The sequence below is a fragment of the Empedobacter sp. UBA7620 genome, from assembly GCF_002484185.1.
GTDB lineage: Bacteria > Bacteroidota > Bacteroidia > Flavobacteriales > Weeksellaceae > Empedobacter > Empedobacter falsenii_C.
This window is the reverse complement of the sequence record NZ_DLJI01000041.1, coordinates 1-48,212: the sequence shown is the minus strand read 5'-3', so window position 1 is coordinate 48,212 and position 48,212 is coordinate 1. Positions and strand designations below refer to the sequence as shown.

At 30.0% G+C, this 48,212-nt stretch carries 54 protein-coding genes; 22 read left to right on the top strand and 32 right to left on the bottom strand.

All coding sequences use genetic code 11. The features are described 5' to 3' along the window. The coding region (locus tag B2217_RS10535; RefSeq protein WP_414647362.1) for a DNA ligase LigA-related protein at nt 1–648 on the bottom strand (648 nt) is incomplete at its 3' end. Between the two features lie 122 nt (nt 649–770). Here B2217_RS10535 and B2217_RS10530 point away from each other — a divergent pair. From B2217_RS10530 to B2217_RS10500, 7 genes are all read left to right on the top strand, one after another. Then, entirely contained in the window at nt 771–1,025 is a 255-nt protein-coding gene (locus B2217_RS10530; RefSeq protein ID WP_180904414.1) for a hypothetical protein, read from the top strand. Further along, nucleotides 1,003–1,452 carry a hypothetical protein gene (locus tag B2217_RS10525; RefSeq protein ID WP_180904413.1) on the top strand — a complete coding sequence of 150 codons (450 nt, stop codon included), beginning with the start codon at nt 1,003–1,005 and terminating at the stop codon, nt 1,450–1,452. Before B2217_RS10530 ends, B2217_RS10525 begins: the two co-directional genes overlap by 23 nt. Before the next feature lie 370 nt (nt 1,453–1,822). Next, nucleotides 1,823–2,527: a phosphoadenylyl-sulfate reductase gene (locus B2217_RS10520; protein ID WP_180904412.1), complete on the top strand. Its 705-nt coding sequence runs from the start codon at nt 1,823–1,825 to the stop codon at nt 2,525–2,527. A gap of 83 nt (nt 2,528–2,610) precedes the next feature. Continuing rightward, on the top strand, nt 2,611–3,171 hold the full coding sequence (locus B2217_RS10515) for a Crp/Fnr family transcriptional regulator (protein WP_038334366.1): 561 nt from the start codon (nt 2,611–2,613) through the stop codon (nt 3,169–3,171). 74 nt (nt 3,172–3,245) lie between these two features. After that, nucleotides 3,246–3,572 (top strand): DMT family transporter, encoded by a 327-nt coding sequence (locus B2217_RS10510; RefSeq protein ID WP_115000591.1) that lies wholly within the window; start codon nt 3,246–3,248, stop codon nt 3,570–3,572. Nucleotides 3,573–3,599: 27 nt separating this feature from the next. Further along, a complete protein-coding gene (locus B2217_RS10505) occupies nt 3,600–3,743 on the top strand; it encodes a hypothetical protein (protein WP_180904411.1) in 144 nt (47 codons plus the stop codon). Nucleotides 3,744–3,838: 95 nt separating this feature from the next. After that, nucleotides 3,839–4,165 (top strand): DUF493 family protein, encoded by a 327-nt coding sequence (locus B2217_RS10500; RefSeq protein ID WP_038334352.1) that lies wholly within the window; start codon nt 3,839–3,841, stop codon nt 4,163–4,165. 500 nt (nt 4,166–4,665) lie between these two features. Here the strand turns inward: B2217_RS10500 and B2217_RS10495 are convergent, their stop codons facing one another. The 6 genes from B2217_RS10495 to B2217_RS10470 all read right to left on the bottom strand — a co-directional run bounded on the left by B2217_RS10495 (nt 4,666) and on the right by B2217_RS10470 (nt 8,166). Then, a complete protein-coding gene (locus tag B2217_RS10495) occupies nt 4,666–5,157 on the bottom strand; it encodes a 3'-5' exonuclease (protein WP_038334348.1) in 492 nt (163 codons plus the stop codon). 3 nt (nt 5,158–5,160) lie between these two features. Continuing rightward, nucleotides 5,161–6,075, bottom strand: coding sequence for a tRNA (adenosine(37)-N6)-dimethylallyltransferase MiaA (miaA, locus tag B2217_RS10490; RefSeq protein WP_125349391.1), 915 nt, complete (start codon nt 6,073–6,075; stop codon nt 5,161–5,163). Between the two features lie 95 nt (nt 6,076–6,170). Further along, a complete protein-coding gene (locus B2217_RS10485) occupies nt 6,171–6,632 on the bottom strand; it encodes a MaoC family dehydratase (protein WP_038334338.1) in 462 nt (153 codons plus the stop codon). A gap of 167 nt (nt 6,633–6,799) precedes the next feature. After that, nucleotides 6,800–7,006, bottom strand: a complete 207-nt coding sequence (locus tag B2217_RS16990; RefSeq protein WP_422653377.1) for a YkvA family protein — start codon at nt 7,004–7,006, stop codon at nt 6,800–6,802. Between the two features lie 239 nt (nt 7,007–7,245). Beyond that, nucleotides 7,246–7,890, bottom strand: a complete 645-nt coding sequence (locus B2217_RS10475; RefSeq protein ID WP_180904409.1) for a peptidylprolyl isomerase — start codon at nt 7,888–7,890, stop codon at nt 7,246–7,248. 60 nt (nt 7,891–7,950) lie between these two features. Next, complete coding sequence (locus tag B2217_RS10470) at nt 7,951–8,166, bottom strand: hypothetical protein (protein ID WP_038334324.1); 216 nt, start codon at nt 8,164–8,166, stop codon at nt 7,951–7,953. Nucleotides 8,167–8,277: 111 nt separating this feature from the next. Here B2217_RS10470 and B2217_RS10465 point away from each other — a divergent pair, with 111 nt between their 5' ends. The 3 genes from B2217_RS10465 (at nt 8,278) to B2217_RS10455 (ending at nt 10,307) form a co-directional block, all read left to right on the top strand. Beyond that, entirely contained in the window at nt 8,278–8,979 is a 702-nt protein-coding gene (locus B2217_RS10465; protein WP_180904408.1) for a DUF1826 domain-containing protein, read from the top strand. A gap of 60 nt (nt 8,980–9,039) precedes the next feature. Next, on the top strand, nt 9,040–9,369 hold the full coding sequence (locus tag B2217_RS10460) for a translation initiation factor (protein ID WP_038334267.1): 330 nt from the start codon (nt 9,040–9,042) through the stop codon (nt 9,367–9,369). A gap of 65 nt (nt 9,370–9,434) precedes the next feature. Continuing rightward, nucleotides 9,435–10,307, top strand: a complete 873-nt coding sequence (locus tag B2217_RS10455; protein ID WP_038334264.1) for a nucleoside phosphorylase — start codon at nt 9,435–9,437, stop codon at nt 10,305–10,307. A 70-nt stretch (nt 10,308–10,377) separates the two neighbouring features. On the opposite strand, the gene recN is transcribed toward B2217_RS10455, so the two are convergent. The 7 genes from recN to dapA form a co-directional block, all read right to left on the bottom strand. Then, entirely contained in the window at nt 10,378–12,036 is a 1,659-nt protein-coding gene (gene recN, locus B2217_RS10450; protein ID WP_291122527.1) for a DNA repair protein RecN, read from the bottom strand. Beyond that, complete coding sequence (locus B2217_RS10445; RefSeq protein ID WP_038334260.1) at nt 12,037–12,945, bottom strand: DUF4835 family protein; 909 nt, start codon at nt 12,943–12,945, stop codon at nt 12,037–12,039. It lies immediately after the preceding gene. An 8-nt stretch (nt 12,946–12,953) separates the two neighbouring features. Next, complete coding sequence (coaBC, locus tag B2217_RS10440; RefSeq protein WP_038334259.1) at nt 12,954–14,153, bottom strand: bifunctional phosphopantothenoylcysteine decarboxylase/phosphopantothenate--cysteine ligase CoaBC; 1,200 nt, start codon at nt 14,151–14,153, stop codon at nt 12,954–12,956. After that, a complete protein-coding gene (locus tag B2217_RS10435) occupies nt 14,153–14,476 on the bottom strand; it encodes a DNA-directed RNA polymerase subunit omega (RefSeq protein WP_019973784.1) in 324 nt (107 codons plus the stop codon). The genes coaBC and B2217_RS10435 overlap by 1 nt, the downstream gene beginning before the upstream one ends. Nucleotides 14,477–14,503: 27 nt before the next feature. Continuing rightward, complete coding sequence (locus B2217_RS10430; RefSeq protein ID WP_291074479.1) at nt 14,504–15,385, bottom strand: outer membrane protein assembly factor BamD; 882 nt, start codon at nt 15,383–15,385, stop codon at nt 14,504–14,506. An 81-nt stretch (nt 15,386–15,466) separates the two neighbouring features. Then, nucleotides 15,467–15,973 carry a ferritin gene (locus B2217_RS10425; protein ID WP_291122524.1) on the bottom strand — a complete coding sequence of 169 codons (507 nt, stop codon included), beginning with the start codon at nt 15,971–15,973 and terminating at the stop codon, nt 15,467–15,469. 12 nt (nt 15,974–15,985) lie between these two features. After that, a complete protein-coding gene (dapA, locus tag B2217_RS10420; protein ID WP_291122522.1) occupies nt 15,986–16,864 on the bottom strand; it encodes a 4-hydroxy-tetrahydrodipicolinate synthase in 879 nt (292 codons plus the stop codon). Between the two features lie 234 nt (nt 16,865–17,098). Between dapA and B2217_RS10415 the strand changes: the two genes are divergently transcribed. Further along, the gene (locus B2217_RS10415) at nt 17,099–17,245 is read left to right on the top strand and encodes a hypothetical protein (protein WP_291122520.1); all 147 of its coding nucleotides are present in this window, start codon (nt 17,099–17,101) and stop codon (nt 17,243–17,245) included. 64 nt (nt 17,246–17,309) lie between these two features. Here B2217_RS10415 and B2217_RS10410 read toward each other — a convergent pair whose 3' ends face one another. Further along, complete coding sequence (locus B2217_RS10410; protein WP_280035664.1) at nt 17,310–17,555, bottom strand: hypothetical protein; 246 nt, start codon at nt 17,553–17,555, stop codon at nt 17,310–17,312. A 218-nt stretch (nt 17,556–17,773) separates the two neighbouring features. Here B2217_RS10410 and B2217_RS10405 point away from each other — a divergent pair, with 218 nt between their 5' ends. Beyond that, complete coding sequence (locus B2217_RS10405) at nt 17,774–18,430, top strand: HAD family hydrolase (protein WP_280035666.1); 657 nt, start codon at nt 17,774–17,776, stop codon at nt 18,428–18,430. A gap of 10 nt (nt 18,431–18,440) precedes the next feature. On the opposite strand, the gene B2217_RS10400 is transcribed toward B2217_RS10405, so the two are convergent. The 5 genes from B2217_RS10400 to B2217_RS10380 form a co-directional block, all read right to left on the bottom strand. Then, the gene (locus B2217_RS10400; protein WP_038334227.1) at nt 18,441–20,210 is read right to left on the bottom strand and encodes a MutS-related protein; all 1,770 of its coding nucleotides are present in this window, start codon (nt 20,208–20,210) and stop codon (nt 18,441–18,443) included. A gap of 66 nt (nt 20,211–20,276) precedes the next feature. Continuing rightward, nucleotides 20,277–20,636: a hypothetical protein gene (locus B2217_RS10395; protein ID WP_125349382.1), complete on the bottom strand. Its 360-nt coding sequence runs from the start codon at nt 20,634–20,636 to the stop codon at nt 20,277–20,279. 107 nt (nt 20,637–20,743) lie between these two features. Next, nucleotides 20,744–21,352, bottom strand: coding sequence for a fumarylacetoacetate hydrolase family protein (locus tag B2217_RS10390; protein WP_291122517.1), 609 nt, complete (start codon nt 21,350–21,352; stop codon nt 20,744–20,746). Between the two features lie 3 nt (nt 21,353–21,355). Next, entirely contained in the window at nt 21,356–22,114 is a 759-nt protein-coding gene (locus tag B2217_RS10385; protein ID WP_038334216.1) for a 3'-5' exonuclease, read from the bottom strand. After that, complete coding sequence (locus B2217_RS10380; protein ID WP_286473582.1) at nt 22,111–22,851, bottom strand: CDP-alcohol phosphatidyltransferase family protein; 741 nt, start codon at nt 22,849–22,851, stop codon at nt 22,111–22,113. Before B2217_RS10380 ends, B2217_RS10385 begins: the two co-directional genes overlap by 4 nt. 105 nt (nt 22,852–22,956) lie before the next feature. Here B2217_RS10380 and B2217_RS10375 point away from each other — a divergent pair, with 105 nt between their 5' ends. After that, nucleotides 22,957–24,057 carry a PorV/PorQ family protein gene (locus tag B2217_RS10375; RefSeq protein WP_260392450.1) on the top strand — a complete coding sequence of 367 codons (1,101 nt, stop codon included), beginning with the start codon at nt 22,957–22,959 and terminating at the stop codon, nt 24,055–24,057. A gap of 72 nt (nt 24,058–24,129) precedes the next feature. Here B2217_RS10375 and B2217_RS10370 read toward each other — a convergent pair whose 3' ends face one another. Continuing rightward, the gene (locus tag B2217_RS10370; protein ID WP_244957938.1) at nt 24,130–26,556 is read right to left on the bottom strand and encodes an outer membrane beta-barrel family protein; all 2,427 of its coding nucleotides are present in this window, start codon (nt 26,554–26,556) and stop codon (nt 24,130–24,132) included. Nucleotides 26,557–26,792: 236 nt separating this feature from the next. On the opposite strand from B2217_RS10370, the gene B2217_RS10365 reads away from it, so the two are divergent. After that, nucleotides 26,793–28,553, top strand: a complete 1,761-nt coding sequence (locus B2217_RS10365; protein ID WP_180904395.1) for a VanW family protein — start codon at nt 26,793–26,795, stop codon at nt 28,551–28,553. Here B2217_RS10365 and B2217_RS10360 read toward each other — a convergent pair. The 7 genes from B2217_RS10360 to pafA all read right to left on the bottom strand — a co-directional run bounded on the left by B2217_RS10360 (nt 28,496) and on the right by pafA (nt 35,408). After that, nucleotides 28,496–29,329, bottom strand: coding sequence for a sulfurtransferase (locus B2217_RS10360; RefSeq protein ID WP_244957937.1), 834 nt, complete (start codon nt 29,327–29,329; stop codon nt 28,496–28,498). The two genes, B2217_RS10365 and B2217_RS10360, sit on opposite strands and share 58 nt — an antisense overlap. Nucleotides 29,330–29,397: 68 nt before the next feature. Next, nucleotides 29,398–29,835 (bottom strand): copper resistance protein NlpE, encoded by a 438-nt coding sequence (locus B2217_RS10355; protein ID WP_180904393.1) that lies wholly within the window; start codon nt 29,833–29,835, stop codon nt 29,398–29,400. Nucleotides 29,836–29,856: 21 nt separating this feature from the next. Continuing rightward, the gene (locus B2217_RS10350; protein ID WP_180904392.1) at nt 29,857–30,633 is read right to left on the bottom strand and encodes a hypothetical protein; all 777 of its coding nucleotides are present in this window, start codon (nt 30,631–30,633) and stop codon (nt 29,857–29,859) included. A gap of 69 nt (nt 30,634–30,702) precedes the next feature. Next, on the bottom strand, nt 30,703–31,872 hold the full coding sequence (locus tag B2217_RS10345) for a porin (protein ID WP_221627905.1): 1,170 nt from the start codon (nt 31,870–31,872) through the stop codon (nt 30,703–30,705). A 55-nt stretch (nt 31,873–31,927) separates the two neighbouring features. Beyond that, entirely contained in the window at nt 31,928–32,989 is a 1,062-nt protein-coding gene (locus tag B2217_RS10340) for a linear amide C-N hydrolase (protein WP_180904391.1), read from the bottom strand. Nucleotides 32,990–33,072: 83 nt separating this feature from the next. Continuing rightward, complete coding sequence (locus tag B2217_RS10335) at nt 33,073–33,495, bottom strand: transposase (protein WP_180904390.1); 423 nt, start codon at nt 33,493–33,495, stop codon at nt 33,073–33,075. A 266-nt stretch (nt 33,496–33,761) separates the two neighbouring features. Continuing rightward, on the bottom strand, nt 33,762–35,408 hold the full coding sequence (gene pafA / locus B2217_RS10330) for an alkaline phosphatase PafA (protein WP_180904389.1): 1,647 nt from the start codon (nt 35,406–35,408) through the stop codon (nt 33,762–33,764). Nucleotides 35,409–35,511: 103 nt separating this feature from the next. On the opposite strand from pafA, the gene B2217_RS10325 reads away from it, so the two are divergent. After that, nucleotides 35,512–35,964, top strand: a complete 453-nt coding sequence (locus B2217_RS10325) for an SRPBCC family protein (RefSeq protein WP_280045602.1) — start codon at nt 35,512–35,514, stop codon at nt 35,962–35,964. Between the two features lie 49 nt (nt 35,965–36,013). Here B2217_RS10325 and B2217_RS10320 read toward each other — a convergent pair whose 3' ends face one another. Then, nucleotides 36,014–36,220 carry a hypothetical protein gene (locus B2217_RS10320; protein ID WP_038334195.1) on the bottom strand — a complete coding sequence of 69 codons (207 nt, stop codon included), beginning with the start codon at nt 36,218–36,220 and terminating at the stop codon, nt 36,014–36,016. A gap of 136 nt (nt 36,221–36,356) precedes the next feature. Between B2217_RS10320 and fumC the strand changes: the two genes are divergently transcribed. The 3 genes from fumC (at nt 36,357) to B2217_RS10305 (ending at nt 38,748) form a co-directional block, all read left to right on the top strand. After that, complete coding sequence (fumC, locus tag B2217_RS10315; protein WP_180904387.1) at nt 36,357–37,754, top strand: class II fumarate hydratase; 1,398 nt, start codon at nt 36,357–36,359, stop codon at nt 37,752–37,754. 128 nt (nt 37,755–37,882) lie between these two features. Beyond that, complete coding sequence (locus tag B2217_RS10310) at nt 37,883–38,317, top strand: antitoxin Xre/MbcA/ParS toxin-binding domain-containing protein (protein WP_038334185.1); 435 nt, start codon at nt 37,883–37,885, stop codon at nt 38,315–38,317. 2 nt (nt 38,318–38,319) lie between these two features. Beyond that, nucleotides 38,320–38,748, top strand: coding sequence for an RES family NAD+ phosphorylase (locus B2217_RS10305; RefSeq protein ID WP_286494819.1), 429 nt, complete (start codon nt 38,320–38,322; stop codon nt 38,746–38,748). 60 nt (nt 38,749–38,808) lie between these two features. Here B2217_RS10305 and B2217_RS10300 read toward each other — a convergent pair whose 3' ends face one another. From B2217_RS10300 to B2217_RS10290, 3 genes are all read right to left on the bottom strand, one after another. Continuing rightward, nucleotides 38,809–41,211, bottom strand: a complete 2,403-nt coding sequence (locus B2217_RS10300) for a heavy metal translocating P-type ATPase (RefSeq protein ID WP_280045605.1) — start codon at nt 41,209–41,211, stop codon at nt 38,809–38,811. 102 nt (nt 41,212–41,313) lie between these two features. Beyond that, nucleotides 41,314–42,636 carry a sensor histidine kinase gene (locus B2217_RS10295; protein WP_180904384.1) on the bottom strand — a complete coding sequence of 441 codons (1,323 nt, stop codon included), beginning with the start codon at nt 42,634–42,636 and terminating at the stop codon, nt 41,314–41,316. Continuing rightward, a complete protein-coding gene (locus B2217_RS10290) occupies nt 42,636–43,982 on the bottom strand; it encodes a sigma-54-dependent transcriptional regulator (protein WP_180906826.1) in 1,347 nt (448 codons plus the stop codon). Before B2217_RS10290 ends, B2217_RS10295 begins: the two co-directional genes overlap by 1 nt. 191 nt (nt 43,983–44,173) lie before the next feature. Between B2217_RS10290 and B2217_RS10285 the strand changes: the two genes are divergently transcribed. The 4 genes from B2217_RS10285 to B2217_RS10270 form a co-directional block, all read left to right on the top strand. Next, complete coding sequence (locus B2217_RS10285; protein ID WP_180904383.1) at nt 44,174–45,415, top strand: efflux RND transporter periplasmic adaptor subunit; 1,242 nt, start codon at nt 44,174–44,176, stop codon at nt 45,413–45,415. A gap of 4 nt (nt 45,416–45,419) precedes the next feature. Beyond that, nucleotides 45,420–46,130: an ABC transporter ATP-binding protein gene (locus B2217_RS10280; RefSeq protein ID WP_180904382.1), complete on the top strand. Its 711-nt coding sequence runs from the start codon at nt 45,420–45,422 to the stop codon at nt 46,128–46,130. Nucleotides 46,131–46,141: 11 nt separating this feature from the next. After that, on the top strand, nt 46,142–46,960 hold the full coding sequence (locus B2217_RS10275) for a GIN domain-containing protein (RefSeq protein WP_180904381.1): 819 nt from the start codon (nt 46,142–46,144) through the stop codon (nt 46,958–46,960). Between the two features lie 22 nt (nt 46,961–46,982). After that, the coding region (locus tag B2217_RS10270) for an ABC transporter permease (protein ID WP_291122514.1) at nt 46,983–48,212 on the top strand (1,230 nt) is incomplete at its 3' end.

The window sequence follows — 48,212 nt, the reverse complement described above, 5'->3', positions numbered from 1 at the left end:
TAAACCACGTTTCGCAACTTCGGTATTATCTTGTAATTTTAATGATCCAGAAGCGGTATTTCGAGGATTTGAATACAATTCTAAACCATTATTAGCGCGTTCTTCATTAATTGAAGCAAATTTATTGAGCGGAATTGTAATTTCGCCACGCATATAAAAACGCTCAGGATAATTTCCTTTCAATTTCAATGGAACAGATTGTATCGTACGAATATTATTCGTGATTTCATCACCTTGTGTTCCATCTCCACGCGTTACAGCCTGCGTCAATTCACCGTTTTCGTACAAAATAGAAATCGAAGCACCATCATATTTCAATTCACAAACAAATTCTACTTTTTCACCTAACGTTTTCTCAATTCGTTTTTCCCAATCTTGCAAATCTTCAACTGAATATGAATTGTCTAACGAATACATTCTAAATTCGTGTGTAATCGTCGGGAAATTTTTTGTAACCATTCCACCAACGCGTTGTGTAGGGGAATTGACATCAAAAAAGATAGGATTTTCGTCTTCTAATCGTTTCAATTCTTTCAGTTTCAAATCAAATTCGAAATCAGAAATTGTCGGATTATCTAAAACGTAATAATTGTAATTATGCTGAGTAAGCTCTTCTCGAAGCGCTAAAATTTTGTCTTGTATTTCCATTCTAAAAATGTTACCGAACAAAGATAAACACTTGAATTAATACGAACAATTTTTAAAATAATTTGGAATGATTTATATTTAGGAATATTTATTGCAACGTTTATTGAAAAAAATAATCAACTATGAATAATTTATTGGAAGTTTTGGACACAAAATCGAAAGGTTTTGAAAATACAGTTTCTATCGTAACAACTGGAGCAGCAGCAGGAATCGCAATTTCGAAGGCAATTAATAAGAACGAAAAAATTGGAGCTGTTGTGGGAGTAGGAGTAGGTTTGCTGGTTTATGCGATGTTTAGCCCTCAAAACAAATTGAAAAAAGCGAATAAAAAATTGGAAAAACAAATAGAAGAATTTGAAGCTAAATTGGAAAAATAATCTGTTTTTATATGTAAGTATTTTAACTTATTTGGTAAGTTTAATTTTGCCTGTTCACTTATTAAGAAGTATTGATTTTATTGAATATTATTCTGGAAATTCTAGAACAGAATATTTAGGAATTGCATATCTAATATTAGGATATATAACGATATCAGAGTTGCCAATTGATTTTATATGTTGGTTAGGGAACTTTACATTATTATTATCTTGGATTTTTTATAAGAAAAAAATAGGATTAATATTAGGTATTATCGCTGTTATTCAAATGTCATTATACGGAATTAATCATTTGTCAAGATTAGATATTTTACAAATACATGAATATGATTTACCACTTTTTGGTTATTGGATTTGGTTATTTTCATCCATTTTTGTTCTAATTTATCATTACAAAAAATATAAACAAAAAAGTCAAACTTTGTAAAGTTTGACTTTTTTGTTTTATGATATTCATAATTTTTTCTCGAAGATGATTAGATAGATTTTATTTTTATGATATTTTAAATGTTTTTATCTTAATAATTATATTGATTTTTGAGATAATTAATAATTTGAACTCTTCAAAAACCTCTATTTAATACCAATTTGGACTGATTTTCTTCTTTTTTATGAATATGATAATTTATTCTCGTAGATGATTTAAGTATAAATAAAATTTGCTTATATAATTTATTGATTCTATATTGCATTAAATCTATAAAATTAATCGAGATTAGTTTTGTTTAGAAAGTTGGAATTTATAATTTTGTTAAAAATAATTACTCTATAAAAACTATAGAGGTTATATATGCAAAATGAATCAACTAAAAGAAATATTAGAGGAAGTAATAGCACAGTCAAGTTTAGAAGAAAAATTATTGTTTTTGAATAATAACGTTAAAGAAAAGATAGTTTTTTCGACAAGTTTTGGTTTCGAAGATCAAGTTATTTCTCATGCTATTTTGAGTCAAAAATTAGATAATATTGAGATATTCACTTTAGATACAGGACGTGTTTTTCAGGAAACGTACAATACGTGGAACAAAACGGAATTGAAATATCAAACCAAGATTAAACCATTTTATCCCCCAACAGAGGAGTTAGAAAAATTTGTTGAAGAAAATGGAATTAATCCTTTTTATGATTCGGTTGATTTGAGAAAACAATGTTGCTATATCAGAAAAGTAATTCCTCTGAATCGTGCATTAAAAGAAGCATCAGTTTGGATTACAGGTTTGCGCGCAGAGCAATCGAATAATCGACATGATATGCTCGAAATAGAGTTTGATGAAGAAAAACAATTATTCAAATTCAATCCATTGATTGATTTTACAACAGAGAATTGTTTTGAGTATTTGAAAGAAAATAGAGTTCCTTATAACCCACTACACGATAAGGGCTTCATAAGTATTGGTTGTGCTCCTTGCACACGTGCTATAAACGAAGGCGATGATTTTCGTGCTGGTAGATGGTGGTGGGAAGATAATAGTAAAAAAGAATGCGGTCTACATGCAAAGTAGATTTCAGGTGTTAATTTAATTTGAATGACTCAGCCTATTTTAGGTTGAGTTTTTTGTTTACTTTTACTAGACAAGTTTCAATAATGGAAATAGAACAAATCTTAGATCAAATTTCACCACTTTCCTCGCAGTCTATTCAATTGATTGCAGATAAAATGCAACTGATTCAATTACCAAAAAACACCACGCTTATTGATGCCGATAAAGTTGAAAAAAAGCTATATTTCATCAAAAAAGGAATTGTTCGCGCGTATATAATTGATGATGGAAAAGAAATTACGTTTTGGTTTGGGAAAGAAGGCGATTTGATTTTATCGATGCGAAGTTATGTCGAAAATAAAATTAGTTACGAAACAATTGAATTGATGGAAGATTGCGAGTTATATGAAATTAAATCTTCTGATTTACAGTTATTTTATGCAACTAATTTAGAGATTGCAAATTGGGGAAGAAAACTTGCTGAAATTGAATTGATAAAAACTGAAGAGCGTTTTATTTCTAGGCAACTGGGAACGGCGATTGATCGTTATAAAAAATTGTTAGAAGAAAATCCAAGTTTGATTAATCGTGTGCAATTAGGTTATATCGCGTCGTATTTAGGGATTTCCCAAGTGACATTAAGTAGAATTCGCGCCGAAATTTAAGCGAATAATTTTTTAACATTTGTAAAAAAATACTATTTTTTTCTAATTCATCTTTGCATCAAAATATTAACAAAATGAATTGGATTTTATTGATTTTAGGAGGATTATTCGAGATCGGATTTACATCGTCTTTAGGAAAAGCCAAAGAAACAACAGGCTCAGAAATGTATATGTGGTACGGCGCTTTCGCAGTGTGTTTGGTCGTAAGTATGGCATTGTTAATCAAAGCAACACAAACTTTACCTTTGGGAACTGCTTATGCTGTTTGGACTGGAATTGGTGCTGTTGGAACAGTTTTAATCGGAATTTTTGTATTCAAAGAACCTGCTAATTTTTGGAGAATATTCTTTATTTTTACATTAATTAGTTCAATTGTAGGATTAAAATTTGTTTCGCATTAATGAACGAAGAAATTACAATAAAAAGAGTTGAAGAAAAACACATTACAGAAGGAAAAGAATATTTCAGCGATTAATTTCTATTTAAAGAATGGTTTCGAAAAATTCGATCAACATATTTTCAGACTTGGTGATGATGAACAAATAGATTATATGATGAGATTGAAATTATAAGATTTATAATATGTCAAAATGTCTTATTAATTCTATATTTTATCAATAATGTGAAGTGGTATTGTTTTTGACATTGTAACAAAAAAATAATAGATATGGACACAAATAGAGATTATACATTCGAAGAAATACCAGATAGCTCTCACAATGAGCAAGATTTTTATGCAAAATTCAAAGAAAGATTAGATGATGTACAAAAATTTCCAACAGATTATTTGTTCAAATTCATTTATCCTTCAAGTGAAGAAACGATGAAAAAAATCAAAGATATTTTTGCAGGAACGAATGCTGAATTTGATTACAAAGCTTCAAAAAATAGAAAATATACATCTATTTCGATTAAACTTTATGTGATTGATGCGGATACAGTAATCAATTATTACAAAGAAGTTTCGAAGATAGAAGGCGTTATTATGTTATAAGAAAAGGTTGCAAATGCAACCTTTTTTTATGTTTTTAAAAAGAGTAGGGGAGGAATCAATTTTTCAATTTTGAAATTAATGTTCCCAGAGTAACCCTCTTTATTATGTTAAATACATAATGTGATTATTTTACTTCTTCGATAAAAATCCAATTGAAATCAATTTTTTAAATTATTAATTTTTTTTTCAACTTGTAAAGGTTTATCAGAACTAAATTTCAGTTTAAACTTCATTTTATAAAATTTTGAAAGTTAATTTTCAAAATTTTGCATTCTCAATTCATTTCATAAAATCAACTTATTTAGAATAGAATTTTTGCTTTATTAAATTTTCTTAGAAAAGTGAATTATTAAAGTTGTTATTAATCAATTTTAAATACTTGTAAATAATTGTAAATACTTACAAATATTTGTAAATGGTTATATTACTGAATGTGAATTTATTGTAATTTTTGTAAAAATTATTTTTAAACGATTAATCAGATAAATTTTTAGTAAAAACTATTTTAATAAGTATAATTGAGCACAAACTTTTGCATCAGATAAAGCTTCATGATGGTTGAGTTGAAGATTAAATCGGCGAGCACAATCGGATAATTTTGTAGGAACAATTCCTTTCTGTTTGAAAATTCTGTATGTACATTCCCACTTTTCGGCAAGGTTAAGTTGAGAGTAATTGAGGCTATAAAACTCCATTGTATTCTTCAAAACAGAACGATCAAACGATTCGTTATGTGCAACAACAAGCTGATTTTGTAAACGATGTTTGATTTCAAAATAGACGTCTTCAAAACTTGGTGCATCAATTGTGTCTTCGGGACGAATTCCATGAACCAAAATATTATGATAATTATATTGATTTTGTGGTGGTTGAATTAACGTGTAATACTCGTCTGTAATCACATTATCTGTCACAGTTACAATTCCAACCGCGCAAGCAGAATTACGATAATTGTTTGCAGTTTCGAAATCGATGGCAACAAAATTTTCCATAATTTATATTTTGTTCGATATAAAATTAATGATATTTTCTTGTTCGAAAGGAGAAAACCAATTGACAGTTTCATCTTTTTTGAACCATGTCATTTGACGTTTTGCAAAACGTCTTGTATTCTTTTTGATTTCTTCTATTGCAAAATCCAATGTAATTTTCTCTTCAAAAAAGTCGAACAATTCTCGATAACCAACAGTTTGCAAAGCATTCAAATCTTTTAAAGGAAATAAATTTTTTGCTTCATTTAATAAACCTTCGTTCATCATAATATCAACTCGACGATTGATTCGGTCGTACATTTCTTCGCGAGGAAGTTCTAAACCGATTTTAATTATGTTAAATGGACGTTTGTTCAAATCTTGATTTCTGAAGTTAGAGAAAGGTAAACCCGAAGATCTAAAAATTTCTAAAGCACGTGTTACACGCTGTTTATTGAAAATATCAACTTCTTCAAAATACTTTGGATCGACTTCTTGCAATTCTTTTTGCAATTTTTCAATTCCAAATTCAGCAAGCTCATTATTCAAATCTTCTCTAATTTTAGGATTAACATCAGGAAATTCGTCAAAGCCAACTGTGATCGCTTTTTCATATAAACCAGATCCACCAACCATGACGCAAATGTCATTTGTTTTGAAATAATTATTCAAAAAAGCTAAGCCATCACGCTCAAAATCACCAACCGAATATTTTTCGTGAATAGAAATATTTTGAATAAAATGATGCTTCACTTCAGTCAATTCTTCCTCAGAAGGAACAGCAGTTCCTATCTTCATTTCTTTGAAAAATTGACGACTATCACAAGAAATAATTTCGGATTGAAAATGTTTTGCAACTTCTATTGCCAAATTGGTTTTACCAATTGCAGTTGGTCCAACAATAGAAATTAAGGTTTTATTATTTTGAATTTTTTGCATGTTATATGAAATCGAGCGCAAGATACTTCGATATTTTATGAAAAGAAAAAGCTTCTATAAAAAATAGAAGCTTTGTAAATTATATTGATCTTTAATTAATCATTAAAGTGGTAAAGGAAAACCACATCAGCCGTATAAGCAGGTTTCGGATTATCTTTAATTTCTAAATTTGCTTCGATGACAACTTTTGCAATTCCTCTCAAATTAGTAATAGATTTCAATTTTGCAGTTAATCTTACCTCACTATCAACCAAAACAGCTTGTCCAAATCTCAAATTTTCAATTCCATAATTGATTAACATTTTGATGTTGCGCACTTCCGCAATTTGATCCCACAAATGTGGAATTAAAGATAGCGTTAAATAACCATGCGCTATTGTTTTTTTGAAAGGTCCTTCGTTAGCTGCTTTTTCAGGATCTGTATGAATCCATTGATGATCTAAAGTTGCATCAGCAAAGCGATTGATTTGTTCTTGATTTATTATATGCCAGTCAGATTTACCGATTTCTTTACCTTCGAAAGCTTTGTATTCATCGAAATTATTAATAATTACCATTATTCAGGTGTTTTAGTTTTTAGTATTGTATTGCTCAAATCTAATGAATAATCGTCAGATAATAAATTTTATTTATGAGAAAGAGAGCATTTTTTGAATAATCTAAAAATAAAAAATCCGACTGAAAATTCAATCGGATTTTTTATAGCTATTTAATTTATTGCTACTCAATAATTNNGTTCAACATTTGCATAGGCTCTTTGCGTATCTCTCCATGCAAGATATTTAATAATTTCTTTGTTGAAATATTTCATTCCAAAAAGTAAAATCCCAAAATCATCTATCAAACCAAAAGGTCCAAATAGCGCTTCTGGAATAATATCAATAGGAGAAATAATGTATAAAGTTGCTACAAATCCAAGAAATAAATTCATGTTGTCAGGTTTATAACTTCCTTTTTTGTAATCACCTAACATATTGAAAAAAGCCTTTACTTTTTCAAAAAAAGATTTGTCTTTTTGAGCTGCCATTGCTGCTTCTCCAGCGACTTTAAAGAATTTTGATTTTTTCATTTCACAAAATATGTTTTAAAAACGTATTATGTATTACAAAGTACATGCCAAAACATTTAAATTGATTTTTGTGTCATGTTAAAACTTTATGTTACATTGTTTTACTTGTTTTTCTTTTTCAGTTTAATGATTTTTGCATTCAATATTCTGTCAAGCTTTGGATATCTTTCGCGCATTAATTTTGTGCTGTTAAAAATTTCTTCATCTTCCATTGTTTGTCCAGCGTAACCATCATACAAACTTTCTACAACATTCATTCCGTTCACCACTTTTCCAAAACTTGGAAAACCTACTACATCATTGGAATTGATTGTATCCAAACGATGATTATCTTTCAGATTAATAAACAAATCCAAATCTCTTGAGTTTTTTCCTGCGCGCGCAAAACTCAAAGCTCCTTTACTATTTCCAGCAATAACAGGTTCATCTTCTACAATAAACTTTTTCCATTGATTTGAAACAATTGTGTCAGTATTTCCAAATTGTGCAACAAAATTCGGAACAACGCGATAAAAAGTACCATCTTCGAAAAAATTGTACTTAACCAATTGATAAAAACGATCAACAGCTTTTGGCGATAATTTTCTTTCAACTTCGATATCAATATTTCCTTTTGTTGTTTCAAATCGAGCAACAAAATTTTCTGGTGCTTGTTTCTTTGTCCATTTTTTACGAAAAACCGTCTTGCTAGAAGTACAAGCCGAAAGCGTAATAAGTGTAAATAATGCTAGAGTAATTTGTTTCATGTTTTAATTTTGTGGATTAAACTTAAACAAAAAACGACACTTAGCGTAAGTGTCGTTTCATTATTTTTGCAATTCTTGTTCAATTTTAAAAAACCATTCTGTTTTCTGGTTATAAACTTCCGCTTCGGCAAGCATATAATGGGCTTCTTTGGTTTCCTCATACTTCACGCGATCCATAGTTTCTGGATTGAAAGGTGGTAAAGGTTGCACTTCTGCGCTAAAAGTTTTGGTGTGGCCTTTATATGTAAATGTTTTGGTGATAATTTCTTTTTCCATTGTCTTTTAATCTTTGGTAAAAATACAACTTTTGTAAAGGAGAATTTGCATTCGGAATAATTTAATTTTTAGGCTGAATTATTTTTCGATAAATAGTAATTTTGCGGTTATATGATTGCTCAAAATAATTCTAATCAACAACAAGTTTTAGTTGTTTCTTCGTTTGATGAACTTGTATATACAGCTTTTTCTGGGAAAAATAATGCGATAAATTGGCAACGAAATTTGGAAGGTGATTTTGAGGAAATTGTGAATCAATTGATTTTAAAAGATGATATTACTGTTGTTTCTATTGATGATTTGAATGATTTAGATTTATCTAAAGAAGGAATTAAAGCGAGAAATATTTTGATTAATGATTTACAACAATTAACTGTTTTTGGCGCTTCGCCAACTTTAAACTTACTAAAATGCTACGAACGTGATACTGAATTTGATTTTATTTCAACAGATGTTTATTCATTTCATGTTGATCGTTCACCAATTCCTACGGATACTTTTTTGTGTACTTACTATGGCGCTTCCAGTGATATTGTTGCGAATGAAGATGTTGAACAAAAAATTTTGATTCCTGAAATTAGAGAAAATTTATTCAAATTATATGATGGACATATTGATGGATTTGAAGATTTTCTGAAAGAATATTTCTTTGATTTGCATTATCAAATTCGTCCAGGTGTAGAACCAATTAATTTAGGATTAGGAAATCTTTGGCGATTGGCAGTTGATCATCCAGAACAAAAAGTTTTGCCTTGCGTACATCGCGCACCGAAAGAAAATAAAGATGAATATCGATTATTGTTAATCTGTTAGTGTTTGAATTGATTTAACTAATATTTTGTAATTTTGAAATGTAATAAATGAAGTTAAAAAATGGATTTACAAGATCAATTAAAAAATCTTTTTCCTGATCATATACCTGAGCCAGAAGAAGTATCAAACGAAGAACAACATGAGTTATGGATTCAGAAAGAACCCTTAATTTGTAAGTTTGAGAAACGAAAAGGGAAAGTAAATACAATAATAGAAGGTTACGAAGGAGAAACAGAAGATTTCAAACTTTTAGCAAAAGAAATTAAGCAATTTTTGGGTGTTGGAGGGAGTTTTAAAGACGAACAAATCATCATTCAAGGAGATTATCGCGATAAGATTATGGCCTTTTTGAAAGATAAAGGATTTAAAGTGAAAAGAGTAGGTGGTTAATAATTTCTTTACAATTATTACTGATAAAAATTGTATATTGTTCTCTTATTTTTAATTATAAAATCATGAGTAAAGCAGCATCAGAATTAGTTTTAAATGCAGACGGAAGTGTTTACCATTGTAATATAAGACCAGAACATTTAGCAGATACTATTATAACTGTTGGTGATCCGAATCGTGTCGAAAAAGTTTCAAGACATTTTGATACAATCGAGCACACAGCAAGCAAAAGAGAAATTGTAACGCATACAGGAACGTTGAATGGTAAACGTTTAACAGTTATTTCGACTGGTATGGGTACGGATAATATTGATATCGTTTTATCTGAGTTAGACGCTTTGGCTAACATCGATTTAGAAACTGGTGAGATCAAAAAAGATTTCAGAAAATTATCATTTGTTCGTATGGGAACTTCTGGAGCTTTACAGGCAGATATTCCTGTTGATAGTTTCGTTATTGGTTCTCACGGTTTAGGTTTAGATGGACTTTTACATTATTATGTTGGGAGCGAATCGGTTATGAATAAAGAGGTAGAAGATGCTTTTATCAAACATGTTGATTGGTCGCCAAATAAGGCACGTCCATATTTAGTAAAAGGATCTGATTTGTTGTTAGATAAATTGGCTTCTGAAAAAACGATTCAAGGAGTAACGGCTACAGCTTGTGGTTTTTACGGACCTCAAGGTCGTTATTTGAGATTGCAACCAAATCCAGCTGATATTAATGAGCGTTTAACAACTTTTAATTACGAAGGTTTAAGAATCTCTAATTTCGAGATGGAAACTTCTGCAATCTATGGATTATCAGCGATGATGGGACACGAAGCATTATCGATTAATGCAATTGTTGCAAATAGAATTTTAGGTGAATTTAGTGCCGATTCTTATAAAGCAGTTGATGCAATGATTGAATATTCGTTGGAAAAATTAACGAAATAATTTCAGATTTATATAAAACAAAAGCTCGAGAATTTTCTCGAGCTTTTTTGATATTATATGATCTAGAATTTTAATTCAAATTCATTAACTCTTTTGCTTGATTGATTGCCGCGTCTGTTAATTCTGAACCAGAAATCATTTGCGCAATTTCCTCTAAGCGTTGTTGTTGAGATAATTCAATCACATTTGTTTGCGTTGTTTCGTCTACAACTTCTTTGTAAACTTTTAGCTGATAATTTCCTTTTGATGCAACTTGTGGCAAATGCGTAATCACTAAAAGCTGCATATTTTCAGCCATTGTTTGCATTACTTTCCCAGTTTCATTTGCAACTTTTCCCGAAATTCCTGTATCAATTTCATCTAAAATCAACGTTGGTAAATGTTGATGTGTTGCCAATAATTTTTTAATTGCCAACATCAATCGAGAGCGTTCTCCACCAGAAACAGATTTTTCAAAAATACGCGGTTCCATTCCTTTATTTGCCGAGAATAAAAACAAAACTTCATCTTTTCCTGTTGCTGTAAAATCTGCTGTTTCGTTTAATTGAATCGTTAATTGAGAATTTTCCATTCCCAATTGTGACAACGTATTCAAGATATTTTTTCGGATAATTTCAATAGAAGAAAATCTATTTTTTCTAATCTTAATCACTTGTTTTTCAAGTTTTTCTGAGATTGAATTCAATTCTTTATTTAAGTGAATAATTAAATCACTTAAATTATCAAAACCAGAAGTTTGACTTTCTAATTCGTCACGTTTTACAATTAATTCTTCAACAGAAATCACATTATGTTTACGCAATAATTTATGAATCAAATCATAACGATCTGTAATTTCTTGTAATCTTTCAGGATTAATTTCTGTCGAATCTATCAAACTACTCATTTCACCCGAAATATCTTGCAATTCTATTTTTGATGAAATCAATCGCTCATAAATCGAATTATATTGTGAATTATAATCCGAAATTTTATTCAATTTATTGCTTGCTTCATTCAATTGAGAAATGATTCCCATTTCTGGATGTTCCAAAAATTGGTAAGTTTCATTCAAAGTCGAAATAATTTCTTCTACGTTTGACAAAGATTTTATCTCGATTTCTAATTGTTCTAATTCCTCATTTTTTAGCGAAGCATTGTTCAATTCTTCCCACAAATGCAATTTATATTCTAAATCTTGTGATTGATTTTCTAACGAATTTTGAGCGTCTTTTATCTTTTTCTTTGTTGAAATATAATGGTTAAAATCTTTCTTATATTCTTTCAATATGTCTTTATTTTCTCCGTAAATATCCAACATCGAAAGTTGAAAATCAGCTTCAAAAATTTTAGGTGTATTAAATTGAGAATGAATATCAATCAATAATTCTGATAATTCCTGCAAAATAGAGACTTTAACAGGTGTATCATTGATAAAAGCACGCGATTTTCCAGAAGGTAATAACTCTCTTCTCAAAATAGATTCGTCTTCATAATCCAAATCATTTTCTTCGAAAAAATCATTTAATTCAAGATTTTTAATTTCAAAAACAGCTTCGATAATACATTTTTCATCAATATTTTTCAAGGCTTTTAAATCGGCACGTTCGCCTAAAACTAATTTTAAAGCACCTAACAAAATCGATTTTCCAGCACCAGTTTCACCGGTAATTGTGGTCATACCTTGATGAAAATCAATCTCTAATTGATCGATAATGGCAAAATTATTAACGCGAAGAGTTTTTAACATTTACTTTTTCAATTTATTCCAATAATTGTCGTTATATTTTGGCGCGATTGAATTTAAAATTCCTTTCAGCTTCTCGATATTCACCGTAGAAACCTGTCCGCCTGAAAATACTTGACTAATTTCGCTATTTTTTGCTGTTAAGAAAAGTTCTAAAGGATAAAATTGAGAATAATTTCCTCTTTGGTAAAATTCTAATTGTAATAAAGTATTTCCAATCGCATTTTTACCACGAACTTCGTTCTCAGACATAATGTCTAAACCGTTTCTATGATATTGATAGATAATATTTCGAAGTGTAGAATTATCCGATTTTAGAATATTGTTAATTAAGGCTGTACGCGATTTTATTCCATCTAATTCGCTCCAACCAGAGAAATTATTGTTCGCTTGACCGAAATCTGCAATTTTCTTCGCCATTTTGAAATACTCTGTTCCGCCTTCTTTCGCAAATGTATCTGCATCATATCCCAAAACTAAATAAATGTAATACGTTAATACATCTGTCAAATTTTTTCCACTGAATTTGCGATCATTGAAAATTAATTCTTCAGATTCTTGGTATTGAAACGTAAAATTATCGTCAGATAAATTAAGAACAGGCGTATAGTACGTTGAGTTAAAAACAGGACGACGAGATTGTACTAAAATCGTACCTTTCATTCTGTTTCCCTCTCGTTCAATTATATTAATGACGAAACTAGCTTCAATTCTTTCGTATGTTTTTAAACGATCATTTGTCCATTTTGTTGAATTAATAAATGTTTTTAATGATCTTTCTAAAGTTTGATAAACCTGTGTGTTAGATCCTTGAACTTGAGAATAATCGACTTTTACATCTGCAATAATATTTTGCGAGAAAGCCGAAATAGCTAAACACGACGAAAAGAAAATTGAGGCTAATTTCTTCATAATAAATTTTATAACTTATTTAAAATGACATTTAAAATATCTTTTGCAACATCTGTTTTTGATTTTGCATCAAATTGTTGCATTGATAAATCTTTGTCAATAATTGTAATTTTGTTTGTATTCTTCTGAAAACCAGCTTCTTTATCTTGCATCGAATTAAGAACTATAAAATCAAGATTCTTTTTGGCTAATTTTTTCTTTGCATATTCTTCTTCGTTATTCGTTTCTAACGCAAAACCAACCAATAATTGATGTGTTTTGATTTCGCCTAACGATTTTAGAATATCAGGATTTTTCACCAATTCGATAATTAAATTATCATCATTTTCTTTCTTAATTTTTTGCTCAGCCATTTCTTTTGGACGATAATCTGCAACAGCCGCCGACATTACAACAACATCAGCATCAGCAAAATTAGCGTGCATCGCTTCGTACATATCACGAGCAGAAACAACATTTATTCGATCGATAGGAAAACCGGTAACAGATTCGTGACTTGGACCACTGACCAAGGTAACTTTAGCACCCAAATTAGTAGCAGCTTTCGCAATCTCGAATCCCATTTTTCCAGAAGAATAATTACCTATAAAACGAACAGGATCTAAGTTTTCGTATGTAGGACCAGCAGAAACCACTACTTTTTTTCCGTGAAGTGGGAGAGTAGCTTCGATTGTACTTTCCAAAAACGCAATAATGTTTTCAGGTTCAGCCATTCTACCTTCTCCAACCAATCCACTTGCTAATTCACCAGCTTCAGCAGGAATACAAATATTTCCGAAAGATTCTAATTTAGCAATATTTTCTAAAGTTGAAGGATGTTTGTACATATCCAAATCCATTGCTGGAGCAAAATATACAGGACATTTAGCTGAAAGATAAGTTGCTAGAACTAAATTATCACATGTCCCATCTGCCATATGTGACAACGTATTTGCTGTGCAAGGCGCAATAATCATATAATCTGCCCAAAGAGCATATTCCACATGATTATTCCAATCCCCTTTATCACCGAAAAATTCCCATTCGACAGGATTTTTAGAAAGTGTGGAAAGTGTAAGTGGAGTAACGAAGTTTTGAGCTTCTGGCGTCATAATAACTTTAACATCAGCTCCTTTTTTGATTAGCCCTCTAACAAGAAAAGCGGCTTTGTAGGCCGCTATTCCGGCAGAAACTGCCAAAAGAATTTTTTTACTATGTAAAACAGACATTATTTATCCTCATTTGGATTTCTGTAATATACGTCATTGTCTAACCATTCCTTAACCGCAATAGAAGTCGGTTTAGGTAATCTTTCGTAGAATTTTGAAACTTCGATTTGCTCTCTATTTTCAAAAACTTCTTCTAAAGAATCTGTATGTGCAGCAAACTCATCCAATTTCTGAATTAATTCAGTTTTCATTTCTTGGTTGATTTGTTCTGCTCTTTTACCCATAATTACAATCGATTCGTATAAGTTTCCTGTTTTCTCATCGATTTTATTACGATCATAAGTTTGTGTTGTTGGTGCTGCACCGATATCCTTGAAATTCATAATGAAAGAATTTTATATATTTTACTATTATTTATTATTTTGCTCTTTGCTTAATTCAGCTTGATCAGCTTCAAATTTCTTTTTAGCTACTTCTATATCAGCTAATTGTTTTTTAGTCTCAACCATATCTTTGTCGATTTTCTCCATCAATTTATCAGCTTCTGCTTTAAATTTTGTTTGCGGATAATATCTTGTTAACAAAAGATATTGCGTTCTGGCATCTTGTAAACGTAAATCTTTGTTTTCGATACGAGAGAAATTTAATGCCAATTCTGTTTTAGAACGTAATGAATACATCATTGCTTCTTCACGAAATTTAGAATCAGGATATTCATCAACCATATTGTCAAAAGAAACTCCAGCAGCCTTGTATTTCATTGTTTTGTAATAAACTTTAGAAATTTCGAAAGACTTTAATTCTAATTTTTGTCTAAGTTCTGTAATATAATTATTCGCTTCTGCAACGTGTGCTGATTCTGGATACGAATTGATAAACCCTTGTAACTCACTGATTGCTGTATATGTACTTGTTTGATCCAAGTCATATTTTGGCGAATCTTTGTAATAAGAAAATGCCGATTTGAACAAAGCTTCTTCTGCGCGGCTATCTATAGGATAAGCTCCTGCAAAGCTTTTGAATTGATGTCCTGCTAAACGGAAACTTTTTTCGTTAAAGTTACCTTGTGCCATATTATAGGCAATGTCCGCAGATTTTTCTGTTCCTACAAATGATGTAGAAATTTTTTCATACAATTCGTTTGCCAAATCATATTTACCATCTTGATACAATTGTGTAGCCAATGTAAAGATTTCGTCTTTATCCGTACTTTTCATCGCTTTGTTATAGGTCTTGTTACAAGACACTAAAGAAGCGCCAATTAAAACTACTAAGCTTAGTTTTTTAAACATTCTGCAAATTTAATAAAATTTGAGGACTAAAGTATAAAATATTTTTTTCTTATCCTCTTAATAAAATCTCAAAGTTTTGATTTATTCCGCTGTTGTGTCTGCGCTTAATGTAACTATATCACGATCAAATAGATATAAACCTCCCTTGTCAGATCCAATCATTTCTAGCTTATCTAAGATATTTCTTGCTAATTTTTCTTCTTCAATTTGCTCAGAAACATACCATTGCAAGAAATTGTGAGTTGAATAATCTCTTTCTTCTAATGTTAAGCCTACAATTTCGTTAATTGATTCAGATACAAAGCATTCGTGGTTTAAAATTGCAGTAAAAACTTCTTTCAATGTTGTGAAATCTTGTTTTGGTTCTTCAATTTGTGGAACAAACGCTTTTCCGCCTCTTTCGTTAATAAATTTAATTAATTTTAACATATGCATACGTTCTTCGTCTGCATGCGAGTACAAGAAATTTGCAGTTCCTTCCAAACCTTTCACTTCTGCCCAGGAAGCCATAGCTAAATATAATTGAGAAGAATCTCCTTCTAATTTGATTTGTTTGTTTAATGCGTCTAATATTGTATCTTTTATCATAGCTTTATTTTTTTAGATGTTTGATAATAATTGGTTAATTTTTGTTGTCAAGTTAGCTGATGCTGGAACTAAAGGTAATCTTGTAAATGGTTTACAAACGCCTTTGTTATCTAAAACAGCTTTTATTCCGCAAGGATTTCCTTCCTCGAAGATAGCACGTGTAATTTCTACAACTTTGTAATGACCTTCGTAAGCAGCAACAACTTCTTTGTTGATTGCTTTGCGAATCATATCTGTAAAAACAGTTGGAACACCTTGTCCAATAACAGAAATAACACCAGAACCTCCAGCTAAAGTCATTGGAACAGCGAATTCATCATCACCAGAAATAATATTGAAATCTTCGCGTGTGTTTTTACGAATAATATCTGTTGATTGTAAGAAATCTGGTGAAGCTTCTTTAATCGCAACAATATTTTTGAATTCATTTGCCAAACGAATTGTTGTATCTGCTGAGATATTAGAACCCGTTCTACCAGGAACATTATACAAAATAATGTTGGCATCTGTACTTTCTGCAATCGCTTTATAATGTTGATACATCCCTTCTTGATTTGGCTTATTATAATAAGGAGAAACCGTAAGAACTGCGATATAATCACTCAAATCTGTTTCTTGATATTCATTAATAACTTCTGCCGTATTGTTACCTCCAATACCCAAAACCATCGGAACACGATTAGCATTCGCCTTCTTTATTGTTTCGATTACCTGTTTCTTTTCATCTTTTGTAAGTGTTGCTGCTTCTGCAGTAGTTCCTAAAATAACTAAATACTCAACACCGCCATCGATACTATAGTTTACTAAATTTTCTAATGCAGCATAATCTACGGTACCATCTTCTTGAAAAGGCGTAACCAAAGCAACTCCTGTCCCAATTAATTGTTTCATCTTTTATAAATGTTATTAAATCTAATACTAAGTTAAAATTCGGAATTATATCTTGAATAATCAAATAATAGTGTTAATCTATAATTGGTCTTAGATAAAATTCAAAATCTTTCAAAAATAGCGATTAATTTATAGGAATAAAATTAATTTAAGCCAATGTTTTATGATTTTACTTATAAAAAAAGCCACTCAAGTGAGTGGCTTACTATATTTTTAACGTTTGATTAGTTAAATGTGTATTTAAATCCTAAAGAAAAACGACCAGCTTCGAAGTTAGAATCGTTTGTTAAGTTCCACCATGGTTTCCAATCAAAATGTAAAGCCAATGGAGCAGAAGGAATTTTGTATTCTAAACCAGCTTGCGGACGAATTGCAAAATAAGTTTTGTCCTCAAATTTACCTCCATCTACAAAAGATAATTGAGGTCCAACACCAACATACCATCCTAATCCATTTCACCAGAAAAAGGTTGATTATACGTATAATCTGCACCTAAAACAGTAATGTTATCTCCAAACATAACTTGTACGTTACCCGCATTTTTACCATCAAAAGAGTGCTTGAATTGTGGACCTACGAGTGTCTCTCCGTCTCCTAAATCTACAACAACACCTAAAGCATTTTTATAGTTTTGAGCATTTACTTGAGAAATTCCTAATGCCATTACAGCTACTAATAATACTTTTTTCATTTTTATCAAATTTTCAGTTTTAACTTTGTTATGCCAAGAATTTTACAAAAAGCGTGCAAATGTTATCTTAATGTTAAGTTTTAACATAAGTATTGTTGTTTGGTTTCGGATATAACCCTTTATATCAGTAATATAATCGATTAATTTAAAATCATTCTAAAGTTTAAACTTTTACATCATTTTCTTAAAAAAGTTAATTTTGTAGAAACAAAATAATAATGATTAAAACTGTAATTTTCGATATGGACGGCGTAATCGTCGATACAGAACCAGTACATAAATATGCTTATTTCGAACATTATAAAGAACTAAATATTCCGGTTACGGAAGAATTATTTGCCACATTTACAGGACAATCGACAAAAAATGTTTATCAAATCTTGAAAGATAAATTCAATTTGAAAGATGAAGTGAACGATTTGGTTTTGAGAAAACGTACAATTTTTAATGAAGCTTTTGATACAAAACCAGATTTATATTTGATTGATGGTGTTGAGAGGTTGATTAGAGATTTATACAATAATGGAATTGAATTGATTTTGGCTTCATCGGCTTCAAAATCGACAATCGATCGTGTTTTTAATCGTTTTGAGTTGAATCAATATTTTACGCATAAAGTTTCTGGCGAAAACTTTCCGAAATCAAAACCAGATCCAGCCATTTTTCTGCATGCCGCTGATTTAGCAAAGTCCGAACATAGCGAATGTATTGTTATCGAAGATAGTAAAAATGGAGTAGAAGCGGCTTTACGAGCAAGTTTGTATTGTTTGGGTTACAAAAGTGTAAATTCGAAACAACAAGATATTTCAAAAGCAAATTGTATTGTTGATGATTTTAATGCGATTGATGCGAATTTTATCAAAGAATTAAATTAACAATTTAAGATTAATCAATAATTCTAAATTGTTTCATTAAGAAAATGGCATTCATCATTTTGGTTGTGCCTTTTCTTAATTTATAATCCGAATAATAATTGTTGTCCACGTTTTTTAATTCGAAACAATAATTAATAATATGATCCGGATTTTCACTTTCCATTTTCGTTAATTCCAAATCATGTGTCGCAATAAAACCAATCAATTTTGTGGGAGATTTGATTAATTTTTCTAAAAATTTCTGCGAACCAATTAATTTATCTTCCGAATTTGTTCCTTTTAAAATTTCATCTAAAATGATGATTTGTGGTTGATTATTTTCTAAACGTTCAATTAATATTTTCAATTTGTTAATCTCATTTTTGAAATAAGAATCGCCAGATGACAGATTATCAACCGTTCTGATACTTGTAAATAAATCCATTGGGTAAAATGACATTTTTTCTGCACTCACTTTTGCGCCATTCATCGCTAAAACCAAATTTGTTCCAACTGTTCTCAAAAAAGTACTTTTTCCAGCCATATTTGCACCTGTAATAATCGCAATATTGTTTGGACGATTGGTTTCCAAATCATTTTTCACAACTATTTTTTCATCTAATAAAGGATGAAAACCATTGATAATTTTTAATTCATACGGTTCTTCTACGATTTCGGGAAATGTAAATGAAGTATGTTTATCGTTGAATAGTGCAAATGAAACGAAGGCTTCTAATTTGGCTAATTCATCTAACCAAGGTTTGATTTGATGAACCGTTTTTTGAATTTCATTTTCAAATTTGATCGAATAATGTAATCGCCACAAGAAAAATGTATTCAACACAAAGCCTACAAGTGGGAAATTTGCTGCATCTAAAGTTTCTTTTGTTGAAGAAATTGTCTTGATTAAATCCGATGATTTGAAAGGATGTACAAACTTATTTTTAATTTCAGCGTTTAGTTTTGACTCAAATTTTTCCTCTTCAATATGTCGAAAAACTTCATATAAATTATCCAATTCATCTGCTTTCATTGTCGTGTACGCCGCAATTCGTCGAAGTTGTTGCTTATAAAACATGGAAATTGCATTCGGAATAATAACTGCACCCAAAATCCAATAAAAAACAATTTCTTTCGGAAAACCAATAATTGCTAAAGCGGTAAAGCACAAAATATTCAGAACAGAAATGATGATTGGAAGTAATTTTATTGAATCAGTATTAAATACACGATTTTCGAACACAAAAATTGAAGATTGATTCATGTTTAATCGCTTAGTAAACGTCAAAAATGTCACAATCCAATTTCTTTTTTCAGCCAATTCTTCAAAAGCATTTTGTCTATCAATAATTTCAGATTTGTTTAAAATCAAATTCGATAAAAAATGTTTGAGCTGTAAATTACCAATACGAGTTTGCGTTTTATTGATTCGATTGAAGATCGAATTTCCTTCCAGAATATCTAAATCTTTGTTGTAAACATTATTGAACTGAGAATTATCTTCAACAAATTGATCGATAGAATTATCAGTTTTTATTTGATTAATAATTTCTAATGCTTGGATGGAATAATTAAGTTGCGAAGAAATTTTAGAAGTTTTAACTACTAAAATGATAAAAACAATAAATAAAATAGAAGAAATAATCAAATATAAATTGTTGCTCGACGTAACATAAAGCAAGAAAAATACAACTGAAATAATAAATGCAATAAGCCTGATATTGCTAATTCTATTCTTTTTCGATTTCAATAAATCAAAATCATTTTGTAGTTTTTCTTCAATTTTTATATAGTCTTCCATTTTTAATTTTATTTCTGATTAAAGGTAGTGGTATAAACAATAAAAGAGCGAAATTTCGCTCTTTTATTATTTTTTAACTTCTTGAAATTGTTTTTCTGTAATTATTCCTTTTTCAACCATTTTAGAAAGCCAATCAATAATTTCCTGCTTTTCTTTAGATTTTAATTGTGAAAGATTAATTGTTGAATAATTTCCAATATCATTTTCTATTCCATATTTCTCAGTTATAGCATCCAAATAATCTATATAAGCTTTTTCAAAGTGATATTTTTCTGCCATTATTTTTGAATAAACCATTAAAGAATCTGTTCTACCTTCAAAATTTGAATCTTTTAAATGATAAAATAATTCTGAATAAGCTTCTTCATCACCAAGTTTCTTCACTTTAGTAGTAATCGAATCGTAATTATCAGAAATTGAATTCATTGTTATTACATTCTCATGAATTACAGGTGTAACAATATTGTTTTCTTTTTTACAAGAAAACAATAAAATATAATAACAAATGAAAATATATTTCTCTTTTTTAATGATTACAATACTTTTATTTCGAATACTTTTTCATCATTCAAATAACCTTCTAAGGTATCTTTTGAATTGATTTTAGAAACTCCCGCTGGTGTACCAGTAAAAATTAAATCACCTTTTTTCAAGGTAAAATATTTAGAACATTCAGCAATTAAGGTATTGATATGAAAAATCATATCTTTTGAATTTCCTGTTTGTACGTTTTCTCCATTTCGATCTAATTTGAATACTAAATTCTCTAAATCAAAATTTTCTTTTGGATAGAAATCGGAAGCAAATGCAGAACCATCAAAAGCTTTCGCAATTTCCCAAGGAAAACGTTTTTCTTTTAATTCTTGCTGTACATCGCGCGCTGTAAAATCAATTCCTAAACCGATTTCTGAGAAATAACGATCTGCAAATTGAGGTTGAATCATTTTTCCAACTCGATCAATTTTAATTACAATTTCCGTTTCAAAATGAACTTCTTTCGTAAAACTTGGAATAACAAAAGGAAAACCCTTTCTTAAAATGGCCGAATCTGGTTTCATAAAAAACATAGGCGATTCTGGAATTGGATTATCTAATTCTTTTGCATGTTCGACGTAATTTCGTCCGACACAAATAATTTTCATCGCTTAAAAACCGTTTTGTAATTTGATTCGAGTAAAAACTTTCTTTGTATATAAAGGAAAATCGGCATTCTGAATCCACGCATAATAACCTGGATCTTTCGCAAAGATATCCGTCACAACTTGTCCTTTATACTTGCCAAACGAAATAATTTCTTGGTCTTTATCATTGTACTGAATAAATCCAGCTAAATCAGCCGTTTTGCGTTGAGAAGAAAATTCGCTCAAAAATTTATTGTCATTTTCAAGCTCGTCATATTTCTCGATTTGCGCCATCAAAACTTCGTAAGTCGCAATTGTATCAGCTTCCGCAGAATGTGCATCAATCAAATCTTTATCGCAATAATACTTATAAGCAGCGCTTAAATTGCGAGGTTCCATTTTATGATAAATCACTTGCACATCAATTGGACGATGTTTTGATAAATCAAAATCAAAACCATTACGTAATAATTCTTCTGCTAAAAGTGGAATATCAAAACGATTTGAATTATATCCTGCCAAATCAGAATCTTTAATCATTTCCATAATCGCAGGGGCAAGTTCTTTGAAAGAAGGCGCATCGGCAACATCTTCGTCAGAAATTCCGTGGATTAAAGTTGTTTCTGGTGGAATTGGAATTCCAGGATTAACTTTCCAAGTTTTTACTTCTTTTGAACCGTCTGTCAAAGCTTTCACGATAGAGATTTCAACAATACGGTCTTTTGAAACATTAGTTCCAGTTGTTTCTAAATCAAAGAAACAGATATTTTTAGTTAATTTCATTTTGTAATTTCTTTTCTAAAAATGATTGAGATAAGGATGTACAATAAGATGATTAGCGGAATTGCAGCAACTTGCAACCAAGCCACTAAACCTAATGTAATGATTAAGAAAATATATTTATAATAATTTTCTGCCCAACTCAATCCTTTAAATTTTAAGGCAAATAATGGTAAATCGACAATTAATAAAACACTAAATACAATAGAAACGGCAATTAATAAATACGGATCAAGAGATGGATTTATAATTTGTCCATTATTGTAATAGATAGAAAATAATGAGAAAATAAATAAGGTATTTGATGGTGTTGCCAAACCTTTGAAATACGTTGCTTGATCTTCATCTAAATTAAATTTTGCTAATCGTAACGCCGAAAAAGCAGGAACTAAAAAAGCAAATAATGAAATTGCAGCAATTTTTAAATTCTCATTTTCATAAATAAAATCGGTTGAAAAATGATTAAACATCGAAAATAACATCAATCCTGGTACAACACCAAACGAAATACAATCTGCCAAAGAATCCAATTCTTTTCCAATCGGGCTACCAATATTCATTAGTCGTGCAACCATTCCGTCCAAAAAATCAGCAACTAATGAAATCAACATCAAAACCATCACAATTGTAACTGTGGTAGTTGTGATTTGAGCATTGCTCGAAATCATGAAAATGGCTGATAATACACCACATGAAAGATTAAGTAGTGTTAGAAAATTTGGAATTGTAAATAATTTCATAAATGAATTTTTCATCGCAAAAATACAAACAAAAATTAATCTGAATCCTTTTTAAACACAATAAAACCACTATTTTTGAGTTTTTATATTCGTAATTCATCAATTTTGAAAAAGACATTCCTTATATTATCTGTTCTGGCAAGTCAATTTGCTTTTTCTCAAACCACACGCAAATATTCGAACGAGTTTTTGAATATTGGTGCAGATGCGCGCTCGTTTGCAATGGGTAATGCGGTTGTGGCGAATATTGGAAATGCAAATGCGGCTTATTGGAATCCTGCTGGATTAACGGAAATTACCTATGATTGGGAAGCTGCAGCAATGCATGCTGAATATTTTCAGTCGATTGCGAAATTTGATTATGCAGCGGTTGCAATTCCGTTGAGAGAAAGTAATTCTACGATAGCTTTTTCGTTTACGCGTTTTGGTGTTGATGATATTTTGAATACTACGGAATTAATTGATAATCAAGGAAATATTAATTACGATAAAATCTCTAAATTTTCTACAGCAGATTATGCTTTGACGATGTCTTATGCGGGAAATGTGTTCAACAATAAAGATATTCAGTTTGGCGCAAATGCTAAAATTGTTTATCGACATATTGGGAAATTTGCGCAAGGATTTGGTTTCGGAATTGATCTTGGTTTGCAATATCGTACTGATAATAAAATGTATTTTGGTTTGATGGCGCGCGATATTACAACGACTTTCAATGCGTGGAGTATTAACAAAGAAAAGTTAAAAGAAATTACAGTTGACGAGCCAAGTAACGAAGGTGAGCCAACAATTTTGAATGATTTGCCAGGAGAAAATATCGAATTAACAATGCCTAAATTACAATTTGGAGTTGGAAAACGTTTCGATTTTAATGAACGAGTTTCGCTGTTGGGAGAGATTGATATGAATATCGAATTTCAACAAACTAATGCTGCAATTTCTGGAAAAGGATTTTCGATTTCGCCACAAGTTGGTCTTGAATTAGGTTATGATGACATGGTTTTTGTACGTGGAGGATTGAATAATTTACAGAAAATTTCGCAATTTGATGGGAAAGATAAAACTCAAATTCAGCCAAATGTTGGGGTAGGTTTCAAATACAAAGGAATTTCGATTGATTATGCTTTAACAAACTTTGGAGACAGTGGCTTGGGATTATATTCTAACATTTTTTCTGTTCGTTTCGAGATGGATAAGTGGAGATAAATTTATATAATTTGATTTTTTAATAAACAAAAAAGACTGCAATTTGCAGTCTTTTTTCATGTCATTTATTTTTTATAATCTTGATTTTATTGTACTATTTGCTTCATCAATTTGTCTTGATTTTTTCAGTTTTTGATTTCCAAATTTGTATGATAAACTAACTGAAAATTCTCTGTTGTATTGGTTTTGCCAAACATTATTGAAACTTCCATTTTCTTGTTTACCATTTATTGTTGTGACATTTGTATTCAATAAATCATAAGCTTCGAACATCAAAGTCCAATTATTCCATATTTTTTTGATATTTACATCAAAACTATGTTGTTTTCCAAGTTTCCCTAGTTCGATTTCTAAAGGTGATAGATACCAATAATTAACACCTAAAAACCAATCTTTTTTCGAAGAAAGTCGTATTGTATTATCTAATTTAAAATAAATATTCGATGCTTGACGATCAACAACATAAGTCGAAAGTTTTTCTTCAAAACCAGGTTTTTGAATATAGGTAGGATCACTATCGACAATCCCTCTATATGCTTGATACATATAAATAAACATATAATTCGCAGACCAAATTCCGTTATAAAAACTCTTATTCATTCCAACCGAAAGGTTTAATGATTTTTTGTTTCCATAATTCATTCTAATGTAACGCAAAAACTCTGTTGTTTCACCTGTTTCAAGATTTTTTACTGTTCCTTGCAAAGGCAATTGACTTGTCGCATCGTCAATATATTCAAATTCTGCATTGAAAAAATAAGCGCTTTTATACAAATAATTTAACTCTTGTTTATAAAATTTAGAACTCATCATAAATGGATTGTTCTGAATATAATTTGTCTGAGTAAGGTAAACTCTTGATGGATTTAACTCCCAAAAAGCAGGTCTACGAACGCGACTCGAAAAAGAATAACTCACATTATGATCTTGATGAATCGCATAATTTAGAGATAAATAAGGTAAAATATTGTTGTAATCATTTTTAAATGAATTATTCTTCTCAAGAATATCACCAATCGTTTTTGTAATTTCTAATCGTGTTCCAATTTTCCCTGATAACTTTTCAGAAACTTGTTTTTCAAAAGTTAAATACAATCCAGCAATGTTTTCTTTGTATAAAAAATGATTACTCAAAATTTCATCTTTGATAAAATTATCGTTCACAAAACTCTCTTGTTTAGTATCATTATCCGTTTTTGTGAATGTATAACTTCCTCCAAATAACCATGTATTTTCTTTGTTAGTTTTTAGGGTATAATCTGCATTTGCACTAAAATTATTGATAATTTGAGGTACATTTTGTCTGAAGATTTCAACATTTTCATTATCTACAGGGATTGTTGTATTTGTACTTCTCATCTCTCGTTTATAATTAAGAAAAGAAGCATTTGTAACTAATTTACTTCCCAAACTATCCGTTCTTATTTCGTGATTTAAGTTGAACGAATGATTTCTTGTTTGAGCATTTTCGAGATTAATTGTTTGATTTTTAAATTCATGATTATAAAAATTATCTAACTTAAATTTTGAATCAAAACTCTTATTGTATCTAAAATTATAGGTTAAACCAATATTCTGATTTTTAGCTAATTCATAATCAAATCCTACATTTCCGCCAACATTCTTATTTGGATCATCTACAATTCCTCTCGATTCATTGATAAAATGAGCATTTCCATTCGATAAAATATTTTTCTCTCGAGATTTGTTATTTCCAATATAAATCCCAGAATTAATTGCCAATTTATCTTTTCTATAGTTTAAACCAGCATTCAATCTTTGACTATTAAAATAAGCCTGTTGATCTACAATTCTCACATTTCCATTCAAACCGTTTGTTGTCGTCGTTTTCATCACAATATTAATGACTCCAGTATTTGCTTCAACAGAAAATTCACTTCCAGGCGTTGTAATGACTTCAATTTTCTGAATATTTTCTGATGGTGTATTTTTCAACATTTCTATCACAGCTTCATTATCCATATTAGATTTTCGTCCGTTGATGTAAATAATAACGTCAGATTTATTCAGAATTTTAAGATTTTTCCCATCTGTAGAAGAAACTAAAGGCGTTTGTTTAAGCAGATTAAACGCGTCATTTCCTTTTGCAACAGGAGAATTTGAAACATCGAAAACAAATCGATCAGCTTTTTTCTGAAAAACTTTTTTAGCAATTACAACTTCTTTCAAATCAATATTTGGCATATTAATTTTGAATGATTTTGTTAATTCAGCATTAATTTCTATTTTTTCTTTATAAATCGTATCAAAATTTACCAAAATCGCAAAATCATACTTTCCAGCTTCAACTTGTTCAAAAACAAAATTTCCTTGTTCGTCTGTAACATTTGATAGTTCAGATTTTTCATTCAATAAAACAATTTCAGCTAAAGAAATAGGATTATTATCTTTTTCATTCAATACTTTACCTGAAAATTTTGTTTGCGCCATAACGGTGCAACTCAAGCATAATGCAGATATATAAAATAGATGTTTCATAGTGTTAATTTTATTATAGACGTTAATTCTTTTAAATAGTTACATGACAAAAACTATATTTTTATCAAAATTGTAATTTTATTCATCAAATAACTTTTACAAATCTATATAAAATATACTACTATGCAAAACAAAGTACTAAAATAAATTAAGATATTTAATAATCACTAATATTAATAATTATTGGAAGTCAAAATTTTTATAATTTTATAAATCAACAACCTAAATCTACTATTTTGAGTCAACCAGAACTTATAGAACAACATAGTTTTACGAAAAGTCTTATTTTTAAATTAAAATCTTCTGTTTTAATTGGTCTTCGTGGGCTGAAAAATATTCAAGATAATCCTACAAAATTTCAATTTGATTCAAAATTAATTGATCAACCGATTATTGCATTTTCTGAAAGTGAACTTTGGAATCCAAATGACACAAAAGAAAATTGGATTTTAACAGCTGGTAAAATTCAGAATCTTCGAATTGCTTCTCAAAAAATTAATGGTTTAGAAATTAAAGCCAACGAAACATTTAGCTTTTGGAAACATATTGGTAATCCAAATTATGGTCAAGGTTATGTGGTTGGTCGAGAAATAAAGGAAGGTTGCATTGTACCAACGATTGCTGGAGGTTTGTGCCAATTATCTAATGCGTTGTATGATGCGGCTTTGAACGCAAATTTCGAAATTATTGAGCGTCATAAACATACCAAAATCATACAAGGTTCGTTGGCGGAAAAGGATCGCGATGCGACTGTAAAATGGAATTATATTGATTTACGTTTTCGTTCGGCTTATGATTTTAGAATCGAAACTGAATTAACTTCTACTCATTTAATTGTTCGCTATAAAAGTCAAAATAAAGATTTAAAATTATCAGAAAATATTGATAGTAAATTGGCTTTCAATTTTTTAAATGATTGTTATTCGTGTGGAAACGATAGTTGTCATCAACATGAAGATCAATCACATAAAAATCAACATATTAAAACGACGACTTATATTTTGGATGAAAAATGGCCAGAATATGATGCATATATTTCGAAAAATATAAATGAGAATGATCGTTTTATATTTTCGATGAAAAAGAATTTTTTCGTCAAAACGAATCGCTATAATTGGAGTTTTTCTTCTCATAAAGATAGCAAGACAACTTTATTTTCTGGAATTTATAGAGCTTTGAAATTACGATTTTCCAAAAATAAAAATCCATTCGAACTATCATTACAACTAGATGAAAAAATAGCAAATTCTGCTTCAAAATTAATTCCAATCGAAAGTACTCATTTAGTTATTAGTCAAAATTTATTGCCCTTTATTTATAAAAAAGGAATGTTAGGAGGAAGAACTTTTGATGTTTTAATGACAAGATTACCTATTGAAACCTTGCACGAAAGATTGGATTATTCACATTTCATTTATCCAGAAAGTAAGACTTTGAAAGATTTTAGAGCAAATAAAAATTTAATTGATTTAGAAAATAATGCGTTAAACATAGCGCAAAGAATTATAAGTCCACATACAGATATTCAGAAAATGTTTCAACATAAAATTGTGAAACTTGATTGGAATATTGAACAAAATTTGAATCAAAAAACTGGGAATAAAATTCTTTTTCCTGCTTCTGCAGTTGGTAGAAAAGGAGCATATGAAATGCAAAAATTAGCGAAAGAACTCAATCTACAACTTGTAATTCTTGGGCGAAATCTCGAAATGAATAATTTTTGGCAAAATATACAAATTGAAAAATTTAGTGGAAATTATGATGAAATTGGCTTAATCATTTATCCAACAATTATCGAAAATCAACCACGTCAACCTATAAAAGCTGTTTCTTATGGAATTCCAATTATTACAACAACCGCTTGTGGTTTACAAGATAGTGAAAATGTAAAAGTTGTAAAATTAAATGATTATAATTCGTTGAAAAAAGAAGTCGAAAATTATCTTTCAATCGGTAAGTTTTCGTCAGCGCCCCATTCAGACCAAGAACCATCATAAACTTTTACCTCATCAAAACCGGCAATTGTTGAAGCTAAGGCTAGGATAGAAGCTGTAATTCCAGAACCGCATGAAAAAATATTTTCTTTAGATGAATCTGTAAATTTTTCGAAAATTGCTTTCAGTTCTTCTTTTGATTTATATGTTGTGTCAGTCAAAACATTTTCAAAAAATAAATTCTTAGAAGTTGGAATATGTCCGCTTCGTAAACCTTGTCTTGGCTCCGGAGAAGTGCCCTTGAAACGCCCTTCTGATCGAGCATCTATAATCATTTTCGAATCATCATTTATTGCATTTAACATAACTTGTGTGTCAGCAAACCAATTCGATTGAAAATCAGCAATAAAGTTACCTTTTACAGTAGGTTGAAAATAAGTAGAAGTTGTGTCAAAATTATTTTCTTGCCAAAGAGGCGATCCGCCATCTAAAACATATACTTCTTTGTGACCCATTGCTTTGAACATCCACCAAACTCTCGGACTCGAATAAACACCCCAACGATCATAACAAACAATGATAGAATCTTGATTAATGGCTAAATTTTGAGCTTCTTTTGTGAAAATTTCTTCATCAACAAGTGTATGAGGAAATTGCGAAGAATGATCAGAAAATTTCCCTTCCAAATCAAAGAAAAGAGAATTCGGAATTAATTTTAATTCTTGATCTTTTATTGATTGTCCAACTTTATCAATCGTGCAATCTAAAATAATTAAATTTTTAAGATGCAAATTATCTTGTAATTCTTGTGCTGATATGATTGGTGTATTGAAAGTCATTTCTAATTTATTTTTATAAAAGTAAAAAAACGCAACCATATTTGGCTACGTTTTCTTATTTATCTTACTTATTTTTTCTTTAACTGATAATTTTGTGCTAAAGCTCCAGTAATTTCATTTCCTTCTAAATCTAATTGGAATAAAATATTTTCTCCAACTTTATATCGTTTATATTCATCGTCTTTCGTTTTTAAAGAAATTGAATTACCATCATCAGTCCAAGTAATGTTACCTTGATTCTCAACCTTCAGATTTTTATCGATATATTCTTCTGTTAAGGTATATGTATTATCTTGATTTAAGGTTAATTCTGTTTTAATACCTTCACAATCAGCGCAAGGAATCACGCCTTCATAAGTTCCGTCCCAATCTAAAGCAGATTGAGAAGTTGAATCATCGATTTTTTGTGATGACTTATTTTCAGTAGCAGGAGTACTTTCAGTCTTTTTTTCGCAAGCTGTGAATAATATGCCAGTAAAAGCACATAATACAAATAATTTTTTCATAATATATTTATTTTAAGGTTATTATTTTAAGTTAAAGCCAACTTTTATCATTGGTCCAAACATATCCATATCATAAACAAAATTGGAATTATTACTTCCTTTTTCGTAGTCCATACTTATGATTTGATACCCCGCCATTGCGTAAAATAAATTAGAGAATTGATAACCAGCCAATCCTTCTAATTGCCAAGCTAATTTTGATCCAATTCCAAATCCTCCAATTTCTCCAGAAACATTATACAAAAACTTTTTGTTTGGTAAATTTCTTGTTCTTGCAACCAACATAGGATCTACCCACGTTTTAGAAATACTGCGATCTAGATGCATTGTTTGACCTGTTTTAGGATTGATCATATTTACATCAAATCCAGATTTAATATTTACAAGGTTCATACTAATTCCAGCTTCTAACCAAGGAGTTATTTTTCTCAATAAACCAACTTCAAAAGAGAATTGTTTTGCTGTTAATTTACCATCCAAAACTAAAGGATCTTTTTTAACATTTGCAGCTAAAGAAGCATAAATAATATCGGATGTAATTACCCAATCTTTGTTCTCAGCTTCGAAAGTTAACATTCCGGCAAATTTCAAATGCTCAAAAAAGTCTGACGGAGATTGACTTACATGTACATTCGGAAGTCGAGAAACACTCGCTTTTCCTTTCATATGAGGCAACATCATATTTGGCTCTACTTTGAAATGCCAAGAATTATCTGGTTGAATTGAGTCTTGAGCAAAAGTTTGAGTACTTGATGCTAATAGAATTAAAAATGTGCTTTTTTGAAAAAAGTTAAACATAATTTTTTAAGTTTCGTTTTATAAATTATTTCAAATAATAGAGAGAAAAGTTAAGTTAGTTATGGTTTATTATAGGTTAAGTTTCTTGTTAAATTGTCTAGATAAATCTAGTTTCATTCCCAATGTAAAAACACTTTGTTCTTTTTTACCAGCATAATTTTTACCAAAAGAGATGCGCTGTTCTGTATACAATTGTACATATTTCATCGGATAATATTCTAACCCGGTAATCAAATCACTTCGTCTGAATTTTTTATCAATACTAATATTTTCAACAGATTTTTTTGTTTCAAGAACATATAAATTATAACCTCCTAAAATTGAAAATTTATTTAGTTTATATTTCATAGCAGTTTCAAAACCTTTTGCATCAAAAACATAAGAAGGATTAATTGTATTTTCAGATTGATATGAAATAGGCGTAAAATCTCCATTTTGTTGTAAGATTCCAAGTAGACTAACATCAAATTGTTTACTCGTATATTTTGAACCAATTGAATAAAAAGTTGGATGTCCAGATAAACCTAAAATATGATTATCATCAATTAAGTTTTGAGCTATAAAAGCACGGTTAAATGCAGCTCCAATACTAATATTTTGATTTAATTCTAATTGAGCAGAAAAACCAAAACCATCAATAATTTTATCATCATTTCCACCTTTTGTTTGGATTTGAGCACCAAATTGAAAAGCTTTAATTTTATTTCTGTAAATTATTGATTGATCTGCTCGTCCTGTTCCTAGCAAACCTCCATCTGTTCCACCTGTAAAAGTTGCAGAAGCGCGTCCTCCAAATACATTAAAACGATCTGTATAAGCTGTAACATCTCGGTAAACACTCCATTGTTTACCAAATGTTATTTTACCATATTTAGACAAATCAATTCCTAAGTAACCTAAGCGATTACCAAAAACTTGTTGTTTTTGTTCTGAAACAATTGCCAAAAGATCACTATCTAGATTTCCATCAACATTAAACGACGAGTTTCCTTTGAACATATTTATTTGCAATTCAACACCAGCTACAAATGCAATATTTCCTTTTTTTAGATTAATTTCAATTCCAGCACGAGAGGCATTCTCTTGTAGCTCCATTACTTTATCATGCACAGCAAGATGACCTCTCAAACTAGTGTAAGGTCTTATCGAAATATCAATTGTATCATTCGATTGTTGAGCATTAACAATAAATCCAAATAATAGAAAGGCAGGTATAAAATGTTTGTTATTGGCAATCATATTGAATGTTGATTTAAAGCAATTTGGCAAAAAAAATATTGATTAATTTTTCGATCTAAATTCCAACAAATGTAAATGGTTTTGCATCACTAAAAAGTTGAGAAGTTTCGCCAGCATATGCTTCATTTTTACTTACGCTTAATCGTTTTGTTTTTGCATTTTTACTAAAATCAATTTTCTTTAAATCAACCCAAAATGTATTTGGAGTTTTTGTAGTTTCAAAGTAATAAACAAGATTTTTATGATCAGAAACTGATCTCCATCTTGTAGATGATATGTTAGGTTCTGCTTCTGAAGAAATTCCTAACGGAACCGATACATTTCTAATAACACTAAAAACACTTGCAATAGAAGTACGAGTATCAGCGGTTTGTGGAATCGCATTTATGTAATATGATGCTCTTACGTAACGATCAGCAGCTCTGTTAGTTCCTGGTAACATGATTGTTCCTGGAATTCCTTTCCAATATTGATTAATTGCTAATTGCTCATCAAAAACTGGAGAATTTGTCATTACTGTATAAGATGGATCGTGGTGTATTTTTAATTTACCATTTACATATTCGAAAATTGCATTGTCTCCATTTGCATCAGAAATTGAAAGATGTAAAGTTGTAAATTTTTGAGTACCTGGAATATAATCAGAAACAATTACAAATTTTTCTTTTCTCAAATCATCCACAGCTTCTTTTACTGTAGCATAATTATCTAAAACATATTGTGCCCAAGCTGCAATGGTAACACCTGGTTTTGTTCCTTTTGGATTAAATTGCGGATACTGACTTTCTACTAACCACAAAACATTTGCAACAAGTCCTTTTTCGTTCATGCCATCTGTTGTCGCAATATCCCAAGCACTTGCAATTACACTTCCGTATTTTGAAGTCCATTTTTCCGAAGCATTTCCGACATTACCAGATCGATCTAGACCTCTAGGAAAAACCCAAATATTTGCATCAATTTCATCTTTCCAATCCATAGAACGAGCTGTGATTACAGTATTTTCTGGACCTTTATAGACAACTCTTGTGCATGCATCTACTTGTGGAGATAATAAAAAAAATAGGTTGGTAGAGAATAATGTCAAAGTTAATTTACTTAAAAAAGTCTTTTTCATTATGATGTATTTAGATTGTTAAAATTATTAATTTAATTGGAGAAAATTATACTCTTTTACTAATATTGTGCAGAATATTAGAATTAATTGTATTTAATTATCCATTTATACAATGTTGTTTTTGGAATATTATAACGTTCTATAATTTCTCTCTTACTCATTTTTTCATTTTTAATCTGATCTAAAATAAAATCAATAACCTCTTTCGTGTAAATATTCTTTCTGAATTTTGGCAACGAATTATCATTTGTTTTTTTATTGGTTTTATTCGTTATAACAGGACTATACAACATGAGATGTTGAGAATATAATCTAAACAAATCATATTCTAATAACTTCGACCATCGAAGAAGTAAATCGGAATCTAAACTTGATTTGTTATACATTTCCTCAATTTGATCTTCTTGACATTTAAAGAAATTTAAGATTCTTCCAGTATCTATTTCTTTTACTTGAACAACATTCTTAATAAAACTACCAATATGTATTTCTCTAAAATTTTTCATGATCTTGTAATAATTACGTTCTATTACAAATCAACGAAAAATGTTGATTTATCCTTTAAAACAAATCCCTCATTAATCCCTCTTATTTATATTTTTTTCATTATCAATGATATAAATTCCTGATTTACTAAAATTACGTAATAGATGTTAATCGTTAATTTCTTTAATTCTAAAAAGTAAATAATTGAAATAGAATAAATAATAATTATAGTAACAAAAAAAACGCAACTAATTAAGTTGCGTTTTTAGAATTATCTTTTATAAGATTATTTTGGATTTGTAACCTCAGAAACTGGCTGACCAATATTTCCGTTTGGCTCTTCGATATGTAGCAAAGCTGCAACTGTAGGAGCGATGTCTGTCATAAATACACGGTTGTTGTTTTTACCATGTTTTATTCCCCAACCCATCAAAACAAATGGAATGTGAGCATCGTAAGAACCCCAAGTTCCGTGCGTTGTTCCACCAGAATTTTGTTTTCCTCCGTACCATTGTGGCTCTAAAATATAAGTGATAGCGCCGCTACGTTTACGATTATAACCATTGATCATGCGTTCTTTGATAATCGTAGGAATAGAAGCTTCTCCAATTTTGTCCATATCAGCAACAAAAGAAACAGCATCTACTTTTTGCATAAATTTTACGATTTCTTCTTTGATATCTTCTTCGTCTAATTTATTTTGTTCGATTGTTTGATAATTCAAATGAACCTGATAATTTGTCAATGAACGTACAATATCAGCAGCTTTGAATTTCTCTTGTAATTTAGCGTTCAATGCTTTTTTTACTTCTCCAGTTGGGAAATATCCAGCATTTCCTTTTTTATCTTGGAAATATTTTGGATTATGAGCTCCACCATGATCTGCAGTTAAGAAAACTAAATATTGTCCTTTTCCAACTTTTTGGTCTAAGTGATTAAATAATTGTTCCAAATCTTTATCTAAACGCAAATACGTATCCTCAGCTTCGATTGTATTTGGAGAAAATTGATGTCCAACATAATCAGTAGAAGAAAAACTAACTGCTAAGAAATCTGTAATTCCTTTCTCATTTTGACCTAATTTTTCGTTATCAATAATTTCAATCGCGATATCTTTTGTCAACGAATTTCCGAAAGGAGTAGAGCGAATCAAACCTAAACCATTGTCTTTTTTCAACGCTTTCAAATCATAAGGAAATTGCATTTTATCTAATCCTTTATAATTTTCGCGGTATGGATTTCCATCTTTTTCACTTTGTACATATGTATTAATCGGATAAAGTGTATTCCATTTGTCTAAATATTTTTCAGCAACTTTTTTATCATTGAATTTTTGTAACCATTTTGGTAATTCTTTCATATAAAATGTACTCGAAATCCAATTTCCAGATTCTCCATCAAACCAAAAAGCAGCATCAGCAAAATGTCCTGCAGGTAAAATTCCTCCACGATCTTTTAACGAAACTCCATATACTTTTGAACGAAAATTAGTTGCTAATTTTAATTGATCAGTAACTGTAGATGTCAACAAGTTTTTTGGAGACATTTTTCCAGCTTTTGAAGAAGTACCAACCCCATTTACAGCGTCATCTTGCGTACAATACATTTCTTGTCCTGTTGCTTGAATGATAAAATCGTTCCCAGCAATTCCATGAATAGCAGGTACAGAACCTGTATAAATAGAACTATGACCAATAGCTGTATAAGTAGGTATATAAGGAATATAGGTATTTTCGTTGCTAAAACCTTCGTTTAACATACGATTGAAACCTCCTGTAGAATATCTATCTTGGTAACGATATAAATAATCCCATCGCATTTGATCGACAACGATACCAACTACTAGTTTTGGACGGCTAACCTCTTGTTGCGCATATAGCGAAAGACCAGCAAATAATCCTAAAACACTTAAAAAAGTCTTATTAAATTTCATTTTAAAAATTTTACAATAGCAAATGTAACAATTAAATTTTGGGCTAAATTTAAATAATAATTAAAAAATTAGTAAATTAAACAAAATCATAAAAAAATAGAGTATGAGTGCAAAGCCTGTAGAAATAGTAGAAATTTTTGATGTTTCAATTGACAAAGTGTGGAATGCCTTAACAACAAAAGCTGCTTTTGATAAATGGTATTTTGATATTGAGAAGTTTGTTCCAGAAGTTGGATTTGAGTTTGAATTTTATGGCGGATCGTATTTACATCATTGTAAAATAGTAGAAGTAGAGCCGACTAAATTGTTAGCTTATACGTGGAAATATCCTGTCTACGAAGGAAATTCTATTGTTACATTTATTTTGGATGAATTAACAGATGAAATTGTTCCGCAAACAAAATTAACGCTGATTCATGAAGGAATTGAAACTTTTCCGCCTGATGATAAGAATTTTTCGCGCGAAAGTTTTGAAGCTGGTTGGACAGAAATTATCCGAATTAGTTTGAAAAATTATTTGGAAGGAAATTATGAAGAAGATTCGAAAGTAGAATAAATAAAAAAAGGAACTTCGTCAAGTTCCTTTTAATTTTTTTTACAGCTTATTATTTTTTGAATAATACTGTGATTCCTTCTTGATTTGGTAAAATCGGACGAGGATCTTCTGCTGTTACTATTCCAGCTTTTTCTTTTCTTAAATTCGCAACCCAAAATGGAATCCAAGAAATAGCCATCGTTGCAAAAAAGATGATACCCCAGAATCCGCATAAAGCGATTGTTAAGAATAATAAGAAACCTAAAAATTGAATCATGATTTTATTTTTATGTGATACAAACTTAGTAAATAAAATTTATAGAAATACTAACATTAATCACTTTTCTTTCATCAAACGATTTCTTAAATTTGTGAGATAAGTAAACAATATATAAATAATAAAAAATACCAAAATGGAATACAGAATTGAGAAAGACACCATGGGGGAAGTAAAAGTTCCTGCAGATAAATACTGGGGTGCTCAAACAGAACGTTCTCGTAACAACTTTAAAATTGGTCCTGCGGCTTCTATGCCTCACGAAATTGTAGAAGGTTTCGCTTATCTTAAGAAAGCTGCTGCTTATGCAAATGCTGAATTAGGTGTTTTACCAGTTGAAAAACGTGATGCTATTGCTGCTGTATGTGACGAAATTTTAGCAGGAAAATTAGATGATCAATTTCCTTTAGTAATTTGGCAAACAGGTTCAGGAACTCAATCTAATATGAATGTGAATGAAGTTGTTGCTAATCGTGCGCAAGTTTTAGCTGGATTCAAAATTGGAGAAGGTGAACCAGTTCTTAAAGCGAATGACGACGTTAACAAATCTCAATCTTCTAATGATACTTTCCCAACAGGTATGCACATTGCTGCTTACAAAGCAGTTGTTGAAGTAACAATTCCAGGTGTTGAGCAATTACGTGATACATTAGCTAAGAAAGCTGAAGAATTTAAATCTGTTGTAAAAATTGGTCGTACACACTTAATGGATGCAACGCCATTAACATTAGGTCAAGAGATTTCTGGATATGTAGCGCAATTAAATCACGGTTTAAAAGCTTTAAGAAATACACTAGAGCATTTATCTGAAGTTGCTTTAGGTGGAACTGCTGTAGGTACAGGTCTTAACACGCCAGAAGGATACGATGTTTTAGTTGCTAAATACATTGCTGAATTTACAGGTCATCCATTTGTAACAGCAGAAAATAAGTTCGAAGCATTAGCTGCTCACGATGCAATCGTAGAAACTCACGGAGCTTTGAAACAATTAGCTGTTTCATTAAACAAAATTGCAAATGACGTTCGTATGTTAGCTTCTGGACCTCGTTCAGGTATTGGAGAAATTATCATTCCAGAAAACGAACCAGGATCTTCTATCATGCCAGGTAAAGTAAATCCTACTCAATGTGAGGCGTTAACAATGGTTGCAGCTCAAGTTATGGGTAACGATGTTGCGATTACAATTGGAGGAACTCAAGGTCATTATGAATTGAATGTTTTCAAACCAGTTATGGCTGCAAACTTCTTACAATCTGCACGTTTATTAGGAGATGCTTGTGTGTCTTTTGATGAGCATTGTGCGCAAGGTATTGAGCCAAATTATGCTCGTATCAAAGAATTAGTTGATAATTCATTAATGTTAGTTACAGCACTTAATACGAAAATTGGTTACTACAAAGCTGCTGAAATTGCTCAAACAGCTCACAAAAACAACTCAACGTTAAAAGAAACTGCAATCGCATTAGGGTATGTAACTGCTGAAGAATTTGACGAATGGGTAAAACCAGAAGATATGGTTGGTTCTTTGAAATAAGAATTTTTAAATCATTATATAGGAAGAGGTTGCTTAGGCAACCTCTTTTTTTGTTAAATTTATTTAAATTTGAGAAAAAGTTCCTTTATTAAGTGGAAAAATTGTAACTTTAATAAAAGTTTAGAATTATGGCAACTGTTAAACTAAAAAAATACGAACAAATCATAAATGAAATCCCTGAAGTAAGAGATTTTACGAGTGTTTATTTTTACGTAAATCGTTATAATATTGATCAAAAATATATTCAATATCTTGATGAATTATCAACGTTAAAAGACGAAATAATCTCAAGTTGGTTAAATATCACAACGCGTACATACAGAAATTATAAAACGAAAGATGTTTCTCTAAAAGATAATACAAAAGAGCATATTGTTTTATTGATTTCTTTATACAAACACGGTTTGGAGGTTTTCAATACAAAAGATGATTTCGAGAAATGGTTAACGACGCCTAATGTTTTGTTAGATAAAAAATCGCCAGCAGATTTTCTTGATACAGTTTCAGGTCTGAAATTTATCGATAATCGTTTGACTGCGATAGAATACGGAGAAAACGTCTAACAATGTTAGTTTACAATATTCGTAAAGCGAGATATTCAAAATCATTACAAGCTTCTGGAGTTGCCAACAGATGGAATAAAAATGATGAATTTGTTATTTATGCAGGAAGTTCTCGCGCGCTTTCAACCTTAAAATTGGTGGTGCATAGAAGTTCTATTAGCATTGATAACTCGTACAAATTATTAGTGATAGAAATTGATTGCGAAGAAGATGAAATTTATGAAATTAAAAAGTCTAAATTACCTAAGAATTGGCAATCTGTAGAGGCTTATCCCGAGTTACAAGAGATTGGTTCTGCTTGGTATCAGGATTTTAAATATTTGGTTATCAAAGTTCCATCGTCAATCATTCCAAAAGAATATAATTATTTAATCAATACAAAACATCCTGATTTTTCTTCAAAGGTTAAAATCAAAGAATTAGAAGATTAAAATCGACTAAATATTTAGCCGATTTTTTTATGAATATTTTAAAGTTTTTTTAAATCTTTTTTAAATCTTTTTATACTTTAACAATAAACTATTTGTTACAACACTTACACTACTCAAAGCCATTGCAGCACCAGCAATCATAGGATCTAACAAAAATCCGTTAATTGGATAAAGCACTCCAGCAGCGATTGGAATTCCTATTACATTGTAAATAAATGCCCAAAATAAATTTTGATGAATTGTTTTGACAGTCTGCGTTGAAAGATTGATCGCATGATCGATTTTTGTCAAATCTCCTCCAATCAACGTAACTTCTGCCACATCAATCGCAATATCAGAACCATTACCCATTGCAATCGAAACATCTGCCTGAGCCAACGCTGCACTATCATTAATTCCATCACCAACCATTGCGACAACTTTTCCTTTTTGTTGCAAATCTTTGATAATATTCATTTTATCATTTGGCAAAGCATTTGCGACAACTTGATCAATTCCGACTTGTTTAGCAATCGCATTTGCCGAGAATTCGTTGTCACCAGTTACCATCCAAACTTCAATTCCTTTTTCATGAAAAGCTTTAATAGCTTCAACAGATGTTGTTTTTATTTCATCAGAAATTCCAATTAATCCCAAAACTTTTTCATCATTTCCAAAGAAAGAAGTGGTATAATTTTTAGTCGCAAAATCTTGAATAGCTTGTTTTACATTTTCATCAATTTGAATATTTAATTCAGTAATCCAACTTGTTTTTCCAACATAATAAGTGTCATTTAAAATATTAGCTTTCAATCCTTTTCCAGATATATCTTCAATTTTTAGTTCAGGTAAAATATCTTGTTTTCCAATATGTTCTGTAATCGCTTTTGCCAAAGGATGTTGCGAATTATTTTCGATTATATAAAGCACATTTTTAGCAGAATCATCAAACCAAATCAATTCTTGAACTTTCGGTTTTCCTTCGGTAATTGTTCCTGTTTTATCTAAAATAATTGTATCAATTTTCTTTGCTAATTCTAAACTTTCGGCATTTTTGATCAAAATTCCTTGTTCAGCACCTTTTCCCATTCCAACCATAATTGCAGTTGGGGTTGCTAAACCAAGCGCACAAGGACAAGCAATAACCAAAACGGTAATCATCGATAAAAGCGCCATTGTAAAAGCATTTTCTTGACCTACAACTAACCAAGTAATGAACGTTAGAATTGCAATAATAATTACAATCGGGACAAAAACACCTGCAATTTTGTCTACCAATTGTTGAACTGGCGCTTTACTTCCTTGTGCATTTTTAACCGATTGAATAATTTGAGCCAAAAGTGTATCATTCCCTACTTTCAAGGCTTTATATTGAATAGGAGAGTTTTGGTTTAAAGTTCCTGAAAAAACATTCGCATCAATTCCTTTTTCGACTGGAATTGGTTCTCCTGTCAATGAACTTTCATCGATAAAAGATTCTCCCGAAACAATAATTCCATCAACCGCAATTTTATCTCCAGGTTTTGCAACAATCAAATCACCAATTTGTACATCTTCAATTTTCACTTCAACCTGATTTCCATCTATTACAACTAATACAGTATTAGGTTGTAATCCGATTAATTTCTTGATCGCTTCGGAAGTATTTCCTTTCGCACGTTCTTCCATCAATTTACCAATCAAGATAAAAACGATGATTAAACCAGCAGCTTCAAAATAAGGATGCGCGTGCAAACCTTTGCTGTGCCAATATTCTGGAAATAATGTATTGAAAACACTAAAAATATAAGCAACACTAGTGCTTAGCGCGACTAAAGTGTCCATATTAGCCGATTTATTTTTCAATTGTTTCCAAGCACCTACGAAAAATTGTTGTCCAAAAATGAAAAGAATTGGCGTAGAAAATGCCCACATAATGTAATTTCCGTAAGGCATATCCATAAAAAACATTCCAACAATAAATAAAGGAACTCCAAAAATTAAAGCCCAAATTACTCTATTTTTCAGCGTTTTGTATTTTTCTTCGTGAAGTTGTTCTATTTCTTCATCTTGATTTTTAGACTCATCAATCACCAAATCATATCCAACTTCTACTAAAGCATTTTTCAAATTTTCTGGAGAAACAAGAGTAGGAATATACTCGATTTTTCCCATTCCATTTCCATAATTCACTTCTGCATTTACGACACCCAATTGACGATTAAGATTCGCTTGAGAACTACTCGCACACGAAGCACACGTCATATTGAGAACGGGATAAGATTTTTCGACAGAATCTATTTTGAAGTTATTTTGCTTTAAAGTTTCATAGATTTTAGGGGAAACTTTCCATAATTTTTTTGCCGAAACGTTAATCGTTTTAGCATCTAAATTCACAGTATATTCATCAAGATTTTCTATTTCAGAAAGTAATTTATTGATGAGTTCAACATCTTTTTCTGAATTCAAATTGATAATCGGTATAGTAAGTGTTTGTGCATTCATAACAGTAATTTTCTAGGACAAATTTCCAAAGATTATGGCGAGAAAGTATTATATAATTAGAAGTTAAAGTTACACTTTTTACCAATTGTTCAGCTTCTTCAGTTACTTTAAAATTATATTAAAACGTTTTACACCATCATTTTGTTGATAATACAAATAACCTTTGTGCGCTTCTATAATGTTTTTGGAAAGTGTTAAGCCAATTCCTGCACCATCTTTTCGAGTTGTATAAAAAGGTAAAAATATTTTGGAAATGATTTCTTCATCAATCAATTGTCCAGAATCTTGAATAATAATTTGCAATCGATTATCAGTTTGTTTCGATGAAATTTCAATAGATTTAGTTTCTACATTTTCTAATGAATAAATCGCATTTTTGATTAAGTTAATCAAAACTTGTTCAAATAAGATACGATCAATTTCAACTTCAATATTTTGTGGAATTAAATTCTGAAAAACAATATTTTTTTGATGAAATTCAGCCGAAAAAGATTGTTCAATTCCTTGGACAATTTCATATAAATTTTGAGTTGATTTAACAGGGTTTGGTAACATGGTCAATTGGCGATATTGCTCTACAAATGTCTGTAAATGCTGACTTCTATTCATAATTGTGTCTAAACTCAAACGAATATCATCATAATCATTCTTATCTAAATTGTCAGTTTCAAAATAAGTTTTTGTGGTATTTGCTAATGAATAAATCGGCGTCAAAGAATTGATAATTTCATGCGCAATGACTTTCATAATATTCATCCAAGCCTCTTTTTCAGTGGAATCAATCACACGTTGAATCGAATCGATAAAAATAATCGCATATTCATCATGCGCAATCAACGTTTTTGTGTTCTGAATCAGATAAGTTTGTCGCTCTTCATCATTAATTTGTATGTCAATTGTACTTTTAAAATCATCAAATTCTTTATTTTCTAAAGTTTCACAAAACTGTGGAATCAATTTTTTTAGATAATTCCACGAACTTGATTTTGGAACGCTAAATATTAGTTGAAAATGATGATTGATAAATATAATTTTTCGATCATTTTCTTCTTTTTTAAGAATCAAAAAACCAAACGGAACGGCATTCAATAATTGATGATAAATGATTTCTTTAGACGAATTTAAAACGTGTTCTTCTTTAATTTTATGATATAATTTTAATGCAGAATTGTCTTTTTTATATTGATTTTGATTAATATTTAAGCTAAAGTCATTGTACAATAAAGCATCTATAATTTTCTGATTTTTAGAAAGATAATTTTTAGAAAAATGAATTATTTCCGTAATCGAAACAATTGTAATAATACATACAAATGTAAATGAAAACCAATAATTTTTGATTCCAATAAAAGCCAACATAAACAAAACAAATGCTAAAAAAAGTATTCTGAATACTAACTGAAAAATAAGAGAATTGCGTTTCATTATTTATAATTCGTAATGTTATATTTTTCTAATTTTCGATATAAAGCAGCACGAGAAACACCTAAATTTTCGGCTGTTTTACTAATATTTCCTTCAAAAAAATGTAAACGTTCTACAATTTTATTTCGCTCTATTTCGTTCAAATTATTTGAATTATCTGTAATTTTTTGAGGAATAAATGTTGTGAAACCTAAATTTTCAATCGTAATTTCATTTTCTTCAGCCAAAATAACCGCACGTTCAATTCTATTTTGCAATTCTCGAATGTTTCCGTTCCAATCGTAGTTTTCTAATTGATACAAAATTTGTTCATTAATAACTGGTTTTTCGACCTCATATTTATCAGCATAAAGTTCTAAAAAATAATCAATCAAAGGTTTAATATCTTCTTTTCGTTCACTAAGATTCGGCATTGTAACCGAAATTGTATTGATTCGATAATATAAATCTTCTCTAAAATGACCTTCTTTTACTGAATTTTCAAGATTCACATTCGTAGCAACAATTATACGAACATCAACTTTTCTTGGTGAACTTTCTCCCAAACGAATAATTTCTTTATTCTGAATGACTTGCAAAAGTTTTGCTTGCAAATGATTTGGTAAATTTCCAATTTCATCTAAAAAAATCGTTCCATTATTTGCAGCTTCAAATCGACCAATTGTATCTTCTTTCGCATCGGTAAACGCACCTTTTTTATATCCAAACAACTCACTTTCAAATAAATTCTCATTCAAAGAACCTAAATCAACATGAATAAATTTTTCATTATTTCGAGTAGAATTTTCGTGAATTGATTTTGCCAAAATTGATTTACCTGTTCCATTTTCACCTAAAATTAAGATTGTTGCATCAGTTTTTGCAATTTTATTGGTGATTTTATACACTTTTTCGATACTCGGAGAATTTCCATAAAAAAACTTATTTTCTTTCGATTCTTTTATTTGCTTCGATTTTCTACGCTGTTTTATCTCTTCTTTTATAAGATCAACCAACTTATCATTATCCCAAGGTTTTAAAATATAATCAATCGCACCCAATTTTAAACCTTCAACTGCAGTTTCTACACTTCCATAGGAAGTCATCAAAATTACTTTCGTTTTTGGTTGCGCATGTTGAATCTCTTTCAGCCAAAAAATTCCTTCTTTTCCATCTTCATAACCTGTTCTAAAATTCATGTCCATTAAAACAACATCAATTTCATTTTCTACCAAGATTTGTGGAATCTTTTTAGGATCAGAACAAGTGATAATAGTTTCGAATTGACGTTTCAAAAGTAGACGACTTGCAATTAATATTTCTTCTTGATCGTCTAAAATCAGTATAGTGGCTAAAGTTTTCTTCATATTCAGTTTTGTCATGTGTCCGTTTCTGAACAAATAAGTGTTCGCTTTCGGACAGTCTATTTTTTATATAATTTTTTAAAAGAATTGATTTCAACGCTTTAAGAAATTATAAATTTTAGGCACATTTATTACGTATTGATAATTAGTAAAATAACCATAAATAAACGGCTGTTTGGTAAATTTAATAAATAATGGATACGAAAATCAATCAAAAAAATAAAAAATATAAACGCCTCGGAATAATTGCTGCAACGACCATTATTTTAGGTGGTTCGAGTTTTTATTTGATGAATCCACCGCGAACTTTAACTGTAAGTGCAAATGAATTGATGATAAAAGACGTTTCTGAAGATTATTTTGAAGATTTTGTTGTTTTTCAGGCACAAATAGAACCAATTAATTCAATCTTTATCAATGTGATAGAAGGTGGTTCTGTTCAAGAAATATTTGTAGAAAATGGAGAAATGGTCACAAAAGGTTTGCCAATTGCACGATTATACAATCCGAATACGGAACTTAATTTTTTGACACAAGAAACGGCAATTATCGAGCAAATGAATCAATTAAATGTTGCAAAATTATCTATTCGGAATCAAGAATTGGATCTATCAAAGGATTTTGTAGGAATTGAACACGATTTTAATCAATCAAAATTAGATTATGAATTGAACCAAAAACTGTATGATAGGGAAGTGTTAGCGAAAAATGAATGGGAAAATACAAAGGAAAAAATGCGCTACCAGCAAGAACGAAAAGCAATTATTCAGAAAAGTTTGGTTAAGGAACGTGAATCAAATTCGATTCAATTAAAACAAATTAATGAAGCTTTATCTATCATGCAAAAAAGTTTGGTAACACTTCGAAAAAACAAACAAAATTTTTTGGTTCTAGCGCCTGAAACTGGTCGTTTAAGCTCTTTTGAAGCGACATTAGGACAATCAATAGAAGCAGGAAAAAGTATTGGAAAAGTGGATATTCTAAGCGGATATAAATTAGTTGCAATGGTAGATGAATATTATTTGGATCGAATACAGGAAAATCAATATGGACAAATCGAAATTAAAGGAAAAATCATAAAAGTAAAAGTGACTAAGATTTCTCCAGAAATAAAAAGTGGAAAATTTAAAACAGAATTAGAATTTATTGATAAAATTCCTGAAAATTTACAAGAAGGTTTATCCGTAGGAGTAAAGTTGATTTTATCCGAAAAAGAAAAGAAATTAGTTATTCCGAAAGGATCCTTTTATACAACGACACAAGGGAAGTGGATTTTTGTTATCAATAACGATAAAGCAATACGTAGAAAAATTGAATTAGGTAGAGAAAATCCGAGTGTTTACGAAGTGATTTCAGGATTAAAAACAAATGAAAAAGTAATTATTTCGAATTACGAAGATTATAAAGAAGTACAAGAATTAACAATAAAAAAATAACATCATGATTAAAATAGAAAACTTATCAAAAATATTTATTACAGAAGATGTTCAAACAAAAGCTTTGAATGGGATTAATTTAACAATCAATTCTGGAGAATTTATTTCCATCATGGGACCTTCGGGTTGTGGAAAATCTACATTATTGAATATTATTGGATTATTGGATTCTTTCAATGGAGGAAGTTATGCGTTGAATAATCTTGAAATGTCTAATGCAAACGAATCGAAACGTTCTCAAGTTAGAAAAGAAAATATAGGATTTATTTTCCAAAATTTCAACTTAATTGATGAATTATCAGTTTATGATAACATCGAATTGCCTTTGATTTATTCTAAAGTTTCGAGCTCAGAACGAAAAAAACGAGTACAAGAAATTGCAGAAAAATTAAATATTGTTCATCGTTTACAACATTATCCACAGCAACTTTCTGGTGGTCAACAACAACGTGTTGCAGTTGCAAGAGCCTTGGTGATTAATCCTAAAATAATTTTGGCTGATGAACCAACAGGAAATTTGGATAGTATCAATGGAAATGAAGTGATGGAGCTTTTGACCGATTTACATGCGCAAGGTTCTACAATTTTGATGGTAACGCATTCAGCTCATGACGCGGCTTATTCTGATAAAATTATTACCATGAAAGATGGTGAAATTCTTTCTGAAAAAATGAATCAGAAAAATGTAAATGTTTTTGAGAAAACTAAAATTTAAATTGACAAACCATGAAAAATTATATTCTTCTATTGTTCAATTTGACAACAATCTTATTGAATGCTCAAGTTACAGAATCAAGAAATATTGAAAATTTTAACGAAATTATAGGTAAATCAGGCGTAAATATCAATTATTATAACTCAGATTCTCCAAAAGTAATTGTCGAGACAGATAAAAAAGAAAATTTAAATTACATTATTACAAGTACAAAAAATAATGTTTTAGAAGTTTATATAGATACTAAAAACCAACCAAATGTTACAATTTCAAAGATTGATATAAGTGTTTATGGTATAGCTTTAGAAAAGATTTCGATGACTTCTGGCTCAAAAATTTCGTTTGAAGATAATTTTAAATCAAATGTATTGAGAATTAAAGAAACTTCAGGAGCACAAATCGTTTTTAAATCTCTAAAAACCGATCATTTAGAGATTGATTTGTCGTCTGGTGCTCAATTGAATGGAAATATCACCTCTAAAACTATAACTTCTAAAATGAGTTCTGGATCTATTTGGGAATCAAAAATCAATTCAGAAAATACAACGATTAATATCTCAAATGGAGCAATAGTTTCTTTAAAAGGAGAAACTAAACAATTAGATATAAAGGCGACAAGTGGATCCATTTCAGACTTGAAAAAACTGAATGCAACAAGAGCAAATTTGATAGCAAATAATGCTTCTTCAATTACAAGTTGGGTTTCAGAAAAACTTTTAGTAGATGCAAATACGGCTAGTAAAATTACGATAAAAGGTTTACCAACTGATATAACAATTCAGCGTGATAAGCTTTCTAAAGTTTTGAATGAAAATGGTGATTCTTATTAATTCGAAAAAAATAATATAATCGATGCTAAAAAATTGGTTTAAAATATATTTAAGAAATACGATCAAGAACAAAGGGTTTACATTTCTTACAATTCTTGGTTTAGCTATCGGAATTGCTGGTGTTATTTTTTCGACTTTATATTGGAAAGATGAAACGAGTTACGATAAATGGAATCCAAATATTGATCGCGTATTTGAAACATTAACTGTATTTCAAAAAGGTGGTGAAACTTGGCCTACAAGTGTTGAACCTTTGCCTCGTTACTTAAAAGAAAAATCAGATAAGATAGAAAGTTATTGCTGGTTTGAAGGTTGGTATGGACAAGAAACTTTTTACGTAGATAATAAAAAAGTTTATGTTACTGGAATTACTAGTACAGATCAGAATTTTTTTGATTTTATTCCATTCAAGTTTGTAAAAGGAAGTGTAGATGATTTTCGAAAAAATAGATATGGTGTTGCATTAGAAGAAAAAGAAGCAGCTAAAATTTTTGGTACTGAAAATCCTGTTGGAAAAACTTTGACAACTTTTGATGGTAGAAAAATGCCTATTTATGGAGTTTTTAAAACAAACAAGTATACTAGTTTTCAACCTAAAATGGTTATTTCAAATATCTATACGCGTTTAGAAGACACAAAAGATCAATGGGGTAATTATGGTTCTGGATTATTTATCAAATTAAAAAATACTGCTGATAAAGAAGAAGTTGAAAAATTAGGAACACAACTTTTTTATGAAAATAATACTTTAAAAAATGCAAAAAACGAAGGGATACCTGTAAAAGAATTTGTAAAGATTTATGAACCAGTAACAGTAAAGTTTCAATCATTAAACGACTCAAGATTAAATGCAAAATTTTCTCGATTACCAGAAGGAATGGGAAACAAACTATTCTTACAAATCAATTTAGGGTTATCTTATTTAATCTTAATCTTATCGATTATCAATTATATAAATCTTTCGACTGCACAAGCAATTAGAAGAGCGAAAGAAGTTGGAATAAGAAAAGTTGTTGGTGCTACAAAAAGAAATATTGTTTTACAATTTATCATAGAAACTACAATAACTACAGTTTTGTCATTTATTGTTGCATTAGCTTTTGTTGAAGTTTTTTTGCCTACATATAATCAATTAATTGATAAAAATTTAGAATTGTATATTACTTCGTTTATTCCATATTTGATTGTAATTTTTGTAATCGTAGTTGTTATTGCTGGAATTTTTCCTGCTATTTATGTTTCAAATTTTAAA

Coding starts and splice junctions, on each gene's coding strand:
- B2217_RS10530 (WP_180904414.1), top strand. CDS start 771: ATGAATAATTTATTGGAAGTTTTGGACACAAAATCGAAAGGTTTTGAA.
- B2217_RS10520 (WP_180904412.1), top strand. CDS start 1,823: ATGAATCAACTAAAAGAAATATTAGAGGAAGTAATAGCACAGTCAAGT.
- B2217_RS10515 (WP_038334366.1), top strand. CDS start 2,611: ATGGAAATAGAACAAATCTTAGATCAAATTTCACCACTTTCCTCGCAG.
- B2217_RS10510 (WP_115000591.1), top strand. CDS start 3,246: ATGAATTGGATTTTATTGATTTTAGGAGGATTATTCGAGATCGGATTT.
- B2217_RS10500 (WP_038334352.1), top strand. CDS start 3,839: ATGGACACAAATAGAGATTATACATTCGAAGAAATACCAGATAGCTCT.
- B2217_RS10495 (WP_038334348.1), bottom strand. CDS start 5,157: ATGGAAAATTTTGTTGCCATCGATTTCGAAACTGCAAACAATTATCGT.
- miaA (WP_125349391.1), bottom strand. CDS start 6,075: ATGCAAAAAATTCAAAATAATAAAACCTTAATTTCTATTGTTGGACCA.
- B2217_RS10485 (WP_038334338.1), bottom strand. CDS start 6,632: ATGGTAATTATTAATAATTTCGATGAATACAAAGCTTTCGAAGGTAAA.
- B2217_RS10475 (WP_180904409.1), bottom strand. CDS start 7,890: ATGAAACAAATTACTCTAGCATTATTTACACTTATTACGCTTTCGGCT.
- B2217_RS10470 (WP_038334324.1), bottom strand. CDS start 8,166: ATGGAAAAAGAAATTATCACCAAAACATTTACATATAAAGGCCACACC.
- B2217_RS10465 (WP_180904408.1), top strand. CDS start 8,278: ATGATTGCTCAAAATAATTCTAATCAACAACAAGTTTTAGTTGTTTCT.
- B2217_RS10460 (WP_038334267.1), top strand. CDS start 9,040: ATGGATTTACAAGATCAATTAAAAAATCTTTTTCCTGATCATATACCT.
- B2217_RS10455 (WP_038334264.1), top strand. CDS start 9,435: ATGAGTAAAGCAGCATCAGAATTAGTTTTAAATGCAGACGGAAGTGTT.
- recN (WP_291122527.1), bottom strand. CDS start 12,036: ATGTTAAAAACTCTTCGCGTTAATAATTTTGCCATTATCGATCAATTA.
- B2217_RS10445 (WP_038334260.1), bottom strand. CDS start 12,945: ATGAAGAAATTAGCCTCAATTTTCTTTTCGTCGTGTTTAGCTATTTCG.
- coaBC (WP_038334259.1), bottom strand. CDS start 14,153: ATGTCTGTTTTACATAGTAAAAAAATTCTTTTGGCAGTTTCTGCCGGA.
- B2217_RS10435 (WP_019973784.1), bottom strand. CDS start 14,476: ATGAATTTCAAGGATATCGGTGCAGCACCAACAACACAAACTTATGAT.
- B2217_RS10430 (WP_291074479.1), bottom strand. CDS start 15,385: ATGTTTAAAAAACTAAGCTTAGTAGTTTTAATTGGCGCTTCTTTAGTG.
- B2217_RS10425 (WP_291122524.1), bottom strand. CDS start 15,973: ATGATAAAAGATACAATATTAGACGCATTAAACAAACAAATCAAATTA.
- dapA (WP_291122522.1), bottom strand. CDS start 16,864: ATGAAACAATTAATTGGGACAGGAGTTGCTTTGGTTACGCCTTTTCAA.
- B2217_RS10410 (WP_280035664.1), bottom strand. CDS start 17,555: ATGAAAAAAGTATTATTAGTAGCTGTAATGGCATTAGGAATTTCTCAA.
- B2217_RS10405 (WP_280035666.1), top strand. CDS start 17,774: ATGATTAAAACTGTAATTTTCGATATGGACGGCGTAATCGTCGATACA.
- B2217_RS10400 (WP_038334227.1), bottom strand. CDS start 20,210: ATGGAAGACTATATAAAAATTGAAGAAAAACTACAAAATGATTTTGAT.
- B2217_RS10395 (WP_125349382.1), bottom strand. CDS start 20,636: ATGAATTCAATTTCTGATAATTACGATTCGATTACTACTAAAGTGAAG.
- B2217_RS10390 (WP_291122517.1), bottom strand. CDS start 21,352: ATGAAAATTATTTGTGTCGGACGAAATTACGTCGAACATGCAAAAGAA.
- B2217_RS10385 (WP_038334216.1), bottom strand. CDS start 22,114: ATGAAATTAACTAAAAATATCTGTTTCTTTGATTTAGAAACAACTGGA.
- B2217_RS10380 (WP_286473582.1), bottom strand. CDS start 22,851: ATGAAATTATTTACAATTCCAAATTTTCTAACACTACTTAATCTTTCA.
- B2217_RS10370 (WP_244957938.1), bottom strand. CDS start 26,556: ATGAAACATCTATTTTATATATCTGCATTATGCTTGAGTTGCACCGTT.
- B2217_RS10360 (WP_244957937.1), bottom strand. CDS start 29,329: ATGACTTTCAATACACCAATCATATCAGCACAAGAATTACAAGATAAT.
- B2217_RS10355 (WP_180904393.1), bottom strand. CDS start 29,835: ATGAAAAAATTATTTGTATTATGTGCTTTTACTGGCATATTATTCACA.
- B2217_RS10350 (WP_180904392.1), bottom strand. CDS start 30,633: ATGTTTAACTTTTTTCAAAAAAGCACATTTTTAATTCTATTAGCATCA.
- B2217_RS10345 (WP_221627905.1), bottom strand. CDS start 31,872: ATGATTGCCAATAACAAACATTTTATACCTGCCTTTCTATTATTTGGA.
- B2217_RS10340 (WP_180904391.1), bottom strand. CDS start 32,989: ATGAAAAAGACTTTTTTAAGTAAATTAACTTTGACATTATTCTCTACC.
- B2217_RS10335 (WP_180904390.1), bottom strand. CDS start 33,495: ATGAAAAATTTTAGAGAAATACATATTGGTAGTTTTATTAAGAATGTT.
- pafA (WP_180904389.1), bottom strand. CDS start 35,408: ATGAAATTTAATAAGACTTTTTTAAGTGTTTTAGGATTATTTGCTGGT.
- B2217_RS10325 (WP_280045602.1), top strand. CDS start 35,512: ATGAGTGCAAAGCCTGTAGAAATAGTAGAAATTTTTGATGTTTCAATT.
- B2217_RS10320 (WP_038334195.1), bottom strand. CDS start 36,220: ATGATTCAATTTTTAGGTTTCTTATTATTCTTAACAATCGCTTTATGC.
- fumC (WP_180904387.1), top strand. CDS start 36,357: ATGGAATACAGAATTGAGAAAGACACCATGGGGGAAGTAAAAGTTCCT.
- B2217_RS10310 (WP_038334185.1), top strand. CDS start 37,883: ATGGCAACTGTTAAACTAAAAAAATACGAACAAATCATAAATGAAATC.
- B2217_RS10305 (WP_286494819.1), top strand. CDS start 38,320: ATGTTAGTTTACAATATTCGTAAAGCGAGATATTCAAAATCATTACAA.
- B2217_RS10300 (WP_280045605.1), bottom strand. CDS start 41,211: ATGAATGCACAAACACTTACTATACCGATTATCAATTTGAATTCAGAA.
- B2217_RS10295 (WP_180904384.1), bottom strand. CDS start 42,636: ATGAAACGCAATTCTCTTATTTTTCAGTTAGTATTCAGAATACTTTTT.
- B2217_RS10290 (WP_180906826.1), bottom strand. CDS start 43,982: ATGAAGAAAACTTTAGCCACTATACTGATTTTAGACGATCAAGAAGAA.
- B2217_RS10285 (WP_180904383.1), top strand. CDS start 44,174: ATGGATACGAAAATCAATCAAAAAAATAAAAAATATAAACGCCTCGGA.
- B2217_RS10280 (WP_180904382.1), top strand. CDS start 45,420: ATGATTAAAATAGAAAACTTATCAAAAATATTTATTACAGAAGATGTT.
- B2217_RS10275 (WP_180904381.1), top strand. CDS start 46,142: ATGAAAAATTATATTCTTCTATTGTTCAATTTGACAACAATCTTATTG.